The 57671-nt window shown below is 67.4% G+C and carries 50 protein-coding genes and 1 pseudogene (1 of these 51 running past the window's edge); 29 read left to right on the plus strand and 22 right to left on the minus strand.

Going from position 1 to position 57671, the window contains the following annotated elements; genetic code table 11:
- Together C560_RS0109835 and C560_RS0109840 are read right to left on the minus strand one after the other, a co-directional pair.
- Positions 1-920: ABC transporter permease (locus C560_RS0109835; RefSeq protein WP_026538078.1), on the minus strand; the 920-nt coding region annotated here is incomplete at its 3' end.
- A gap of 52 nt (positions 921-972) precedes the next feature.
- Positions 973-1974 (minus strand): substrate-binding domain-containing protein, encoded by a 1002-nt coding sequence (locus C560_RS0109840; protein WP_018774197.1) that lies wholly within the window; start codon positions 1972-1974, stop codon positions 973-975.
- 246 nt (positions 1975-2220) lie between these two features.
- On the opposite strand from C560_RS0109840, the gene C560_RS0109845 reads away from it, so the two are divergent.
- Positions 2221-3105 carry a sugar phosphate isomerase/epimerase family protein gene (locus tag C560_RS0109845; protein WP_026538079.1) on the plus strand — a complete coding sequence of 295 codons (885 nt, stop codon included), beginning with the start codon at positions 2221-2223 and terminating at the stop codon, positions 3103-3105.
- Between the two features lie 278 nt (positions 3106-3383).
- Here C560_RS0109845 and C560_RS0109850 read toward each other — a convergent pair whose 3' ends face one another.
- Genes C560_RS0109850 through C560_RS0109860 form a run of 3 tightly spaced genes read right to left on the minus strand, consistent with a single transcriptional unit; the run spans position 3384 to position 8291 of the window.
- Entirely contained in the window at positions 3384-4841 is a 1458-nt protein-coding gene (locus C560_RS0109850; protein WP_442853157.1) for an MFS transporter, read from the minus strand.
- Between the two features lie 32 nt (positions 4842-4873).
- Positions 4874-6877, minus strand: a complete 2004-nt coding sequence (locus tag C560_RS0109855; RefSeq protein WP_026538081.1) for a vWA domain-containing protein — start codon at positions 6875-6877, stop codon at positions 4874-4876.
- A gap of 25 nt (positions 6878-6902) precedes the next feature.
- Positions 6903-8291 (minus strand): sigma 54-interacting transcriptional regulator, encoded by a 1389-nt coding sequence (locus tag C560_RS0109860; RefSeq protein WP_026538082.1) that lies wholly within the window; start codon positions 8289-8291, stop codon positions 6903-6905.
- A 53-nt stretch (positions 8292-8344) separates the two neighbouring features.
- Between C560_RS0109860 and C560_RS0109865 the strand changes: the two genes are divergently transcribed.
- The 3 genes from C560_RS0109865 (at position 8345) to C560_RS0109875 (ending at position 10923) form a co-directional block, all read left to right on the plus strand.
- Positions 8345-9010: an MSMEG_4193 family putative phosphomutase gene (locus C560_RS0109865; protein ID WP_026538083.1), complete on the plus strand. Its 666-nt coding sequence runs from the start codon at positions 8345-8347 to the stop codon at positions 9008-9010.
- Between the two features lies 1 nt (position 9011).
- The gene (locus C560_RS0109870; protein WP_231494306.1) at positions 9012-9725 is read left to right on the plus strand and encodes an SCO1664 family protein; all 714 of its coding nucleotides are present in this window, start codon (positions 9012-9014) and stop codon (positions 9723-9725) included.
- A gap of 106 nt (positions 9726-9831) precedes the next feature.
- Complete coding sequence (locus C560_RS0109875) at positions 9832-10923, plus strand: type I restriction endonuclease (protein WP_026538085.1); 1092 nt, start codon at positions 9832-9834, stop codon at positions 10921-10923.
- Positions 10924-11663: 740 nt separating this feature from the next.
- Here the strand turns inward: C560_RS0109875 and C560_RS0109880 are convergent.
- The 10 genes from C560_RS0109880 to C560_RS0109925 all read right to left on the minus strand — a co-directional run bounded on the left by C560_RS0109880 (position 11664) and on the right by C560_RS0109925 (position 23503).
- Complete coding sequence (locus C560_RS0109880; protein WP_026538086.1) at positions 11664-12092, minus strand: VOC family protein; 429 nt, start codon at positions 12090-12092, stop codon at positions 11664-11666.
- Between the two features lie 47 nt (positions 12093-12139).
- Positions 12140-13003 carry a sugar phosphate isomerase/epimerase family protein gene (locus C560_RS0109885; protein WP_026538087.1) on the minus strand — a complete coding sequence of 288 codons (864 nt, stop codon included), beginning with the start codon at positions 13001-13003 and terminating at the stop codon, positions 12140-12142.
- Positions 13004-13474: 471 nt separating this feature from the next.
- On the minus strand, positions 13475-14710 hold the full coding sequence (locus C560_RS0109890; protein WP_155855766.1) for an MFS transporter: 1236 nt from the start codon (positions 14708-14710) through the stop codon (positions 13475-13477).
- 187 nt (positions 14711-14897) lie between these two features.
- Entirely contained in the window at positions 14898-15563 is a 666-nt protein-coding gene (locus C560_RS21505; protein WP_081801666.1) for a flavin reductase family protein, read from the minus strand.
- A 207-nt stretch (positions 15564-15770) separates the two neighbouring features.
- A complete protein-coding gene (catA, locus tag C560_RS0109900) occupies positions 15771-16619 on the minus strand; it encodes a catechol 1,2-dioxygenase (protein WP_026538089.1) in 849 nt (282 codons plus the stop codon).
- 167 nt (positions 16620-16786) lie between these two features.
- Entirely contained in the window at positions 16787-17065 is a 279-nt protein-coding gene (gene catC, locus C560_RS0109905; RefSeq protein ID WP_026538090.1) for a muconolactone Delta-isomerase, read from the minus strand.
- A 53-nt stretch (positions 17066-17118) separates the two neighbouring features.
- Positions 17119-18219 (minus strand): mandelate racemase/muconate lactonizing enzyme family protein, encoded by a 1101-nt coding sequence (locus C560_RS0109910; RefSeq protein WP_026538091.1) that lies wholly within the window; start codon positions 18217-18219, stop codon positions 17119-17121.
- Complete coding sequence (locus C560_RS0109915; RefSeq protein WP_026538092.1) at positions 18216-19127, minus strand: LysR substrate-binding domain-containing protein; 912 nt, start codon at positions 19125-19127, stop codon at positions 18216-18218. The genes C560_RS0109910 and C560_RS0109915 overlap by 4 nt, the downstream gene beginning before the upstream one ends.
- Before the next feature lie 594 nt (positions 19128-19721).
- The gene (locus C560_RS0109920) at positions 19722-21764 is read right to left on the minus strand and encodes an ABC transporter ATP-binding protein (protein ID WP_026538093.1); all 2043 of its coding nucleotides are present in this window, start codon (positions 21762-21764) and stop codon (positions 19722-19724) included.
- Positions 21761-23503 (minus strand): ABC transporter ATP-binding protein, encoded by a 1743-nt coding sequence (locus tag C560_RS0109925; protein WP_026538094.1) that lies wholly within the window; start codon positions 23501-23503, stop codon positions 21761-21763. The genes C560_RS0109920 and C560_RS0109925 overlap by 4 nt, the downstream gene beginning before the upstream one ends.
- A gap of 213 nt (positions 23504-23716) precedes the next feature.
- On the opposite strand from C560_RS0109925, the gene C560_RS0109930 reads away from it, so the two are divergent.
- The gene (locus tag C560_RS0109930) at positions 23717-24079 is read left to right on the plus strand and encodes a VOC family protein (protein WP_026538095.1); all 363 of its coding nucleotides are present in this window, start codon (positions 23717-23719) and stop codon (positions 24077-24079) included.
- Between the two features lie 87 nt (positions 24080-24166).
- Positions 24167-24789, plus strand: a pseudogene (locus tag C560_RS21510) (dihydrofolate reductase family protein).
- A 31-nt stretch (positions 24790-24820) separates the two neighbouring features.
- Here C560_RS21510 and C560_RS0109940 read toward each other — a convergent pair.
- Positions 24821-25741, minus strand: a complete 921-nt coding sequence (locus tag C560_RS0109940) for a 2-hydroxyacid dehydrogenase (RefSeq protein ID WP_026538096.1) — start codon at positions 25739-25741, stop codon at positions 24821-24823.
- A gap of 136 nt (positions 25742-25877) precedes the next feature.
- On the opposite strand from C560_RS0109940, the gene C560_RS21515 reads away from it, so the two are divergent.
- From C560_RS21515 to nboR, 14 genes are all read left to right on the plus strand, one after another.
- On the plus strand, positions 25878-26807 hold the full coding sequence (locus tag C560_RS21515) for a serine hydrolase (RefSeq protein ID WP_197026134.1): 930 nt from the start codon (positions 25878-25880) through the stop codon (positions 26805-26807).
- A gap of 310 nt (positions 26808-27117) precedes the next feature.
- Positions 27118-27783 carry a response regulator transcription factor gene (locus tag C560_RS0109950; protein WP_018774182.1) on the plus strand — a complete coding sequence of 222 codons (666 nt, stop codon included), beginning with the start codon at positions 27118-27120 and terminating at the stop codon, positions 27781-27783.
- Between the two features lie 35 nt (positions 27784-27818).
- The gene (locus tag C560_RS0109955) at positions 27819-29360 is read left to right on the plus strand and encodes a sensor histidine kinase (protein WP_051533088.1); all 1542 of its coding nucleotides are present in this window, start codon (positions 27819-27821) and stop codon (positions 29358-29360) included.
- A gap of 302 nt (positions 29361-29662) precedes the next feature.
- A complete protein-coding gene (locus C560_RS21520; protein ID WP_231494307.1) occupies positions 29663-30886 on the plus strand; it encodes a glycosyltransferase family protein in 1224 nt (407 codons plus the stop codon).
- Entirely contained in the window at positions 30873-32093 is a 1221-nt protein-coding gene (locus tag C560_RS0109965; protein ID WP_018774179.1) for a glycosyltransferase, read from the plus strand. Before C560_RS21520 ends, C560_RS0109965 begins: the two co-directional genes overlap by 14 nt.
- On the plus strand, positions 32090-33265 hold the full coding sequence (locus tag C560_RS0109970) for a glycosyltransferase (protein ID WP_018774178.1): 1176 nt from the start codon (positions 32090-32092) through the stop codon (positions 33263-33265). Before C560_RS0109965 ends, C560_RS0109970 begins: the two co-directional genes overlap by 4 nt.
- Positions 33262-35148 carry an ABC transporter ATP-binding protein gene (locus tag C560_RS0109975; RefSeq protein ID WP_231494308.1) on the plus strand — a complete coding sequence of 629 codons (1887 nt, stop codon included), beginning with the start codon at positions 33262-33264 and terminating at the stop codon, positions 35146-35148. The genes C560_RS0109970 and C560_RS0109975 overlap by 4 nt, the downstream gene beginning before the upstream one ends.
- The gene (locus tag C560_RS0109980; protein WP_026538099.1) at positions 35145-36479 is read left to right on the plus strand and encodes a phosphotransferase family protein; all 1335 of its coding nucleotides are present in this window, start codon (positions 35145-35147) and stop codon (positions 36477-36479) included. Before C560_RS0109975 ends, C560_RS0109980 begins: the two co-directional genes overlap by 4 nt.
- Positions 36476-37606, plus strand: a complete 1131-nt coding sequence (locus tag C560_RS0109985) for a phosphotransferase (protein WP_026538100.1) — start codon at positions 36476-36478, stop codon at positions 37604-37606. The genes C560_RS0109980 and C560_RS0109985 overlap by 4 nt, the downstream gene beginning before the upstream one ends.
- Before the next feature lie 4 nt (positions 37607-37610).
- A complete protein-coding gene (locus C560_RS0109990; protein ID WP_026538101.1) occupies positions 37611-38738 on the plus strand; it encodes a phosphotransferase in 1128 nt (375 codons plus the stop codon).
- Between the two features lie 100 nt (positions 38739-38838).
- Entirely contained in the window at positions 38839-39675 is an 837-nt protein-coding gene (locus C560_RS0109995; protein WP_026538102.1) for an alpha/beta fold hydrolase, read from the plus strand.
- 28 nt (positions 39676-39703) lie between these two features.
- Positions 39704-40201 (plus strand): 2-oxo-4-hydroxy-4-carboxy-5-ureidoimidazoline decarboxylase, encoded by a 498-nt coding sequence (uraD, locus tag C560_RS0110000; protein ID WP_026538103.1) that lies wholly within the window; start codon positions 39704-39706, stop codon positions 40199-40201.
- Positions 40198-40539, plus strand: a complete 342-nt coding sequence (gene uraH, locus C560_RS0110005) for a hydroxyisourate hydrolase (protein WP_026538104.1) — start codon at positions 40198-40200, stop codon at positions 40537-40539. The genes uraD and uraH overlap by 4 nt, the downstream gene beginning before the upstream one ends.
- Before the next feature lie 6 nt (positions 40540-40545).
- Positions 40546-41154 carry a nicotine blue oxidoreductase gene (gene nboR, locus C560_RS0110010; protein ID WP_026538105.1) on the plus strand — a complete coding sequence of 203 codons (609 nt, stop codon included), beginning with the start codon at positions 40546-40548 and terminating at the stop codon, positions 41152-41154.
- A gap of 69 nt (positions 41155-41223) precedes the next feature.
- Here nboR and C560_RS0110015 read toward each other — a convergent pair whose 3' ends face one another.
- The 4 genes from C560_RS0110015 to C560_RS0110030 are packed head-to-tail and all read right to left on the minus strand — an operon-like array spanning position 41224 to position 46286.
- Complete coding sequence (locus tag C560_RS0110015; RefSeq protein ID WP_026538106.1) at positions 41224-41868, minus strand: uracil-DNA glycosylase; 645 nt, start codon at positions 41866-41868, stop codon at positions 41224-41226.
- Positions 41869-44793 (minus strand): molybdopterin-dependent oxidoreductase, encoded by a 2925-nt coding sequence (locus C560_RS0110020; RefSeq protein WP_026538107.1) that lies wholly within the window; start codon positions 44791-44793, stop codon positions 41869-41871.
- A 2-nt stretch (positions 44794-44795) separates the two neighbouring features.
- Positions 44796-45761: an FAD binding domain-containing protein gene (locus tag C560_RS0110025; RefSeq protein WP_026538108.1), complete on the minus strand. Its 966-nt coding sequence runs from the start codon at positions 45759-45761 to the stop codon at positions 44796-44798.
- A 30-nt stretch (positions 45762-45791) separates the two neighbouring features.
- A complete protein-coding gene (locus tag C560_RS0110030; protein WP_026538109.1) occupies positions 45792-46286 on the minus strand; it encodes a nucleoside deaminase in 495 nt (164 codons plus the stop codon).
- A 503-nt stretch (positions 46287-46789) separates the two neighbouring features.
- Between C560_RS0110030 and pucL the strand changes: the two genes are divergently transcribed.
- The 7 genes from pucL to allB all read left to right on the plus strand — a co-directional run bounded on the left by pucL (position 46790) and on the right by allB (position 54127).
- Entirely contained in the window at positions 46790-47698 is a 909-nt protein-coding gene (gene pucL / locus C560_RS0110035; RefSeq protein WP_026538110.1) for a factor-independent urate hydroxylase, read from the plus strand.
- Positions 47699-47804: 106 nt separating this feature from the next.
- Positions 47805-49403: a malate synthase A gene (gene aceB, locus C560_RS0110040; RefSeq protein ID WP_026538111.1), complete on the plus strand. Its 1599-nt coding sequence runs from the start codon at positions 47805-47807 to the stop codon at positions 49401-49403.
- Positions 49404-49530: 127 nt separating this feature from the next.
- A complete protein-coding gene (locus tag C560_RS0110045) occupies positions 49531-50817 on the plus strand; it encodes a DUF6986 family protein (RefSeq protein ID WP_026538112.1) in 1287 nt (428 codons plus the stop codon).
- Entirely contained in the window at positions 50814-51626 is an 813-nt protein-coding gene (locus tag C560_RS0110050; RefSeq protein WP_026538113.1) for a bifunctional allantoicase/(S)-ureidoglycine aminohydrolase, read from the plus strand. The genes C560_RS0110045 and C560_RS0110050 overlap by 4 nt, the downstream gene beginning before the upstream one ends.
- Before the next feature lie 52 nt (positions 51627-51678).
- Positions 51679-51840 carry a glycine zipper domain-containing protein gene (locus tag C560_RS23330; RefSeq protein ID WP_155846840.1) on the plus strand — a complete coding sequence of 54 codons (162 nt, stop codon included), beginning with the start codon at positions 51679-51681 and terminating at the stop codon, positions 51838-51840.
- 108 nt (positions 51841-51948) lie between these two features.
- Positions 51949-52749 (plus strand): hydroxypyruvate isomerase family protein, encoded by an 801-nt coding sequence (locus C560_RS0110060; RefSeq protein WP_026538114.1) that lies wholly within the window; start codon positions 51949-51951, stop codon positions 52747-52749.
- Positions 52750-52786: 37 nt separating this feature from the next.
- Positions 52787-54127 carry an allantoinase AllB gene (allB, locus tag C560_RS0110065; RefSeq protein WP_026538115.1) on the plus strand — a complete coding sequence of 447 codons (1341 nt, stop codon included), beginning with the start codon at positions 52787-52789 and terminating at the stop codon, positions 54125-54127.
- 117 nt (positions 54128-54244) lie between these two features.
- On the opposite strand, the gene C560_RS0110070 is transcribed toward allB, so the two are convergent.
- A complete protein-coding gene (locus C560_RS0110070) occupies positions 54245-55246 on the minus strand; it encodes a serine hydrolase (protein ID WP_231494309.1) in 1002 nt (333 codons plus the stop codon).
- 171 nt (positions 55247-55417) lie between these two features.
- Here C560_RS0110070 and bcp point away from each other — a divergent pair, with 171 nt between their 5' ends.
- Positions 55418-55897 carry a thioredoxin-dependent thiol peroxidase gene (gene bcp, locus C560_RS0110075; protein WP_026538117.1) on the plus strand — a complete coding sequence of 160 codons (480 nt, stop codon included), beginning with the start codon at positions 55418-55420 and terminating at the stop codon, positions 55895-55897.
- 566 nt (positions 55898-56463) lie between these two features.
- On the opposite strand, the gene C560_RS0110085 is transcribed toward bcp, so the two are convergent.
- Complete coding sequence (locus C560_RS0110085; RefSeq protein ID WP_026538119.1) at positions 56464-57312, minus strand: class I SAM-dependent methyltransferase; 849 nt, start codon at positions 57310-57312, stop codon at positions 56464-56466.
- 90 nt (positions 57313-57402) lie between these two features.
- Here C560_RS0110085 and C560_RS0110090 point away from each other — a divergent pair, with 90 nt between their 5' ends.
- Positions 57403-57671, plus strand: partial view of a hypothetical protein gene (locus tag C560_RS0110090; protein WP_026538120.1) — the 5' portion only. Its footprint extends 139 nt past the window's final position; 269 of the gene's 408 nt are visible here — the first part of the coding sequence; it begins with the start codon at positions 57403-57405; its stop codon lies beyond the right edge, outside the window.

A 57671-nucleotide genomic window follows, 5' to 3' on the forward strand; every position in this document is an offset into this window, starting at 1 on the left:
AAGATGAACGCGCCGATCGCGCCGCCGATCGCCGAGCCGTAGCCGCCGGTGAGGAGGCAGCCGCCGATCACCGCGGCGATGATGTAGAGGAACTCGTTGCCCACGCCCTCACCGGACTGCACGGTGTCGAAGGCGAAGAGGTTGTGCATGCCCAGGATCCAGGCGCAGAACCCCACGGCCATGAACAGGCCGATCTTGGTGGCCTTGACCGGCACGCCCACGGCGCGGGCCGCGTTCGCGTCCCCGCCGACCGCGAAGATCCAGTTCCCCACCCGGGTCCGCATCAGCACCCAGGTCGCGACCGCGACGAGCGCGAACCAGTAGAACACGGTGATTTTGATGTCGACGTTGCCGATGGTCACCGAGGAGGCGAAGACCGCCCGGGCCGAGGCGAAGCCGTCCATGGTCGAGATCGAGGGTGAGGACACCGAGCCGCCGATCAGCCGGGTCAGGCCCAGGTTCAGGCCGGTCAGCATCAGGAACGTCGCGAGGGTCACGATGAAGGACGGCAGCTTGGTCTTGATCAGGATCCAGCCGTTGATGAACCCGACGGACAAGGACACCACCAGGGCCAGGCCGACGCCGACCCAGACGTTCGTGGTGAAGTACCAGCTGAACAGCGACGCGGTCAGCGCCGAGGTGATCACGGCGACGCCGGTGGAGAGGTCGAACTCCCCGCCGATCATCAGCAAGGACACCCCGACGGCCATGATCCCGATCGTGGAGGAGCCGTACAGGATGGTCGCCAGGGCACCGGGCTGGGTAAAGGTCGGGGACACCAACGCGAAGAAAATGAAGAGGACGATCGCGCCCACCAGGGCACCGACCTCGGGACGTCCGAGCAACTTCTGGAACGGACTGCGCTTGGCGACGCGCTCATCGGGCGCCGCTGACTCTGTCTTGGTCTGGGTGACGGTCATGATAATTCTCCTAGCTGCCGGGCCGGCCAGGGCCGACCCGGCCAGCGGACTGTTAGCGGATACCCTGCTCGGCGAAGGCCAGGACATCAGCCGCATTGGACTTGTCGATGACCGCAGGACCGGTGTAGACCTGCTGGCCCCCGCCGACCTTGAAGCCGCCTACTTTGCTCAGCCAGATGGCGTCAACGCTGCCGTAGCCCTGCAGATAGGGCTGCTGGTCCACGGTGAATTCCACAGTTCCGTCTTCAATGGCCTTGGCCAGCTCACCGTTCAAGTCAAAGGATGCGACCTTGACCTTGCTTCCGGATTCCTTGACGGCTTTGACAATCGTCAGCGTGAAGGGGGCGCCGAGGCCGACGATGGCGTCGGCATCCGGGGTGGACTGGAGCTTCGCGCTGACCGTGGAGGAAACTGATGTCATATCGGCACCGTTGACATTCAGGATTTCCGTGCCGGGGACGTTCTCCTTCACTCCGGCGCAGCGGTTCTCGAGGCCCACGTGGCCCTGCTCCTGGATCACGCAGATCGGGTGCTTGATGCCCTCGGACGCGAGCCGCTGTCCCACCGTTACGCCTGCGAGTTTGTCGCTCTGGCCAAAGTGGGTGAATGCGCCGATGGCTTTGCTCTGGTCTTCACCGGCATTCATGCTGACCACAGGGATACCGGCGTCCACCGCCTTCTTCACCACGTCCGTGAGCGCTTCGGGCTTGGCGAGCGTGAGGACAATGCCGTCCACTTTCTGGTCAATGGCCTGCTGCACGAGCTGCGACTGGCGGCCGCCTTCAGCGTCACCGCTGTACAGGAGGTCCACGTTGTCCTTTTTCGCGGCGGTTTCGGCGCCCTTGCGAACGATGTCCCAGAAGGTGTCGCCTGCAGCGGCGTGGGTGATCATCGCGATCTTGATGCGGGGGGTGTCCACGGCCTGGCCGCTTCCCCCGCCGGCCGTAGCGGCCGAATCTGCGGGCTTGCCGCCGCTGCTCGAACATGCCGCCAGCGCCAGAAGCGGAACGACGGCGAGTGCTGTAACGCCCCGCCGCCAAGTGAAGTTTGCCACGTGAAATCTCCTTTGATTCGCGCCATTTCGGCCCTCGGAACGCTTCTGTGTCATGCCGTGGCATGACGGAAAACGGAGGCCGCCGGTTTGTGAACGATTGTGATCCACCTCTCAGGATGGAACGTTCCAACCATAGATTGAGGTTATTCCGAATGTCAATGGAACGTTCCAACAAATTGTGGTTTCATTCTTACATCGCACTGACCGCTTCCGGCGGCAGCCCCGGATTTGCTTCAAAGGAGAAGAATGACCAACCCCCATGCTCCGGAACTAGTCGCGTCCTGCTGGACCAGCGCCGGCGCCGTGGCGCCGCTTCAGGTCCCCGAGACCAGTCCAGTGTCCATCTCCGACCGCATCGAAGCCATCGCCTCCACCGGATGGTCAGGCTTCGGGCTCGCCCATGACGACCTCGCCGCAGCGCGCTCAACCCTGGGCTTTCCTGCCCTGCGGAGCCTCATCGACGACGCCGGCCTCCGCCATGTTGAAGTTGAGCTCCTCTCCGACTGGTGGGACAAGAGCCTCTCGCACCGGTGGCGGCCCCAGTTCGACCTCCTCCTGGAAGCCGCCGAGACACTCGGCGCAAAGTTCATAAAAGTCGGAACGACTATCGGCGAACCCTTGGATGACCTCGATTTCCTGGTGGACCCCCTCCGCCGCCTGAGCGCTGAAGCCGCGCTTCGCGGGACGCGCATCGCTCTGGAACCGATGCCGTTTTCGATGGTCGGATCAGTCCCGGCCGCGGCGGACCTCATGCGAAACGTCGACATGCCCGGCTGCGGGCTGGTCGTCGACTACTGGCACGTCTTCCGCGCCGGAACCTCCTTGGACGAGTTGTCCGGCAGCCTCGAGGCGCATCAGATTTTCGGAGTGGAACTCAATGACGCGGACGCGGACATCCGAGGCTCCCTCTTCGAAGATACCCGCGACAACCGACGCCTCTGCGGACAGGGCGACCAGGATGTTGAAGGGTTCATCCAGACACTGAAATCTATTGGCTTCAACGGTCCCTGGGGCGTGGAAATCCTGTCCGAGGAACATCGCGCCCTCCCCGTTCGGGAGGCGCTGCGGGCGGCCCATGAAACGGCGCTGGCGTGCTTCCCGGAGGAACCCGCGCTTCGCAGTGAAAAATAAGGTTCACCTGCAGCCGATTTGGTCGCCCTTGGTGGGGGAAATTGTGGAAATACGCCTCGGAGACAGAATCGTACGAACAGGCAGGGTCGACGGCGTGACATCTGACGATCAAATACTGTGGATAGCCGCCGACGGCGCCGAGCCGCGCTCAATGTTCGAACGCGCCCACGACTATTCGGTTTGGATCGAATACAGATGGGAAACAGCGTCCGCTGAATCTGTTGGACGGTGACCACCGAGGCCGCGGCCAGGCGCTCAGAGCAAGACCATGGAAGACGTCATCCGCTGCTGGATGACCCGCGCGCGGCGGCCTGGACCTGCTTGATGGGTTTTGTGGCGGGCATGCCGAGAACGGCGGCGACTGTGAGGACTGCGGCGATCATGACGGCCAGGAACACGGCGGATGACGCCGCCACGATGGTCCGGGGATCCGTGTCGCCGTGCGGGGTGCCGGCGTAGACGGCGTTCGCTATCGCGCCGAAAACGGCGACGCCGATGGAGCTGCCGATCGACCGGGCGAAGAGGTTGGTGCCGGTGACCACGCCGCGCTCGTTCCATTCGACGCTCGTCTGGGCGGCGATCAGGGTCGGGGTCGCGACCAGCCCGAGCCCGAGCCCGACGATGAAGCAGCTGCCTGCGACCAGCGCAACGTTGGGGGCGGAGGCGGTGACGGCCAGGACCGCCGTGCCGATGACGGTGACCGTGATGCCGATCAGGGCGGTGTTCCGGAACCCGATGCGCAGGTACAGGCGCCCCGATTGGGACGCACTGATCGGCCAGCCGATGGTCAGGGCCGCCAGGGCGAGCCCGGCCACGATCGGGGAGGTCGAGAGGGCTCCGACCAGGAACGTCGGAACGTACGAAGTGATGCCCAGCATGACCGCGCCGACACCGAAGGCGACCATCGCCGTCGTCGCCAGCAGCCGCCTGGACACCACCCACGGCGGCAGGACCGGCTCCGCCGCCCTCCGTTCGACGAGGATGAACGCGACGAACAGGAGGGCACCGCCGGCGAACACTGCGTCGCTGATGGCAGAGTCCCAGGCCCAGGCCTGGCCGCCCTCGAGCGCCCCGAGAATGAGCAGGGTGAGCGAGACTGTGAGCAGCCCCGCGCCCAGATAGTCGACCCGGTGCTTTACGTGTTCGATGTTCTCGTGGAAGGACCGGACCAGCATCCACCCGGCCACCAGGCACAGCGGGATGTTCACGAGGAAAATGCCGCGCCAGATGCCGAGTGAGGCAAACACGCCCCCGAGCGTCGGGCCCACCACCGAGGAGACCGCCCACACGCTCGCCAGGTAGCCCTGCACTCTTGCCCGTTCGGCCAGGGTGTAGATATCGCCGGCGATGGTGATGGCCATCGGCTGGACCGCACCGGCGCCCAGGCCCTGCACCACGCGGAAGGCGATGAGGACCGGCATGCTCCAGGCGACGCCGCACAGGATCGAGCCGAGCAGGAACAGGCCGATTCCGATCAGCATGATCGGCTTGCGGCCGATGGTGTCGGAGAGCTTCGCGTAGACCGGAACGGACACGGCCTGCGCCAGCAGATAGGCGGAGAACAGCCAGGGGAACGACGTGAACCCGCCAATGTCGTGCACGATCGCCGGCACGGCTGTCGCCACCACGGTCGCGTCGATCGCCACCAGCCCGGTGGAGAGCATCAGGGCGATGAGGACGGGTCCGCGTTTGGAGCGGAACCCGACTCCCTCGGCAGGCATGGTGGTCACGTGCATCACTCCCGGTGCGGTGGTCTATTGAGCAGCGTCTATTGGGCCCAGTCGGCGTCGTCGTAGGGGCGTCCGCGGAAGTGGGCGCGGAGGTACTCCCCCACCACGGCCGCGCCCAGGTCCCCGGCCTCGGGCGCCACCACCCGGCCGTCGATCCGGCGGGCCATCCGCTGGACGAACCGTTCCAGGGACGGGTCGTCGCCGAGCCGGAAGAACGTGGCCTGCGTGCCGGCCCGGGCAAGGCGGTCCAGCTCGGCGACCGTCACGCGGATGGTCTCCGGGTCCGGCGGCCAGCAGAACCAGGACTCGCCGTCGGCCAGCAGGTGCGCGGTGGGTTCGCCGTCGGTCACCACCAGGAGCACGGGCTGCATCGACGGGTGCTGGCGGAAGAACCGGCCAGCCAGCAGCAGGCCGTGATGCAGGTTGGTTCCCTGCTCCCGCAGGGCAGGCAGGGCGGTGAGCTCGCCAATGTCCATGGTCTGCGCGTAGCGGCCGAACGTGATCAGCTGCAGCCGGTCCCCGCGGAACCGGGTTGAGACGAGGTGGTGCAGGGCGAGGGCGGTGCGTTTCATGGGCACCCAGCGCCCCTCGGCGGCCATCGAGAAGGACACGTCCGCGAGCAGGACGACGGCGGCCTGCGTGCGCGCCTCCGTCTCCGTGACTTCGATGTCGCCGACGGCGAGGCGCAGTCCGCGACCAGGGTCACCGCCGTCGGCGATGGTGCGGCGGATCGCGTTGGTGATGGTGCGGGTGACGTCCCACGGTTCGGCGTCGCCGAACTCCCACTGCCGACTGGAGCCGGTCTGCTCCCCGGCCGCCCCGGCGACGCGCGTGTCCCGGCGGCCCTGCCGGCCGGAGAGCTGCTTGGCGGTGTCCCGCAACAGCGACCTGCCGAGCCGCCGCATGGCCTGCGGGGACAGCCGGAGATCGCCGTCGGCCCCGCGCTGGAGGAAGCCGCCGTCCTGCATGGCCCGCTCGATCTCCGCGAGGGTACGGGCCGACACGGCGGCATTCTGTCCCAGCTGGCGGGCGAGGGCGTCCAGGTCCAGGTCATCGAGGCGTGACCCGCTGTAGGCCTGGGAGAGCTGCTCGGCCAGTCCGTCCAGCTCGGCGATGTCCTGGAGCACGCCGGTGCCGTCGCCGAGTCCGAGCCCTTCCTCGCCCTCGAAGCGTTCGGAGCCGGTCCAGTCCTCGCCGGGGCGCAAAGCCTGCAGGTTGGCATCGAGTTGGCCCAGCTGTGCCATAAGCTCGGGCGTGCCGAACGCCTGGGCGGAGAGCCGCATCAGCTCCTCGCGCTGCTCGGCGGACATGGACTGCAGGAGCCGCTGGGCTGCGGCCGCGCGCTGGGCGAGCGCGTCCACCAGCTCCTCGACCGACTGCGGGTTCTCCGGGAAGAACTGTCCGTGTTTGGCCATGAATTCCTGGAAGTCCGCGTCGGTGTCCTCGCCGCGGCGGTGTTTGCCGAGGAGTTCGTTGAGGTCCTGCAGCATCTCGCTGACGGCGGCCCGGTCCTCCTCGGTGGCACCCTCGAGCGCCTCCTTCATGCCGGCGAACCGCTGGTCCAGGATCTCGCGGCCCAGCAGGTCCTTGATCCGCTCGTAGGCCTCCCGGGCGGTGCTCGACTGCCAGTCATAGGAGGCGAGCTCGTTGACCGCCGCCGCTGTGGAGCGCGGCAGGTTCTGCAGCTGCATCTCCCGGAAGGCACGGTCGGTGTTGTCCATCATGGCGTCGCGGGCGAGTTGCTTGCGCTCCTCCAGCACCGCAGTCTCGAGCAGTTTCTGGACTTCGTTGAGGGTGCCGTCCAGGTTGTGCCGGTCCAGCAGTTCACTGCGCCGCTGCTGGACGCGGCCGGCGAGGTCGTCAAGGCCTTCCCGGTTCCGGCCGCCGCGGCGCAGGAACTCCTGGAGGGCGTGCCGGGGCGAGTAGCCGGCCATGACGTCCTCGGCGACGGCGTCCAGCGCCTCCGCCAGGTCCACCGGCGGGGCGAGCGGGTCCGGTCCTCCCGTGTACCGGCCGTACCTGGACCGGTTGTGAGCGGTCATGAGGCCTCCTTAGCCGTAAAGCTGCCTACCCGTAGATCGTCTCCTCGTCGTCGGACTCCTTGGAGATCCGCCGGGCGAGGTAGAGCCCTTCCAGTGCAAGTTCGACGGCGGCGGCGCGCTGCCCGTCGTCTTCCGCGCCCAGGCGCTCACTGATGTCGTCGTAGAGGCTGGAGCCGTTGAGGGACGGGAGGTTGTGGAGGAACTCCCGCGCGGTGACCAGCTCCCCCGTGGTCACCGTGGCGTGGCCGTCGAGCGCGGCCACGAGCGGACCCATGTCCAGGCCGTGGAAGTGCGCCCGCACGGCTTCCGCGGTGGCCATGCGCAGGAGGTGGTCCAGGACGTCCTGTTCCCGCCCTTCCTCACCGGATTCGAACTCAATCTTTCCGGCCAGGACGTCCACGGCGGCGTCCAGGTCAATGATCCGGGCGACAGCCTCGTCCTCGCCGCGCACGCTGGCCCGGCGCAGGGCCGCCGCGGCCACGGTTTCGGCACCGGCGATCGCGAACCGGGCGGACACTCCGGAGGTCTGGTTGACCGCCGGCGACTGCCGCAGCGCCCGGGTGTAGCGGGCCAGGATCTCGAGGATGACGGGCGGGACGCCGGCCACCAGCTGCCCCTCCTGCCGGATGACGGCGACCTCGTCGTCGAGCTCGATCGGGTAGTGGGTGCGGATCTCGGCGCCGAAGCGGTCCCGCAGCGGTGTGATGATCCGGCCGCGGTTCGTGTAGTCCTCCGGGTTGGCGGACGCGACCACCAGGACGTCCAGCGGCAGCCGCAGCACGTAGCCGCGGATCTGGATGTCGCGTTCCTCCATCACGTTGAGCATGGAGACCTGGATCCGCTCGGCGAGGTCGGGCAGTTCGTTGATGGCGATGATTCCGCGGTTGGAGCGCGGGACCAGCCCGTAGTGGATAGTTTCCGGGTCGCCCAGGCGGCGGCCCTCGGCCACCCGCATCGGGTCGACGTCGCCGATCAGGTCCGCGACGGAGGTGTCCGGCGTCGCGAGCTTTTCGACGTACCGTTCCGAGCGGTGCCGCCACGCCACCCGCAGCCGGTCCCCTTCAGTGAGGGCCAGGGCGCGGGAGTGCTCCGTGATGGGGTCGTACGGGTGTTCGTTCAGTTCCGAGTCCTCGATCACCGGCGACCACTCGTCCAGCAGCCCGGCCAGGGTGCGCAGGAGCCGGGTCTTGCCCTGCCCCCGTTCGCCGAGCAGGACGACGTCGTGCCCGGCCAGCAGGGCACGCTCGAGCTGGGGCAGGACAGTCCGGCTGAACCCGTACATCCCGGGCCAGGGGTCGCGGCCGGCGGCGAGGGCAGCGAGCAGGTTGTCGCGGATTTCGCGGCGCAGGTCCTTGTGGACGTGGCCGGAGGCACGCAGTTCACCAACAGTGAAGATATCGGGGCGATCACTCACTCCTCCACCGTAGACCTCGCGCCGGGCCAAGGCACCCCCTACGCTGAAACGTGATGACTGCAGCAACGCCTCGACCTTCAGCGGAGTCCCCACAGCAGGGCACGCTCCTGCTTCTGGTGCGCCACGGGGAAACGCCGACGACGGGCACGGTGCTGCCGGGACGGGCGCCGGGACTCCACCTGTCCGACCGCGGCCGGGCCCAGGCTGAACGCGTCGCGGAACGGCTCACGGGCTTGTCCGTCGACGCCGTCTATTCCTCGCCCCTGGAGCGTGCCTGCGAGACGGCGGAACCGACGGCGGCCAGCACCGGACTGGAACTGAAGCACGACGACGGGCTGCTCGAATGCGACTTCGGCGAGTGGACCGGATCCCCGATCGCCGACCTGGCGGCGTTGCCTGAGTGGCAGACCGTCCAGCACAACCCGTCCGCCTTCCGCTTCCCGAAGGGCGAGAGCTTTCCGGAAATGCAGGGGCGGATTGTCGGAGCGATGGAGGCGCTGTGCGCGTCCCATGTTGGGGGTGTGGTCGTGTGCTTCTCCCACGCCGACCCCATCAAAGCCGCCGTGGCCCACGCCCTGGGGACGCCCCTGGACCTCTTCCAGCGCATCGTGATCAGCCCGGGCTCGGTCTCCGCCATCACGTTCGTCGAGGGCCAGGATCCTGCCGTACTGATGGTGAATTCGACTTCGGAACCCCTCAGCGGGCTGAGGACGCCGTGAAATGGGGCAAGCCGTGTCCGGCCGGGAGCTGACACTGCTCACCGAGGGCAGCATTGAGCTCCTGGGCCTCATCCCGCGCAGCAGCAACCAGACGTTCCTGGTCCAGGTCACCTGCGGCGAAGACGAGGGATACGCGGTCTACAAGCCGGAGGCCGGGGAACGGCCGCTGTCCGACTTCGAGCCCGGGCTCTACAAGCGGGAACGTGCCGCCTACCTGCTTAGCGAATCGCTGGGGTGGGGCTTCGTCCCGCCAACAGTGATCCGCGAGGAGGCCCCGCTGGGCGTCGGGTCCCTGCAGTGGTTCATTGAGTGCGACTTTCAGGAGCACTACTTCACCCTGTTCGAGGACGCCCCTGAGACCCACGGGGAGCTGGCCCGAATTGCCCTGTTTGATTACGTCGCCAACAACACCGACCGCAAGAGCGGCCACGTACTGCGCGGCGACGACGGCCGGATCTGGGGCATCGACCACGGGCTGTGCTTCTCGGCAGCTTTCAAACTGCGCACCGTGATCTGGGACTTCGCCGGCGAACCCATCCCCGATGCCCTGCTCGGGGACATCGCCCCAGTCGCGGAGGCCGTGCCTGCCGAGCTGGTTGAACTCCTCGACGACGATGAGGTCACCGCCCTGCAGCACCGCGTGCAGCGCCTGCTGCAAGGACGGGTCCTGCCGGTTGACCGCACCGGCATGCGCTACCCCTGGCCGCTCGTGTAGGCGAGCTGCGATCCCCAGTCTCAAAGCCACCATCTACAGCTCCATTCATCAAATTGGCACAGGGCTGCGCTACCGTTGGTTGCACTATCAATTCGTAGGGGGACAAATGGAGTTTGCAGAAAAACTTTCGGCTTTGGCAGCAAAGGTGCGCCAGCAGCGAGGTGTGATCCAGACGGAAGAGGCAACAAAGAATGCCTTTGTCATGCCTTTCATTTCCACAATTCTTGGCTATGACGTCTTCAATCCCATGGAAGTAGTTCCGGAGTTCATCGCGGATGTGGGTCTCAAGAAGGGCGAGAAGATCGACTACGCGATCGTCAAGGACGGCGAGGTGCAGATCCTGATCGAGTGCAAGAAGTCCTCGGAACCCGTGAAGATCGAGCACGCATCTCAGCTTTTCCGGTACTTCGCCGTCACTAACGCCAGAATCGCCATCCTCACTAACGGCGAGGTGTATCAATTCTTCACGGACCTCGATGCACCGAACCGCATGGATGCCAAGCCGTTCCTTGTGCTCGACTTGAACGACATCGACGAATCCCTGATTCCGGAGTTGCAGAAACTGTCCAAGGACGTCTTTGATCTTGATTCGATCATCAGCGCGGCCGGCGAACTGAAATACATCGGCGAACTCAAGAGAACCCTGGCCGCACAATTCAAGGAGCCGGAGGACGAGTGGATCAAGTTCCTCACCGGTCGCGTGTATACGGGCCCCTACACCCAGAAGGTGCGTGAGCAATTCACCGCGCTAGTGACCAAAGCGTCAAAGCAGTTCCTGAACGACCAGGTGAACGAGCGGCTGAAGAAGGCCCTCGGCGCCCCGGCCTTCCCCCAAACTGACGATGCAACGGTGGCTGCCAGCGTCACCAGCGCACCCGTGGCCGAAGCGGACCTGGCCGAGGCTGACGGGCTGGAGACAACGCTGGAGGAAATCGAGGGGTACCAGATCGTGCGGGCCATCGTCTGCAGTGAAGTCAAGCCCGCTCGCGTAGCGCAGCGGGATGCCAAGTCCTATTTCGCGGTGCTGCTGGACGACAATAACCGCAAACCGATCGCGCGCCTGCACTTCAACCGGACCCAGAAGTACATCGGAATTTTCGACGACAACAGGGAAGAGACGCGGGTTCCGATTAACTCGCTGGAAGAGATCTACGAGCACACGGAAGCACTCCGTGCGAGCGTAAAGAGTTACCTGTAGGAGCCGAAACTGGCGTCCAGGGCTATTTGATTTCTTAAAGCCAACCGGGCGACGGTGGGACCTCCCACCGTCGCCCGCTTTCCCTAATTGCCACTCCCTTTGCCGTATTGCCGGACCTCGGAGTCACGCGTGGCCAGCCGCAGCTACGAGTCTCTGGCGGCGCAGCGAGAGCGGCCGCGAGCCCATTTGTTTCGGCGGAGTCCGCGAGGAGGTTGCCGGGTATCTGTGCGCCGCATTGAGGAACTAACCGGATAGCAAACGAGGCTCACCGTTATTCGTACCCTCCCCTGTTTCAGGGACCCCTGACGGAATGATCTCGATCACGGTCGACAGCAGAAAGCTGTCCGATGTCCCGGGGCGGGGCAGTGAGGTTGTGTGAGCTAGGTGCCCGGGTCGTCACCACGTGCGGAGTACGACCTCGAATGCGGCCGCAAGCCGGTTCGGGCTACAGCGCCCTTAGAACCCTTGAGGATTTTGAGGCCAACGGACTCCATCGCGGCACACTTTAAACACCTGCTTAAACACCTGCGTGGCGAGACGGGCGGCGCGTAGCCTTGAGGGGGCATGTCCACTCGAGCAGAACGGATTTTTTGAAGGCCTTGACGCGAAGACCACGGTCGCGAGATTCCGTGGTCTTCGCGCGAGTGCGCATGGGCTTCGGCACCTGATGACCGGTCGACCGGCCATCAGGTGCCGAGTCACGCACTTGCCCTTTGCCTGCAGACGAGAATTTGCCTCTCTTAGTCGAGTACCTCGACGAGCTCGAGAATGTTTCCCTCCAGATCCCAAAAGTGTGCACAACGCATCTTGAGTTCGTCGTAGTCGGCGACATCCCAAGCGAACTTCACGTCGCGAAGTTTGAGCTCTGCAACGGAGGCGGCGCAATCGTCCACGGTGAAGGCCATGTGGAACGGGCCATTGTTAATGGCCATGCCGGGCGGGTCACCCCACTGGGTTGAAGACGGCGAGGATTCCTTCATCGAGACAAGCTCAAACGAGAATCCATTGACAGTCACGATCCGGACGTGAGCGTCAAGCTCCTCCGGGTCCCAGGCTCCGGTTACCACGGCGCCGAGCTTCTCCTGGTACCAGGCAATCATTGCGTCCATGTCGCGCACGGAGATCGCATAGTGGTGGCCGCGGGTGACCTCGCCAAGCGGGTATTGCATTCGACCATTGCTGGACATAGTTGACTCCCTACAGTTCGGTGGGTGGATTAGGCGAAATCAGCGCTTCGCTTGAGTACATCATTCATTGCGGTGAAACCGATCGTGGCTGCCTCCTCGACGGGGCGCAACCAAACGTCATGCGGCGAGAAAAGCTCTGCGTCCGCCCAGGTGTTGTAGCCGTGCTTGCGGAGTGCACCCAGGATTTCCACAGTTGGGGATGCGCCCGTGCCGGGCACCAGGCGGTTGGGGTTGCCGGCAGGCGCGCGGTCACACACATGCAGACCGATGACGCGATCGCCGTGAGCCTCGATGTCCTCGAACAACGTGGGTGAATCGCCCGAATGCCACGTGTCGATAAGAATGCCAACGGCGTCCGCGACCCCTGCATCGTCGATAATGTGGGCCGTCTCAGAGATGGACTGACCCAGGGTGTGGATGATCGATGGGTGGATCGGCTCGATCGCGATTCGAACCCCGCTTTTGGTCGCCACATCCGCGATGCGGCGCAGGCCATCTCGCAGCGCAGCTTCTGCGGCTCGAGCGCTTTCGAAGCCGTCCGGCGAGCCAAACGACACAGTCACGGACGAAGGCTTGTACGGTCCGAGGCGCCGGACGGCGTCGCAAATCTGCCGGATGCGGGTCTCGGTGTCCTTGGGACCTTCGAAGTCGATGCCCTTCCAGTCTCCCTTCGGCAACACCACTCCTTGCAAGGGCAGGATCGAGAGGACGCTGACGATGCAGTTCGACACCTCGAAGCCGTACTTGTCCAGCAGTCGGCGGTTGTTGTTGTCGTCCTCGGGCAGTTTCATCTCCAGAAGGCCAATGGCTTCGAAGCCCGCTGCTGCATATGCGGGCAAATCCTCTTCGAATGTGGCTTGCATGGTCGAGATCTGGTTCATGGCGGGTTTCATGCTGAGACTTCCTTTCGCGGGGCCGCTAGGGGCCCGTGGTGGTGAACATAGATCAGATGTACGCAGTGTGAGCAGAACAGGTGATGGGCGCCGTCCCAGGGTTGGACAGGGCTGGCCACCGATGCTTGTGAGCTGAACTTCGACGTCCCTACGAGGGTCGGTGCCATGCACCGTCATCCGTGTTCGTCGGCGGCGCGGCCTTCGAACCGGGAAGACGTGTCGAACGACCACGTGACTCACATCGCGCCCGAGCCGCTCGACACGTCTTCCGAGGGGCTACCGTGTCACCAATGGACCGCTTTGAGCCTCGAGGATCACTGGCGACGAAGGTGCCGCCCACCAGCGCGTATTCCTTGTGCCTAGTAAGGGCGCTGAGAAAATCCTTCGCATCGCTTGGCCCCTGTGAGATCCGACTGAACGAGAACGGAACAGCTGCTGACACACGTTTCTCTTTCGTTCTGCTTGACGTAGTTATAGTGCGACGACGTAAGAGTCAGGGTCGGGCGCTGAATGCACCTTTTTGGTTGCGATGACCAGCATGATGGCGCAGAGAATCACTAGCGCCGGAATCACCAGAAAAGCCAGGAACGTGCCGGTGACGTCCGACAATGCCCCCAGGACGATGGGGAAAGTACCGATCGCGATGCCCTGTCCAATCGAGATGCGCGACTGCGCCTTGGTTTCCTCTCCCGGAGAGACTGAAAACAAAGAGGCAGCTGTCAAGGGCTGCAGCGGGCCGATCCCCAAGCCAGCGATGAAGAGTCCTACGATGGCAACGAGAGGGACGCTCGCAGTCCAGAAGATAAGCCATCCCAACGCAGTAACGGTGAGGGCAACCAGCAGCAAAGGCCTGAGCGTCCATCGGGTACTGAGTCGCGATGAGATCGATCGGGCAATCAGTTCACCCAGAACGAGCGCGGAGGCCGAGGACGCGGCTGCCCCCAGACTCATGCCCGCACGCTCCGAGAAGAGCGCCGGAACCCAAAACAGGGTGGAGAACTCCAAAGCGATACCGCAAATGCAAGCCACCCAGAGGAGCCAGAATACGCCAGTGGTTTTCGATGGGCGGGCTGCCGACGGGTGAGAGGCGTTTCGCGGGCGTCGCCCGTCAAGTGCACCTACTCGTGGCATCCCCGCCAGGAAGAGGCATGCGATCACAAGGAGCACAATGGTTGTGGAGATGCCGACCCTCCATCCCCATCCCGCCGAGATACTCAGACCAACGAGGAACGGTGATGCCAGGCCCGCGGCCGCCCCAATCGCGGCGCCCTCACTCAACGCGGCTGGAGCCATGGCCTGGTGATGCACTGCCAGGCCCGGGAGCACTGAGGCGATAATCGACTCAGCCCCGAAAGCACACACAAAGGTCGCCGCGACAGTCAGAGGGAAGGAAGAACTCAAAAGGAGCCCAATGAGGCCAACGGTGAGGATGGTGCTCGCAGAAAAAAGAACCCTCTTGCGTCCCAAACTGGCTGTGGCTCGGTTGATCGCGAGTGCCCCCAGAATAAGTCCCAAGGCGAGAGCCGGTCCTATCAGCCCCGCCTGCCCATTTGAGATCTTCTGCTCTTGGGCGATGATCGGAACACATGGAGAGAATCCAAGCATGAACCAACCAAATGTACAGAAATAGGCATATAGCGAATAGGTGACGCGGCTTCTCACGAATTTAGGTTTAGGGGAAACCGCGACGATGGGTTCAGCGGACATTGCCTGCTCCTGCAATCGTGTGGATTGGTTTCGTCATTGTCTAATCTCCTTTGATAGCAACAAACTTCAGAATCTGGATGAAAAGGATGCCCAATCGGACATGACTTTCATGCCCGATGGCGCAAGGCTGCACGAACCATCGGAACGCCTTATGCAAACGTCTAGAAAGTGCGAATTGTGTTTCCGGCTACAAGGACTTGTCCGTCGCTGCCATACGGCAATGAATCGACGAACACCGACAAGCGTCCGGCCGTCCTGGCGCAAGGAATCCCGGCTGGGGACTGTGCATCCGTTTGAAAGTACTGGAGCCGGCGAACCAGCCCGATTCGGGAGCGTCGGCGGGGTGGCCCCACGGAGCACCCCCGACCAAGCGCCCCATCTCGCGGAACTTCCCGTCGAAGAACAGGAGCGGCTGGCGATCGGTGATGTCCATAGCGATGACCTCGCCCACCACGATGATGTGGTCGCCGCCGTCATAGATGTTCCAGGGCCTGCATTCAAGCGTCGCTGCATTCTTCAGCAACACCGGAACGTTGCCGGCGAGGGCCCACTCGGGCTCATCGTCCAGCACCTTGCCGCCGAAGTGCAGCGCGACGTCCATCTGCTCGAGCGAGAGGATGTTGATCGCGAACGGGGCGCCTTCGAGGTACCGGGCGGCCCGCGAAGTACGTGTCAGCGTCACTTGGGCCAGCGGTGGGTCCAGGGACACCGCAGTGAAGGCGTTGACAGTGGCACCGTGCGGGACACCGTCGGCCGTGCGGGTGGTGACCACAGTGACTCCGGTGGCGAATCTGCCGAACGCGTGCCGCAGGTCGAGGTTATCAACGCCGCCTCTGACTGTTCCCTGAGTCATCGACGTCTCCTGTCTGGTGTGAGGTTGTGTGAGCACTGAATGCTGCCTGGCTTCATGGGGCAGAGGGAGCGTTTTTGGCAGCGCGCCATCGCGGCATGTCTGCTGGATGGATCGACGGCGGTACTGTGCCGCCGTCTGCGATGTTTGGTTAGGCCCGGGGGCCGCCCCCGGGCCTAACAAGCGCCAGTCCTGGAACTGGTAGCGGGCTTAGTCCTCGGGGTCGAGGATGAAGTCGTAGGTGACTTCGCGGCCCTGGCCGTCGGCACGCCGGGTGGGGGCGAGGATGAGTTCGGGTTTGACGGCGGAAGCGATGTCGTCGACGACGTGCTCGCCGCCTTCGAAGTAGAGCTGGGTGGTGATGGGCTGGTGCCCGGGAGCCGAAACCTTGAAGTGCAGGTGGGCGGGGCGCCAGGCGTGCCAGCCTGCCGCAGCGATGAGCGCCCCGCAGGCGCCGTCGGTGGGGATCTGGTACGGCGCCGGCTGCATGGTATTGATCTCGAAGTTGCCCTCGGCATCGGCAATGATGGAGCCGCGGAGGTTCCACTCCGGCAGCCCGGGGGCGAACTGGGAGTAGAAGCCCAGGTCATCGGCGTGCCACAGCTCGATCAGCGCACCGGCCAGCGGTTCTCCGGCGACGTTCTTCGCCTGGCCCTGGAACAGCAGCGGAGTGCCGGGCTCATCCTCACGCATCGGCAGGGTGGCCGGAGTGTTCTGCGTGGGCGAGTCCGGGATGTAGTACGGACCCTCGATGGTGCCCTTGGTCCCATGCCGGTTGGCATTGGCGACCTCCTCAACCGAGTGCTCCACCCAGACGTCCAGGAACAGCGGCCATTCGCCGGTTTCGCCGACGCTGATGAGCCAGGCCTTGAAGGCGTTGTACTCGTCATAGCTGACCTTCTCGTCAAGCACGATGTCGTTGATCGCCTTAATGAGCCGGCCGGCGAGGGCGTTGACGCGCTCCTGGCTCGTGCCGGCGCCGATTTGCTTGTTTTCCCGGAAGCGGGCGGTGGCCCCCGCGCCCGAAGCGGCCGCAGTGGCCTGGGTTTCCGTCGTCATAATGACTCCTTCGTCGATTCACGGTTCGGGTTCCGGACCGTTGTGCTCTGCACTGTGCTGTGCATCACGTTCCTTGTGGTTTCAACAGTAGGCCCGGAATTTATTGATGAGAAATACCCATCTGTCACTGATTGAGAGCCGGGGTATATGAATCCGAATCCGACCGGCTACCCGATGGCAGAGGGGTGCTTGGCCAGCGGCGTGACCTTGATGTCCATATACGGAAACAGCGGCAGGCCTGAGAGGATGGTGTGCAGCTCGTCGTTGTCTGCGACGTCGAACACCGAATAGTTGGAGTACTCGCCCACGACCCGCCACAAATGCGCCCAGCGCCCATCGTGCTGGAGCTCCTGGGAGTACTCCCTCTCCTCCGCCTTGATGGCGTCGGCGCGTTCTTTGGGCATGTCCAGCGGAATATCGACGTCCATGCGGACCAGGTACAGCATAAAGTTTCTCCTTGCGGTGTGGGGTTTCTGAGGGCAGGTGCTGGCGGAGAGGCCTAGTCCTGACGGTACTTCTGCAGCTTGTCGGCATCGATGACAGCACCGACGCCGGGGACCTCGCGGACACGGATGGCGCCGTCGTTGATTTCGAGCGGTTCCGCGAGCAGGTCGTCCGTCATGTCCAAGTAATTGGAGAGCTCGCCCGCCCGCCTGGAGCTGGCCTCGAAGGCCGCCCCGAAGGTCACGGTGGCGAGGCTTCCGACCTGGGTGTCGATCTGGTTGCCCATCGTGACATCCACGCCCAAGCCCTCGCAGAGGCCGAGGATCTGCTGGGCCTCGGTGAAACCGCTGCGCGCGGTCTTGATACAGATGGCGTTGCTCCCGCCGGAGAGCAATTCCCTAGACACGTCGCCCAGACTGGCAACACTCTCGTCACCGACGATCGGAATCCTCGAGTGCTGGACCAGCCGGCGCCGTCCCATCGCCTCGGCGGCATCGCACGGCTCCTCCAGCATGGTCAGTCCCAGGCCTTCGGTCCGGCGGAGCACCTCCATGGCCTCGTTCGCTGTCCACCCGCGGTTGGCGTCGAGGTATATCTCGGTGTCCGCACCGAGGCCTTCCCGCAGCACATGGCAGGCCTCGACGTCCAGGGAGAGCGGGCGCCGGCCAACCTTGAGCTTGAAGGTGTTGATCCCATACGTCTCGCGGAAGCGCAGCGCTTCCTCAAGGAGCTCGCCGGCGGGCTTGAAGCCCAGCATGTGGGAGACCCGCATGCTGTCGGTGAAGCCGCCCAGCAGTTTGTGCACCGGGGTACCGAGCGAGATCCCGACGACATCCCACAGCGCTATGTCGAGGGCGCCCTTGGCTGTGGGGTTATGGACTGTGCGGCGCAAGATTTTCTGGACCTTGGAACGGTCCAGGGGGTCCAAGCCGATCAGTTGCGACGCGAACACTTTGGTGACCACCGAAATGATGGAGTCCTGCGTTTCGCCGTAGGTATACGGGCGGGGAGGCGTATCAGCCACTCCGCAGATCCCAGTGTCCGTATGCACCCGGATCAGTACGTGTTCCGCGGCCGTGACCTCTCCACTGGCGAACTTCAGGGGCCGGGCGTAGGGGATGGAATAGGGGATGGCCTCGATACGTGCGATTTTCATTCGGAGGTGTCCTTTGCGGCGGCTGCTGGCTGTGAGGTGGCGAGGGCGTCGAAGAGGCCCAGAAAGGTCCGGATCAGCGGGGTCACATTGTTCCGGTTCCATGCGACGGCGAGGTCAACCGGCGGCGGGTCCCGGAGCGGGCGGAAGGCGACGCCCTGGAAGGAAAACATCCGGGAGGTCATGGGCACGAGTGCGACGCCCATGCCGGCGGCCACGAGCGAGAGCAGGGTGGATGTTTCCTTGGACTCCTGCACCAGGCGAGGCTGGAAACCGGCCTTGCGGCAGGCTTCAACGGAGATGGTATTGACTACGGAGTCCGCGGAATAGCCGATGAAGTCCTCGGCGGCCAGATCGGTGATGTCCAGCGTGCCACGCTCCGCGAGGGGCGAATCGGCGGGCAGAGCCGCCACCAGCTGGTCCTGTTCAAGCAGCCTCAGGATGACCTCGTCGGAGCGGACCGGGGGGCGGAGGACTGCCACGTCCAGCCGGCCCTCTTCAAGTGCAGCCTCCATCTGTGGTGTCAGCATCTCGCCTTGCACAGTGAGCCTGAGCCCTGGGAGGGTCCGGCGTGCGGCCTGAACGATGCTGGGCATCAGCCGGTACGTGGCGGTTCCGGTGAAGCCGACCCGGATCACGCCGGTGGCTCCTGCGCCAACCTGTTGGACGTCCTCCACGAGCGCGCCGAGGTCCTGCAGCAGCGCGCGTCCGCGGTCCAGCAGGACCTGCCCGGCCGGGGTGAGCTCAACCTTGCGCGTGGTGCGCAGCAGCAGGGGCGTGCCGAGCTGCTCCTCGAGCTGCCGGATCGCCTGCGACAGCGGCGGCTGCGCCATGTGCAGGCGGAGGGCTGCCCGGCCGAAGTGCCTCTCCTCGGCCACGGCAATGAAGTACTTCAGGTGCCGAGTCTCCATTGACGCTCCTGGCAGATCGAGGCAGGGCCCGGTGCCATGCATGCTCAGACCAGCTTAGGAGCCCAGATTAGTAAGGGGGAAATACCCATTTCGGATCCATTAGGACGAATCCGATTCTAATCTGAGCGATGTCAAGCGCATCTTGTCCGTGTTTCCGAAGACTGTCGTCATCTACAGCCGGAATTCGCGGTTCCGACAACCTCGAAGGCTGGTTCTGCGCACCTGCAGAGACGCCCCACGCGGTGCTCGTATGGTCAAGACACGCTCTGTAAGGGCCCCGCTGCACTGGGGCGCTTTTGAGACCGCTCCCCCACGTCGTGACCACAACGAATCGGAACCCATGCTTCCAACAGGTCCGGCGACGGCACCGGCAATTTTCCCCACAGACTGCGGGACAAGGGTGGTTCGAGAGGCAACGTCACTTAGCCTAAAGCAGCCCAAGTGGCACGAAGTGTTGGGCCGTGGCCTTGTGCGCTCATCAAAGCGCGACGCCCTGCGCAGGGGCCAGCCACCGATAGCGGATATTACGTAAAGCTGATCCGCCCAATAGCGAACTACCGATCTCGTCCTGAGCCCGACGCTGGAGATGTTGTCTCAGACCTCCGCCACCGGAGCCGCGAACTGCGCCGCATACAGTGCGGCGTACGCCCCACCGGCCTCCAACAACGAAGTATGCGTTCCCTGCTCCACGATCTGGCCGGCTTCCATCACCAGGATGAGGTCGGCGTCGCGAATGGTGGAGAGCCGGTGGGCGATAACAAACGAAGTCCGGTCGGACCGCAGCGCGCTCATGGCCTTCTGCACCAGCACCTCGGTCCGGGTATCCACGGAAGAAGTTGCCTCGTCCAGGATCAGCACGGACGGGCGGGCCAGAAACGCCCGGGCAATGGTGAGCAGCTGCTTCTCGCCGGCGGAGACGTTGGAACCCTCGTCGTCGAGCACGGTGTCGTAGCCATCCGGCAACGAGCGGACGAACCGGTCCACGTACGTCGCCCGCGCCGCCTCCAGGATTTCGTCCTCCGAAGCGCCGGGCCGGCCGTAGCCGATGTTGTCCCGGATGGTCCCGCCGAACAGCCAGGTGTCCTGCAGCACCATGCCCATCCGCGAGCGCAGCTCGTCGCGGGTCATCGCGGTGACGTCCACGCCGTCGAGCGTGATCCGCCCGGCGTCGAGCTCGTAGAAGCGCATCATCAGGTTCACCAGGGTGGTCTTGCCCGCCCCGGTCGGGCCCACAATGGCCACGGTCTGGCCCGGCTCGGCCACCAAGCTCAGGGAAGAGATCAGCGGCTTGTCCGGCGAATAGGAGAAGGACACGTCCTCGAACACCAGCCGCCCCCGGCCGCCGTCGGGCGCCTCAACCGGCGACGGATCCGGCGACTGCTCGTCCGTGTCCAGCAGCTCGAACACCCGCTCGGCCGAGGCCACGCCGGACTGCAGCAGGTTCGCCATGGACCCCAGCTGGGCCAGCGGCTGGGTGAACTGCCGGGAGTACTGGATGAACGCCTGCACATCTCCCAGCTGCATCGCCCCGGAGGCCACCTGCAGCCCGCCCACCACCGCGATCCCCACATAGACCAGGTTCCCAATGAACGTCATGGCCGGCATGATCAGCCCGGAAATGAACTGCGCGCCGAAGCTCGCCTGGTACAACTCCGCGTTCTTCTGCCGGAACCGCTCCTCCACCTCGCGCTGCCGGCCGAACACCTTCACCAGGGCGTGCCCCGTGTACGTCTCCTCGATCTGCCCATTCAGCTCACCGGTGTGCCGCCACTGCGCGACGAACAGCTTCTGCGAGCGCTTGGCGATCACCGCCGTCGTCACCAGCGTCAGCGGAATGGTCACCAGCGCAATCAGCGCCAGCGTGGGCGAGAGGAGGACCATCATCACCAGCACCCCGGCCACGGTCAGCACCGAGGTCACGGCCTGGCTGATGGACTGCTGCAGGCTCTGGGAGATGTTGTCGACGTCGTTGGTCACCCGGCTGAGCAGCTCGCCGCGCTGCACGGAATCGAAGTAGCGCAGCGGCAGCTTATTGATCTTCGCCTCGATCCGCTCGCGCAGCCGGAAGACCGTGCGCTGCACGACGCCGTTCAAGATATACGCCTGCATCCAGCCAAACACCGAGGCCAGCACGTACAGCACCAACGCCCACAGCAGCACGGTGGCCAGCGCGGTGAAGTCGATCCCGGCGCCGGGGGTCAGAGTCATGGCGCTGAGCATGTCCGCCTGCTGGGTCTGCCCGGCGGCGCGCAGCTGGGCGATCACCTGATCCTGGGTCTCCCCGGGCGGCAGCTGCTTGGACACGACGCCGGCAAAGATCAGGTTGGTGCCCTCGCCCAGCAGCCGGGGCCCGATCACCGAGAACGTCACCCCGACGACGGCGAGCACCAGGACCAGCACCAGCCACAGCCGCTCGGGCCGCAGCTCCCCCAGCAGCCGCCGGGCGGACGGGCCGAAGTTCATGGCCTTCTCGGCCGGGATGTTCATCCCGGCGAACGGGCCGCCGCGGCCGGGTCCACCCGCCGGCCGGGGAATCCGCAGCGGCGTTTGCGCCGCAGGAGCCCCGGGTGCGCCGGGTGCCCCGGGGGTAGGAGCGGCGGCGGGGGCCGGCGTCGGCGCCTTGTCGGTGCGGCTCATGCTGCCTCCTCCGCTGCGAGCTGGGAGTTCACAATCTCCTGGTAAGTCTCCGACGCCTCCAGCAGCTCCTCGTGCGTGCCGTGCGCGACGATCCTGCCGCGCTCGAGCACCAGGATCTGGTCCGCGTCCACAATGCTGGAGACCCGCTGGGCGATGATCACCATGGTGGCCCCGGCGGTGTGCTGCTTGAGCGCCTGCCGCAGCCGGGCGTCCGTGGCGGTGTCCAGCGAGGAGAAGGAGTCGTCAAAGATGTACAGCTCGGGCTGTTTCACCAGCGCCCGGGCAATCGCGAGCCGCTGCCGCTGCCCGCCGGAGACGTTGGTGCCGCCCTGCGAGATCGGCGCATCCAGCCCGCCCTCCAGCTCCTCCACGAAGCCCTCCGCCTGCGCAATCCCCAATGCTCGCCAAAGCTCATCCTCGGTCGCGTCGGGCTTGCCGTAGAGCAGGTTGCTGCGCACCGTGCCGGAGAACAGGTAGGGCTTTTGCGGGACCAGGCCGATGTGTCCCCAGAGCAGGTCCGGGTGGAGCTCGCGGACGTCCACGCCGTCAATGCGCACCGACCCGGAGGTCGCGTCGAAGAGCCGCGGCATCAGGTTCACCAGGGTGGTCTTGCCGGAGCCGGTGCTACCGATGATCGCCGTCGTCTGCCCCGCCCGGGCGGTGAAGCTCACGTCCTGGAGCACCGGCTGCTCGGCGCCCGGGTAGGCGAACCCGACGCCGCGCATTTCCAGCTCGCCGCGCGCCGCCCGCCCGGCCGCGCGCGACACCGCGTGCAGCGGTGGCCGGACGCTGGATTCTGTCCCGAGCACCTCGCCGATCCTGTCCCCCGACACGGCCGCGCGCGGGATCATGATCGCCATGAAGGTGGCCATCATGACGGACATCAGGATCTGCATGAGGTAGCTCAGGAACGCGATCATGGTGCCCACCTGCATGGACCCGTCCTCGATCCGGAACGCGCCGAACCAGATCACGGCCGTACTGGAGACGTTCAGCACCAGCATCACGGTGGGGAACGCGAGCGCCATGAGCCGGCCGGCGCGCAACGCGGTGTCCGTGACGTCCTCGTTGGCGCGGGCAAAGCGCGCGGTCTCCACGTCCTCCCGGACGAAGGCCCGCACCACCCGGATGCCGGTCAGCTGTTCGCGCAGCACCCGGTTGACGGTGTCGATCCTGGCCTGCATCAGCCGGAACAGCGGCACCATCCGGATAATGATCGATCCCACCGCGGCCAGGAGCACGGGGACGCTGACGGCGATCAGCCAGGACAGCTGCAGGTCCTGCCGGATGGCCATGATCACCCCGCCGATGCAGAGCATGGGCGCCGTGACCATGAGCGTGGCGGACATCAGGACCAGCTGCTGGACCTGCTGGACATCGTTGGTGGAGCGGGTGATGAGACTCGGCGGGCCGAACCGGGTGACTTCCTGCTCGGAAAACGCCGCCACCCGGCTGAAGATGGCGCCGCGGACGTCCCGGCCCAGGGCCATCGCGGCCTTCGCGCCGAAGTACACGGCCGCGACGGTGCAGGCGACCTGCAGCAGGGTGACGGCCAGCATCAGCCCGCCGACGCGCAGGATGTAGTCCGTGTCTCCCGTCGCCACGCCCTGGTCGATGATGTCCGCGTTCAGGGTGGGCAGGTACAGCGAGGCAATGGACGCCGCCAGCTGGAAGACGACGACGGCGAACAGCAGCCGCCGCTGCGGCCTCAGGTATTCGACGAGCAGTTTCCAGAGCATCCGGTCTCCACTTCATGCGGCACAGACTGTTTCACACAGAACGATGTGACGGTCAGTTTACGTCCGGCCGCCGGGAGATAGCTGGGTTCCTCTCAGGGCGAATCCGGGGCGGGCCTGCGGCGATGCCCAGGTGCTGGGTTTGCGCGCCCGGCCGGACTGTTAGCCGGGCGGGTTTGCTTGCCGCACTGGAGGCTCGGGTGTAGCTTGATGCGGATGCTGCGCATTGGCTCAATCGTCATCCGGGTGGACAACCTCGAACGCCAGATGCGTTTCTGGCAGGCCGCCCTGGGCTACGAGCCGCGGTACGCCCCCGACGGCGACTTTGTGATCCTGCAGCCGCCGGGCGGCGTGGGCACCTGCGTCTCCCTGGACCGCGTCCCCGCGGCCGTCCAGATTCCCCCGCGCCTGCATCTGGACCTGTACGCGGACGACCAGGACGCCGAAGTGCAGCGCCTCTTGGCCCTGGGCGCCACCCGGGTGGAGTGGAGCAAGCGGCCGGCGGACGCGGACTACGTGATCCTGGCCGATCCGGAGGGCAACAGGTTCTGCGTGGTGGACACCGCCGGGAGCCCTTGAAACCTGTTGCCTGGCGGGGAACGGTGTGCCAGCCTCGAAGTGATCCCGTCGCCGCGGCGACGACGGGCTGCGGGGAAGGAGCACGGCATGGGACTCATCCATATCGACCTGTTCACGACGCTCGACGGCGTTGCGCAGGCCCCGGCGGGCCGGACGAGGACCCTGCCGACGGCTTCGCGTTCGGCGGCTGGCAGGCACCCCTCATCGACGAGGTCGTCGGGGAACAGATCTGGTCCGGGATGGCGGGGATGGACGCGCTGCTGCTCGGCCGCCGGACCTACGACATTTTCGCCGCGTACTGGCCGCACGCCAACGGTGACATCGCGCGGCTGTTCAACCGCATCCCGAAATACGTAGCCTCACGCGGGACGCCTGCCCTCGAGTGGGCCGATTCCACGCTGCTCGGTCCCGATGTTGCCGCCGCCGTGCGCGAACTTCGCGACCGGCACGCGAACATCCACGTGATCGGCAGCCTCGACTTCGTGCAGACCCTGTTGGCCGAGCGGCTCTTCGACCGGCTCACCCTCTGGGTGTACCCGATCCTCCTCGGCAGTGGAAAGAAGGTCTTCGCGGACGGGGTGGTTCCGACGAACCTCAGACTCATCGAGCCCGTCGTCGCCTCACCGAAGGGCGCGGTGCTGCAGCGCTACGCGCTCGCCGACGGCACCCCTGGCGTCGGCGACATGGCGGCCGTCACCCAGGAGGGCTAAAGCGGCATGCCCGGGCCGTTGCCGCGCCCGATCAGCCGTTCAGCACCACGTTCGCCGGCGGCTCGCCCGCCAGCATCATCTGGATCTGCCGCTGCAGCAGCCGGCCCATCCGCGGGCGCATCGCCGAGCTCGCGCCGCCCACATGCGGGCTGATGATGACGCCCGGGGTCCGCCAGAGCGGGTGGTCCTGCGGCAGGGGCTCGGGATCGGTGACGTCCAGCGCGGCTCGGATCCGGCCGGAGGCGGTGTGCCGGATCAGGGCCTCGGTGTCCGCCACCGGGCCGCGGGCCACGTTCACCACCAGGGCGCCGTCCGGCATGGCCGCGAGGAAGGCCTCATCAATCAGGTGTCGGGTGGAGTCGCTGAGCGGGACGCCCACCACCACGATGTCGTGCTCCGGCAGGAGCGTGTGCAGCTCCGCGATGCCGTGGATCCGGCCGCGCTCATCCGTCCGTTCGGTGCTGGCCACCCGGGTCACGGACGTCTCGAACGGAAGGAGCCGGTCCTCGATCGCCTTGCCCACCCCGCCGTAGCCCACGATCAGGACGCGGCGGTCGGCCAGGCTGGCGGTGGGCCGGGCATCCCACCGGCCCTCCTGCTGGTTCTGGATCAGGCGGGGCAGCTCGCGCTGGCTGGCGAGGATCAGGGCGAGCGCCAGCTCCGCGGTTGACGTCTCGTGCACGCCGGACGCGTTGGCGAAAACCCGCCCGGACGGCAGGAACTCCGCCACCCCGTCGTACCCGATCGACTGGCTCTGCACCAGGGCCGTTTCCACCTTTTCCAGACCGCGCAGGACCTGCGGGCCGCCCATATACGGCGGCACCACGATGTCGATCCGCGGCCTGGGCGGCTCCCCGGCGAGGTCCCACTCCAGGACGGTGACGTCCGGGTGCGGCTGAAGGTATTCACGCAAGGTGGCGTCCGGCAGGCTGACAGTGATTTTCCGGGTCATGAATGCCAGCGTAGTGGACCGGCATCCGGGATTTTTGTCCCACTTGGGCCGCGCCCCGCGCGCTCCGTGGACTTCGCCCCCGGCCCGGCCTAACGTCGGAGGCACCACCCAGTCGAGTCCGGAAAGGCCCACGCACATGACGAATCCGGGCCCCCGGCCGGCCGCTCCCACCCACCGCAGGAACGTGGTGCTCGTCTGGGCCGCCGCCGTGCTGGTGCTGGCCGCCGTCGTGGTCCTCGGCGCCATCCGCACCTCACCCGGTGGTGATCACACACGCGACTTCCTGACCCGTGATTTCCCGACCGGTGACGTCCTGACCGTCGCCCACCAGCAGGAGCCGGACCCGGCGGAGGCTGCACCGGCAGCCCCGGCCGCCGCCGTCGACCTTCCCGCCGAGATGCAGCGGATCATCGGCGAACACCCCGACCACCGGATCGGCGTCGCCGTCATGAACACCCGCGACGGCCAGCTGCAGAGCTACGGCGACGTGGCACCGTACACCGCGGCGAGCACCGCGAAGGTCCTGACGGCCGCCGCCTACTACCACCTCGTGGAAACGGGCGATAAGTCACTCGACGCTCCCCTGGGCGCGTTCAATGCCGCGTTCCAGCTCAAGGCCATGATCAACACCAGCAGCGACGACTCATGGCTCCTGTTGATGCGGGACATCGGCTACCCCAACCTCACCGCCTATGCCGCCACCCTCGGCATCACCTACGATCCCGAACAAAACCTGCTGGCCCCGGCGGACATGGCGCGGCTCCTTACGCAGCTCACCACGGGCAAACTGCTCAACGCCGACCACACCGCGGAACTGCTCGGCTACATGCAGCACACCAATGACGAGGACCTCATCCCGGCCGCAATCGCGCCCGGCATCACGGTGCACCACAAGTACGGCGTGGTGCAGGGCTACGTCCACGACGCCGCCCTGCTCAGCGCCGGTGACCGCTCCTACGCGGTGGTCATCTACACCTGGGGCCCGGACGACGCCGACAGCGCGGACCGCCTGGACCTCATCCACGACCTGACTCGCCAGCTCACCGGTGCCCTGTTCGGGCCATAACAGGCCAACACTGGCGTGCTGCTGCGAGTGACCTGTTAACAGTCTGAAAATCAACCGATCAAAGGTGGCGCAGGCTCCAATACGGGGGCAGGATGAAAGAAGCGGGAATAGTCTCAGCCGCAGCCCGACGGAACACCACGGTGCTGGGCCGTCTCCTGGAGGAGCACCAGATGTTCATTCCTTCTGAATCTCGATCCTGCCGTCCCGCCGAACCCGGGACCTCCGGTCCCGCACGGGCTGCGCCGCCGCCCTGACCGGAACGCGCAGACCAGCCCGCCTCCCGGATCCGGGCTTTCTCAAGGGAGTCACCTTGATCCGTATCCTTATTGCCGAAGACGAAGAACGCATCTCCCGCTTCATCGAAAAGGGCCTGCGCGCGGCTGGCTACGTGCCCACAGTGGTCGCCGACGGCGTCACAGCCGTGGACTACGCCTCCAGCGGCGAATTCGATCTCCTGCTCCTGGACATCGGGCTCCCCCGCCTGGACGGGTACGCCGTCCTCGCGGCGCTGCGCCGCGGCCAGGTGGGCATTCCGGTCATCTTCCTCACGGCCCGCGGATCATCCAGCGACACCGTCGCAGCGCTGGAGGGCGGCGCTGACGACTACATCGTCAAGCCGTTCCACTTCGAGGAACTCGTGGCCCGCATCAAGGCCCGGATCCGCAAGTCGGACACCGGCGATGTGCTGGCGGGAAGCGTCATGCGCTACGGGCCCCTGGAGCTGAACCTGCTCACCCACTCGGTCAGCGTCGACGGCAGGATGGTGGAACTCTCCGCCCGCGAATTCGCGCTGGTGGAAATGTTCCTGCTCCACCCCGGGCAGGTCCTGAGCCGGCAGCAACTGCTCAGCCACGTCTGGGGCTACGACTTCGACGGCACCTCCAACGTGGTGGACGTGTACGTGCGCCAGTTGCGGATGAAACTCGGCGCGGACCGCATCCTCACCACCCGCGGCGCCGGGTACCGCCTCAGCTAGGCCAAGCAGGCTGATCCGCGCAGGAAGGGAACAGAGTGGCCACCTCGGATGAACATCCCGGTGAAGACGGCCCGGCCGCGCCGGCGGCCGTCTTCCCTGAGGCGGAAACCCAAGACCCGTCCGGCTGGGGCGCAAAGTTCCACTCGGTGCGCTTCCGGGTGGTGGCCGCCATGCTGGGCATGATGCTCGCCGGGCTCATCACGGCGGGGCTGGTCACGTTCGTGGTGCAGTTCCAGGAGGCTGATGCCAGGCTCGACCAGGCGCTTCTGGACAAGGCGAACTCCGTGGTCAAGATCGTCCAGACCAAGAAGAAAACGTCCGGGGAGTACGCCAACAGGACGTACATCAGCGCCCTTCACGAGGCCGCGGAAGATATCGAGCCACGCAGCAACGAGGTCATGGCCGGGATCGTGGACGGGCGCGTGGCGTGGACCGTTGAGGGCAACGGGGACAAAGCCCTCCTGGAAGACAGCATGATGGCCGACGCCGCCGAGCTCAGGAATCCTGCCGGCGCGTCTTTCGGTGAACTCGACGCCGACGGGCGCCCGCTCCGAACTGTGGTTGTGCCCATGAGGGGGGTCACGGGCACCTTCTTCCTGGTCGGCCGGGACGCGGCCGACCAGCGCGAGCACAACGCCAGCTCGGTCCGGACGTATTCGCTGGTGTCCCTCGGCATGCTCCTGGCTGCCGCGGTGATCGGCGGCATAGTCGCGGGGCGTCTGCTCGATCCGCTCCGCCGCCTGCGCGAGGCCTCCAGGGCGGTCGGCCCGGAGGACCTCACGCAACGGGTGGAGGTGCGCAAAGGTGAGGACGACGTCACCCTGCTTGCCAAGACCTTCAACACCATGCTGGAACGGCTGGATGAGGGCGCCCAGCAACAGCAGCAGTTCCTGGACGACGCCGGCCATGAGCTGCGCACCCCGCTGACCATTCTCCGCGGGCACCTCGAGCTGGAGACGGTCGATGATCCGGACGACGTCATTGCCACCCGGGAGGTGCTGCTGGACGAGGTGGACCGGATGCAGCGTCTGGTGGATGACCTCCTGCTGCTCGCCAACTCCGGCGAGATCGGCTTCATCCAGCGTGAACCCGTCCGGATCCCGGAGCTCCTGGATCAGGTCATGGAAAAGGTGCACGTCCTTGCCGACCGGCACTGGCAGATCGATGAAAGGGCCGACTACGTGGTGGAGGCTGATCCGCAGCGCCTCACCCAGGCACTCGTCCAGCTCGCCGCGAACGCCGTCAAATACACCAGGCCATCGTCCACAATCGCGCTCGGTTCCCGAATTGAGCGCCCGACGGCGGCCGACGGCACCTCGCTGCCCCCGCAGGACACCCTCGTGCTGTGGGTGCGCGATGACGGGATCGGCATCGCCGCAGAGGACCAGCAACGGATCTTCGAACGGTTTGGCCGCGTGCACACGGGCCGCGGCGTGGAAGGCTCGGGACTGGGCCTTGCCATCGTCGCGGCGATCGCCCAGGCGCACGGTGGCGTGGCCACGGTGGAATCCGAATACGGCCACGGGGCCACGTTCATGATCCGGATCCCCCTGCAGTCCTCCGGCGTCCGCGTCTGACCTGGCCCGCCGTCGTACCTTGCCCGCACCCGAGGGCGCCCGGATCTGACCTTGCCCGCACCCGATGGTGCCCGTGCCTAAGCGCGGGGCCGCAAATGGGGGGCCTTTGATGAGGAATCCTTAATCTTCCCCTCATCCCATCCTCACTCTCGGGGCGCAGGCTGATGCATACCATCAGACAGCACCGGCCCGGACACAGTTGCGATCGCAGCCAGCCCGGGGAAAACGGGGGCGGGGGAGGATTTGCTGTGGAGCCAATGCGGATAGTGCTGTACTCACATGATTCAGTGGGCCTGGGACATGTGCGTCGGAATCTAGCCCTGGCCCACGCGCTGAACAATCAGCTTCCAGGCCTGATCGGCCGCCCCGTCACCGGAATCCTCATCACCGGCACGGCCCTCGCGCCGGCGTTCCGGTTGCCGGAGGGGTGGGACTGGGTACTTCTTCCCGGTGTGGCGAAGGGATCCGCGGGCTACCTGCCGCGGAACCTGACCTTGCCCATGGGGGAGCTCGTGCCGTTGCGGGCCAGGCTGCTGCAGGCAACGCTGGCCGGCTTCTCCCCGCACCTCGTGGTGGTGGACCGGCATGCCACGGGCGTCCACGGCGAACTCGAAACAGCCTTGCGGCACGCCCGCACCGCCGGGCCCGTGCGTGTGGTGCTGGGCCTCCGCGAGGTCCTTGACTCGCCCGCCGCGGCCGTTGCCGAATGGGCCAGGGTGGGCGGTCCCCGCGTGGTGAAGGACCTGTTCGATGCCATCTGGGTGTACGGCGATCCCGCCGTCCACGATCCCGTAGCCGCCGGCGAAATACCGTTCGCCCTCCGAAAGCTCATCCGGTACACGGGCTACCTCGCCGAGGGGCGCCCCTCGGCCTCCGGCACCAGCTGCATGCCCGGGCGGTACTGCATGACGACGGTCGGCGGCGGCTCGGACGGCTATGCCCTGGCCCGCGTCGCCGTCGCCACGCCGGTCCCGGACGGGATGGGACACCTCGTGGTCGCCGGGCCGCAGATGCCCGCCGAACAGCTCAACGACCTCCGGCAGCGGGCCCGCCCCGGCGTGAAAGTAGTCTCCACCGTCGATGACATCGTGTTCCACCTCCGGCACGCCGCCGCCGTCGTGGCCATGGGCGGCTACAACACGGTGTGCGAAATCATGAGCACGCCCGTCCCCGCCCTGATCGTGCCCCGCACGCAGTCGCGCGCCGAGCAGCGGATCCGGGCCGCTTCCCTCGCCGCGGCCGGGTACCTGGAACAACACGAGATTGGCACGCTGACGCCGGAAATCCTGGCCGGCTGGCTGGCCGCCAGGTTCGGCACCACCGTGGACCGCCGTCGTGCGGTGCTGGACGGCCTGATCCGGGTTCCGCAACTGGCCGCCGAGCTGCTGCAGCCGCTGCTCAATGCCGAACTGGCGAAATCAGACCGGGCCAATCAGGTCAGTGCCGATCTGGCCGCCGATCAATTCAGCGCGGACGAAAGCGATGCCGCAGCGAGCGTGAAGGGTGCCAGCCGTGTCGCCGTTTGAACCCGGGACAGCGTACGTCCTGAAGACGTACCCGCGGTTCTCCGAAACGTTCATCGTTTCGGAGATCCTGGCCCGCGAGGCGGCCGGGGACCGGATCGAGATCTTCTCCCTCCGGCCCACCGACGACCCCCGGTTCCACCCCGAGCTCGCCCGGGTCCAGGCACCGGTGACGTACATTGACCGCCCCATCAAGACTGTGGCCCTGTGGGAGAGCCTCCGCATGGCCGACGCGGCCGGGCTCACGGCCGCCGTCGGCCGGAATCTGGGCGAACTCGCCGCCGCCACGGCGGACGACGCCGTGCAGGCCATCAACCTGGCCACCGTGCTGCAGGACCGGAACATCCGGCACATGCACGTCCACTTCGCCTCGGGATCAACCACCGTGGCCCGGCTGACGTCCCTCATCACCGGCATCCCGTTCTCATTCACCGCACACGCGGTGGATATCTTCCATGAATCGGTCCAGGACGAGGACCTGCGGCTCAAGCTCGAGCAAGCCCACCACGCCGTGACCATCAGCCAGTACAACATGCGTTACCTGCGCCGCCGCTTCCCGTCCTCGACGGCCCGGCTCCATCTGGTGCGCAACGGGCTGGAACTGGAGCGTTTCCCGTACCGGGAGCCGCGGCCGCTCGGAGCCACCCTCCGGATCGCCGCCGTCGGGCGCCTGGTGGAGAAAAAAGGCTTCCAGTATCTGCTGCCCGCGGCCGCCGAACTGCTGGACCAGGGGGTCAAACTGGACCTCCGGATCGCCGGGACCGGGCTCATGGCCGAGGAACTGGAGGCCAGCATCGGCCAGCTCCGGCTCGGCGGGTACGTCCGCCTCCTCGGCCCCCAGACCCAGGACCAGGTGCACGAGCTGCTCCACTCCTCCGATGTCTTCGTGGCGCCCTGCGTGGTCGGCGCCGACGGCAACGCGGACGGCATGCCCACAGTCCTGCTCGAGGCCATGGCCACCGGCGTCCCCTGCATCAGCACGTCCGTGACCGGGATCCCCGAAGTGGTCCGGAACGGCTCCACCGGCGTCCTGGTCCGGCCGGGCAACCCGCACGCCCTGGCCCGCGGCATCTGCACGCTCGGCTCCCCGGCCACGGACAGGGTCGCCATGTCCCGCAAAGCCCGCGCCCTGATCGAGGAGGACTACGACGTCCACCGCCAGGCCGAGCTCCTGAGGTCCCTCTCCCGTTCGGAAAGGAGAGTCGCATGACACGCGTGGCCTACCTCTGCGCCGACCCCGGCGTTCCTGTCTTCGGCACCAAGGGCTCCTCCGTCCATGTCCAGGAAATCGTCCGGGCGTGGCGCGGGACCGGCGCCGCCGTCACCGTCTACTGCACCCTGCTCGGCACCGAGCGGCCCAGCGACCTTGCCGATCTCGACGTCGTCGAAGTGAAGCCGGAATCCGTCCCCGCCGCCGCGCGGGAACGGGCGGTCCAGGACGCCGCGCTGGGCCTGGCGGACGAGGTCCTGCGCAACGGCTGCGGGCTGTTCTACGAGCGCTATTCGCTGTTCAGCCCGGCGCTGTCCGTAGTGGCCCGCATCCTGGACGTGCCGTCCGTGCTTGAGGTCAATGCTCCGCTGATCGAGGAGCAGCAGCGGTACCGCCAGCTGCTCGATGTGAAGAAAGCTGAGACGGTGTTCCGCCGCAACGCCGCAACGGCCGACGTCGTGGCCTGCGTCTCGGATCCCGTGGTGCGCTGGGTACGGGCGCGGGTGCCGACCGCGCGGACTGTGCTGGCACCGAACGGAGTGAACGTCGAGCGGATCCCGGCCCGCCGCCCCGGCCGCCGGAACCCGGACCATCTCACCGTCGGGTTCGTCGGAACCTTGAAACCTTGGCACGGTGTCCCCGGCCTGTTGCACGGTGTGGCGCTGGCCAACCAGCAGACCGCCGACCCGGCCTTGCGCTGGCACCTCCACGTGGTGGGTGACGGCCCCGGCCGGCAGGACCTCGAGCGCCTCGCCGAGTCCCTCGGCGTTCCGACGGTGTTCACGGGCGCCGTTGCTCCGGCTGCGGTGCCCGGCCTCCTGGCAGAATTCGACGCCGCCGCCGCACCCTATCCCCCGGACGGACCTGGCCAGGACGATTACTTCTCGCCGCTGAAGGTTTTCGAGTACCTGGCCGCCGGGCTGCCCGTGATCGCGAGCGCCGTGGGCCAGATCCCGTCCATCATCCAGGACGGCCGCACCGGGATCCTCGTCCCGCCCGGGGACCCCGCCGCGCTCGCGGACGCCCTCCTCCGGCTCGGCGAAGACCCGAATTTGCGGGAAAGGCTGGGGCTCGAGGCCCGCAACGACGCCGTGCAGCGGTTCAGCTGGAGCGGGGTGCTATCCCGGATCACCGGGGCGCTGCCGCCTGCGCGCAGACTGGCCAGGCAATGACCACCACGGCCAGGCATTCGAGCCCCCGCAGCTGGCGGACCCTGTGGCGGCCGACCGGCGCCAGCGCACCGGCTGAACTCTCACCGCTGCGGCGGACCTTGCGGTGCGTCCGCCCGCATTTGCGCGGGCACAGGCTGCTCATCACCTGGGGATTCATTGCCATGGCCGTGGAGATCCTCTTCCGGCTTCTTGAGCCGTGGCCAGTGAAAATCGTCCTGGACTCCGTCTCACACTCACTCGGCGCCAATCTGCGAAGGTCCCCGTTCAGCGTGGAGGCGAGCGCGGAGGTGCTGCTCCTCTGCGCCGGCGCGGTGGTTGTCATCAGCCTCATCCGGGCCGTGGCTGGCTACGTGTCTGCGATTTCGTTTGCCCTCGTGGGTACCAAAATTTCCACCGAATTGCGCGCCCGGACCTTCCGCCACCTCCAGGGCCTGTCGATGCGCCACCATAACCGCGCCTCCACCGGAGACACGGTCCAGCGGCTCGTCGGGGACGTATCCCGGCTGCAGGATGTGGCTGTCACTGCGGGGCTCCCCCTCATCGGCAATGTCGTCTCGCTGATCGCCATGATGATCATCATGCTCTGGCTCGATCCTTTGATCGCCCTGGTGACGTTCCTGTCCATCGGGATATTCATCGTGTTTTCCCGCAAGAGCTCGGGATCGATTACTACCGCCGCCCGCAAGTCACGCAAGGGTGAAAGCGCCCTGGCCACCACAGCCGCACAGACGCTGGGAGCCATGCGCGAAGTCCAGGCGTATGGACTCGAGGACACCATCAGCTCGGGCTTCAGCAAGAGCAACCAGGCGGCACTTGGCTCCGGCGTGGTGACGTTCCGGCTGGCCGCCAGCCTGCAACGGAAAACCGACGTCCTGACCGGAATCGCGACGGCGGTGATCCTGGCTGCCGGCGGCTGGAGGGTGATGCAGCATGCGATGACCCCGGGTGATCTGGTCGTCTTCCTGACTTACCTGAAAACCGGGCTGAGGCCACTCAAGGATGTGGCCAGGTACACGAGCCGCATCGCCCGCGCGACGGCCTCCGGGGAACGGGTTGCGGACCTGCTTGAGGCCCAGAGTGACGTGCCCGAGTCACCGCACGCCGTCGCCCTCAAGAACCCGCACCCGGACATTGTGTTTGATGACGTCTGGGCCGGCCACTTCGAGGAAACCGCGGTGCTCAAGGGCATCACCCTGACCATACCGGCGGGTCAGCACTGCGCCGTGCTGGGGCCGTCCGGGGCCGGGAAGTCCACGCTGGCGAGCATGATCCTCCGGATGGTGGACCCATGGAAGGGGAGTGTCAGCCTCGGCGGCGAGGACCTACGGGGCCTGAAGATCGCTTCCGTGCGCGCCCACGTCTCCATCCTGCTCCAGGACTCCGTGCTGTTCGGAACCTCCGTCCGGGAGAACATCAGGTTCGGCCGACTGGATGCCACCGATGAGGAGATCGAAGCCGTGGCGGCCCTCGCCCAGGCCGACGGTTTCATCCGCGCACTGCCCCAGGGCTACGAAACCGTCCTCGGCGAGGCGGCCAGCGATCTTTCCGGGGGCCAGCGCCAACGGCTGGCCGTCGCCCGCGCGATGCTCCGCAGGGCCCCTATCGTGATTCTGGACGAGGCGACGGCGGGGCTCGATCCGGCATCCCGGGATTCGGTCCTCAGCGCCCTCGACACCCTCACCGAGGGCAGGACCTCCGTCACGATTACCCACGACGTCAACTCGGCGCAATCCTGCGACCGCGTGCTCTGGCTCGAAGACGGCGAAATCCTCGAAGACGGGCCGCCGCAAGCATTGCTGGCCGATCCCGAGTCCCGCTTCGCCGGCTGGGTCCATCGGCAACAGACCGGCGAACCGGGTGAACTGTTTAAGGTGCCGACGTGAGCACGGCCCCGCAGGGAGAACGGCTGCAGGGAGAACTGCTGCAGGGATGGCTGCAGGGAGAAGAGCTGCAGCCGCAACGGCGCGAAGCCGACCGTGCCCTCGCGGCCCGGGACCCCCGGATCCCGGGCCTGAACTGGGTCCTCGACGACGAACTGCTCTCCGAGCTCCTGGGCGAACGCGTCCGGATCACCAGGACCCGCTACAAGCCGCACAGCTCGGCCCTCGTCGTCTTCCGCCGGGCCGGCAACGGCGCCGGCAGCTACGGCTGGGCATCGACCACCGCCCCCGAGCACGCCGGGAAACTGCAACGGCGGGCGGACAGTTCGCTACAGCGCGGCGGCGGCATCCGGCTTATCCGGCCCGATCAACTCCACCCCGACGTCGCCGTGGCGGCCGGTCCCATCGAGGAGGACTGGCCCCTGCGCCCCAACCTGCGGTGGCTCCGGGACCACGGACTCCGACGGCTCGGAGCGCTCCCCGCGGCGGGGCGCTTCCTGGACCCCCCGGTCAGCGTGCTCAGATACAACCCGGAGCGCAGGCTCGTTGCCAGGGTTCCCACGGAGACGGGCCCCGTCGTCATCAAGACCGCCGTCCAGGCTGACGAGGTTGCCGCGGGACTCCGCCTGCGGCAAAGGCTTCAGAGCCACGGCATCCCGGTCCTGCCCGAACTCGCGGACCCGGCATGCGCCGCGCACGGCATCAGTGCCTCCCCGGGCTGGGGTCAGGGAGACCTGGGCGGCGGCGACAACGATCCGGCCGCCTACCGGGCCGGCCAAGCCGTGGCGGCGATCCATGGCATGGACGCGGGTGCCGGGGCGGACCCGATGGCGGACAGGGAGGACCTGGCACGCCAGCTCGCCGCCACGCGGTCTATGATCATCTGCCTGTTCCCCGGGCTCCAGGCTCCGGTGGACGCACTCACCGGCCGGCTCCTGGCAGCTGTCGGCGCCGCCGGCCCCCAAAGGCAACAGCCGGTGCTGGTCCATGGTGACTTTTCGGCGGACCAGGTACTGGTGGACGGCCCGGCCATCCGCATCATCGATTTCGACCGCGTCACGACCTCCGACCCGGCGAGGGACCTTGGGTCCTTTGCCGCGGTGGAGGACATCGCAGACCCCGCCGGCGCCGGGCCCGTCGCCGGCGGCCGCAAGACGGCCCAGCTGATCGACGGTTACCGCGAGGCCGGCGGGCACGTGACGCAGGCGCGGGTGGATAGCTGGGCGGCCTTCCGATTGTTCCTGAACAGCGTCGACCCGTTCCGGAACCGGGCCAGCGACTGGCCGGCCGACACGAACTGGCATATCCGCCGAGCCTTGGAGCTGATCGCGTGAACTGGCACCCACCGCGTTGGAATTACACCGACGACGCCGGCACCCCGTGGCGCGTCCGCTGGGCGTGGCCCGACAAAGAACCCGGAGAATACCTGCTGGAGGTCGTGACTGCGGGACCGCTCGGCGTCCGGGGAGCCCATCTGAGCCAAGGCCACTTTGAGCTCCTGCCGGAGGACGATCCGCAACTGCCGGCCCTTCAGACGGAAAGACAGCGCGGGGAAATCATTTCCCACTGGCCCTACATGCGGGCGGTCATCCGGGCGGAGGGCTGCTACATCAAGATCTTCCGGCCCGGAGGCGCCGCCGTCCCCGCCGAACGATGCGCTCAGATGGACCGCCTGCTGGACGCCGGTGCCTTCACGGCGCCCAAAGTGCTTCAGAGCTCCCCGGACACCCTCGTTTTAAGCGCCCTCTCCGGACCGACGCTGGGCGAAATCGGCGAGGACTACGTCACGATCGGCGAAAAAGTGTTTGCCGGCGCATGGGAAAAATGGTCCCGCGCGTGGCTCGCCCAGCTGAGCGCGGCGTCTGACGTCAGCAGACGAACCATTCTGGGCGCAATGCCGGTCCATTCAGCGGAGGCGGAAGCGAACGCCGTGGCCCGTTGGCTGAAACGATGGCTGCGCCACACGGCGAATGTTCCGGAAGTGTCCACCCAACGCGACACGTTGATGGCCATGGCAGATTACGTCATGGCGAACTTGCTCGGCTCGGTGCCGGACCCGCTGGTATGGGCGCACGGAGACCTGCACGACCGGCAGATCATCGCTGGCGACGGCCGGTCCCCGTTCGGGCTGTTGGACTTCGACGATGCTGCCCAGGCCGAGGCCGCCCGCGACCTCGCTTACCTGGATTTCCATCTGGAGCGCCGCCTGAGGCGCAATAGCCTGACGCCGGCGCGATACCTTAAGGCCCACACGGAGGTGCTGGCCGTCGCCCGGCAACTGCAGGTCAGCCCGGATCGGTTCGATGCCTACTCGGACGCACGCTGGCTGCGCTTGGCCTGTTCTTCGTTCCCGTCGGGCTCAACGCTGGCGACCCGCGTTCTCGAGGAACGGGTAGAGCATCGCCGGGCCTTCGGATCCACCACATTGACCGCCGCCCAGTCCCTCGGATCCCGGAGCTGATCCAATGGGCTGGCATCCGCCCGTCCCGGCCACCGTCCTGGATGCTGACAACACCGAATGGCAGGTCATCCGGTCCTGGCCCGACGACGCCGCGGAGGACTACGTTCTGGAGTTGGCGGCGCCCGGCCGGGCAGGGGTCCGGGCGGCCCACCTCCGGGCGGGGCAGTTGGAGCTCCTGCGGGACGGCCGCGACCGGCGTCTCCCCGCCCTGAGGCATGCGTCGCCGCTGGGTGAGGTGGTGGTGCACCGGGCCCACAAACGGGCCGTGGTCAGGGCCGGGGAACACTACCTCAAGATCTTCCGGGCCCGGCAATCCGACGAAGCAGTGGGCAGGCACGCCCGGATGAACGAACTCCTCGGAGCCGGGGACTTCCTCACCCCGGAAATTGTTTCCTCCACCCCGGGCTGCCTCACCCTCATGGCGCTGCCCGGGCGCTCCCTGTTCGCGCTGGGAAACGACCCCTCGGTCAGCGAAATGGACTTTGAAAATGCCTGGCAAGAATGGTCCCGGGCCTGGGTCCGGCAGCATTCCCTGGCCCGGGCTCCGGCGCAGCGCCCCGCGCTTGAGGCGCTCCCGCCGCGGACGGCCGCCGTCGAACTGGCGAGACTGCAACGCACGGTGAATCTGTGGCTGGTGCATGCCGGGGACATTCCGGCGGCGCAACCCGAGCGCGCCGCCGTCCGCGGGGCCGCAGGGCAGGCCGCCCAAAAGCTGCTCCGGGCCGATCCGGATCCGCTGGTGTGGTCCCACGGTGACCTCCACGACAAGCAGATCTTCACCCTGGATCCCGGCGCTCCCCTGGGTCTGCTGGACTTCGACGAAGCCTGCCGCGCCGAGGCCGCCGCCGACCTCGCCAACATCGCCATCCACCTTCAGCTGCGCCTGCACCAGCACCGCCTGACCGCCGAACGGTACCAAACCGCCCGCCACCACGTTCTCGCCACGGCCGAAGAGCTGCAGGTCACCCCTGCGCGCTTCGACGCCTACGCCGCCGCGACCCGCCTGAGGCTCGGTTGCCTGTATTCCTTCCGGCCCCAGTGGGCGGACCTGGCGGAAGATTTCCTCATTCCGGATGCTGAACAGGCCCTGGCGGCGGGGGTTCCGGCCGCTAAAGTGGAGCCCACGTACTGACTGCAGACCGTATCGAAACCGCAGCGCCCTGCTCTGCCGAGCACTGCACCGCCCCACACCGAACCACCGCGCACTGCGCCGAACCGGGAGGACCGCTGGCATGGCTTACATCAAGGTTGGAACCGAAAACAGCACAGACGTCGAGCTCTACTACGAGGACCACGGATCCGGCCAGGCCGTGGTCCTGATCCATGGCTACCCGCTGGACGGCTCGTCCTGGGAAAAGCAGACCGCGGCGCTGCTCGGCGCGGGCTACCGTGTGATCACCTACGACCGGCGCGGCTTCGGACAGTCCAGCAAGCCCACCGAGGGCTACGACTACGACACCTTCGCGGCGGACCTGAACACCATCCTGACCACCCTCGACCTGAACGACGCCGTGCTGGTGGGCTTCTCCATGGGCACCGGCGAAGTGGGCCGCTACCTCGGAACCTACGGCTCCGCCCGGGTGGCGAAGGCCGTGTTCCTGGCCTCGCTGGAGCCGTACGTGCTGCAGGCCGAGGACAACCCCGGCGGTGTCCCGCAGTCGGTGTTCGACGGGCTGATGGAGGCCGTGACGGCGGACCGGTACGCCTTCTTCACGGAATTCTTCAAGAACTTCTACAACAGCGACACTTTCCTGGGCACCCCGCGGCTCAGCCAGGAAGTCATGAACGCGGGCTGGAACCTCGCCACCAGGGGTGGGCCCACGGCGTCGTCGGCAGCGCAGCCTACCTGGCTCACGGACTTCCGTGCCGACATCCCCAAGATCGATGTCCCGGCCCTCATCGTGCACGGCACGGCGGACAACATCCTGCCGATCGACGTCGCCGGACGGCAGTTCGCCAAGGCACTGCCGAGTGCCGAGTACGTGGAGATCGACGGCGCCCCGCACGGCATGCTGTGGACCCACGCCGCGGAGGTCAACGAGGTCCTGCTGCGGTTCCTGGCGAGCTAGCCGGGAACTGGCATCGAGGATCTGGCGCATGCTGCTGGAAGACTTTAACGCTGCCGGACGCCCGGAAGCCGCCGCCGCCCTGCGCCCCTGCCTGGACGTAGGGCGGTGGATTGAGGAGATCATCGATTCCCGGCCCTTCGGCAGCACCGGACGCCTCCTCGACGCCGCCCGCCGCGCGGCGGAGCCCTTCACGGCCGCGGAGGTGGAGGCCGCCCTGGCCCACCATCCCCGGATCGGCGAACGGGCCGCGGGAAACAGCACGGAGGCCCGTCTCTCGCAGTCGGAGCAGGCGGCTCTTGGCGTCCCGGATCCGGCCGTAGCGGCAGCCCTTGCCGAGGGGAACCGGAGCTATGAAGAACGATTCGGCCAGGTGTTCCTGATCCGCGCGGCCGGCCGCAGCCGGGAGGAGATCCTGGCCGCCCTCACCACCAGGCTCGCCCACACCCCCGAAGAGGAACTAGCAGTCATCGGCCAGCAGCTGCGCGAAATCGCGGTGCTCCGACTCGAAGGACTGATCCGCGCATGAGCACTTCCCACATCACCACGCACGTCCTGGACACGGGCTCCGGCAAGCCCGCCGCGGGCGTCGCCGTCACCCTGGACAGGCTCGACGGCGGCCGCTGGGTCAGGGTCGCGGCGGGAGCCACGGACGAGGACGGGCGCGTCACGTCGCTTGGTCCCGACAGCCTGGGCTCCGGCACGTACCGGCTGGGCTTCGACACCGGAGCCTATTACGCCGCCGCCGGAACCGAGACCTTCTTCCCCGAAGTCACCCTGGTTTTCGCTGTGTCCCAATCGCAGCCCCACTACCACGTCCCCCTGCTGCTCAGCCCCTTCGCCTACTCCACCTACCGCGGCAGCTAGTGGGACATGGGCATTAGCGGAGCGCCGGGCACGACGGCGGTGCTGCTGGCCGCCGGCGCCGGGACGCGGCTGGGGCTCGGGCCCAAGGCGCTGCTGCCCTTCCGTGGCCGCACCCTGGTTGAAGTGCTCGCGGACGTGCTGCTCGCGGGCGGCTGCCGGGAAGTGGTGACGGTACTCGGCGCGGACGCGGCAACGGTCCGCGCCGGCACCGACCTCAGCCGGCACCGGGTCATCGAGAACCCGGACTGGGGCACCGGGATGGGCAGTTCGTTCCGGGCGGGCGTTGCCGCGGCGCCCCAGGCGGACCACGTGCTCATCGCACTGGTGGACCAGCCCGGGCTGACCACCGAGACTGTTGCACGGCTGCTGGCAGCCCACCGGCCCGGCCGGGTGACGGCGGCCGCCTACCGCGATGCGGAAGGGACACTCCAGCGCGGACACCCGCTGCTGCTCGATGCCGGACTCCGCGCTGAAGCCGCGGAAACAGCAACGGGCGACGCCGGAGCGCGCGTCTTCCTGCGCGCCCATTCGGACCTGGTCGATCTGGTGGACTGCAGCGACCTCTCCGGCGGCGAGGACCTCGACTCCCCCGAACAGCTGCACCTCCTCGATTAAAGACAACGCGGGGTCAGATACGGCCCATTAGGGCCCCTCCGATGGGCCGTATCTGACCCCGCGTTGGTTTTAGCGCGAGTGGGCCAGCAGGTCCTGCAGGCCACGCTTGAAACCGGACCGGCCGCCGTGGGCCGGGTGCCTGATTTTCGGCACATCAAAGCCGCTGCGCTGCAGGCTGCGGTGCGCCACATTGCCCACGGCCACCACGGTTTCGATGGAAAACGCCTCCATCAACGCCTGCCAGAACGGGGTTCCCAGTGCAGCCTCGGAAGCCCTCGGCGTGCGGTTGGACAGCGGCCGCCCGGGCACGTGGGTGTGCCACGGGTAGGCGCTCCACAGCAGGGGCAGGAACTCCAGCTCGGCCAGGACCTGCCACATCACCGTGGCCGTCGGTTCCGCGGCTACGCCTTCGAAGTCCGCCGGCAGCGCGTACCCCTTCCCCGGCCCAAACAGGCCAAACTCGTTGGCGGGGCCTTCGAACATGGTGCGGTTTGTGAAGGGAACTCCGGTGATCCTCATGCCCCGGAATCCCGGCGCTTCGCCCAGCAGCAGCACCTCCGGGCGCCGGTCCAGCATTTCCTGCAGATAGAGCTCAAGGTTCCGGCGGCGCAGGGCATTGCCGGCAGCGGAAAAATCAAAGAAGTTCTGGCTGTCCGGCCCGGTCTGCACGGACGCCAGCCTGTCCACGAAGGCCCGGATCTCGGGATCGGCCACTCAGGGCGCTCCTCTGGAGGGGACCAGCCCTGCTTCCTTCAGGCCCAGGTAGATCTTGTCCCGGGAGATGGGCAGCTGGGAGAACCTCACGCCGGTGGCGTTCCGGATCGCGTTCGCGAGCGCCGGCGCCACCGGATTGAACGGGCTCTCGCTCATGGACTTCGCGCCCAGCGGGCCCAGCTTGTCGCTGGTGTCGGCGAAGTACACCTCGCTGCGCGGCACGTCGGCGAAGGAGGGGACGTGGTACTGCCGCAGGACGTCGGTGGTGACGCGGCCGGCGTCGTCCACTTTGATCTCCTCGTAGAGCGCAGAGCCGAGGGCCTGCGCGATCCCGCCTTCGATCTGGCCGCGGCATTGGCGCGGATTGACCACCACGCCGGCGTCGGCCGCCTGCACGCTCTGCAGGATCCGCAGCTCCCCCGTCCCGGTGTTCACGGCCACCCGGAAGCCCTGGACATTGAACGCCACGGAACGCGGCGTCCCGGCCCAGCGCCCCTCGGCGGCGAGCCCGACGCCAGCCTGCTCCGCGGCATCGTAAATTTCCGCCAGGGGCACCCGGGTTCCCTCGCAGACCACGGCGTCCCCGTCCAGCTCACAGCCTGAGGGCGGCACGCGGCGGAGGCCGGCGGCGAAGACGCGGATGCGGAGGGCGAGGTCCTCTGCGGCGGCCAGCGTCGCTTTGCCGGCCACCACGGTGCCGGCAGATCCGAACGCACCGGAATCGTGGTCCACGAGGTCGGTGTCGGACTGCCGCACGGTGACGCGGTCGGCGGAGGTGGACAGCGCGGTGGCCGCGAGCTGGGCGTGGACGGTGGTGGTGCCGTTGCCGAATTCTGCCGTCCCGACGTCGGCGGCGTAGGTCCCGTCGGCCAGGAGCCGGAGCCTGGAGTGGGCATAGTGGCCGCGTGGCGGAACGGTATCGATCATGGACAGGGCAGTCCCCTCCCCGACCACCCAGTCCGGGCCCGGGCTGTCTCGGCCGGCCGCGCGGTAGCGTTCCCGTCCACGGGCCAGGGCGTCCTCCACCAGCTTCGTGCACTGGTCCAGGCCGTAGCTGCCGTAGCGGACGTCCTCTTGGGGCTCGTCGCTAATGGACAGCATGTCGTCGCCTTCCCGGACCATGTTCCGGCGGCGGAACTCCAGGGGGTCCATGCCGATCCCTGCCGCGAGCTCGTCGATGCCGGATTCGATCGCGAAGATCATTTGGCTGAGCCCGTAGCCGCGGAAGGCGCCGGACGGCACGGTGTTGGTGTACACGGCGTGGGCGTCCACTTTCTTGTTGGCGCACTTGTACACCGCCAGCGACTCGCCGCAGCCGTGGAACATGACCCCGGTGGCGTGGTTGCCGTAGGCGCCCGTGTTGGTGAGCACCTCCAGCTGGAGTGCGGTCAGCCGGCCCTCGCGGCTGGCGCCGGCCTTGAGATGGATGGTGAAGGGATGCTTGGTGGTGGCGGCGGTGAACTGTTCGGTCCGGGTGAATTCAAGCTGCACGGGGCGGTTCAGCTTCAGGGCGGCCAGCGCCACGACGTCCTCGGTGAGCACCTCCTGTTTGCCGCCAAAACCGCCGCCCACCCGTCCGGCCACCACCCGGATCTGGTCTTCCGGCAGGCCGAATACCCGGCCCAGGGTCCGCCGCACCAGGAACGGGACCTGGCTGGAGGTGCGGATCAGCAGCCGCCCGTCACTGCCGAAGGAGGCGATGGAGGCATGGGTTTCCAACGCCATGTGCTGCACCCGCTGGGTCCGGTAGGTGTGTTCGTGGATGAAGTCCGCCGCGGCGAAACCGGCCGCCACATCGCCGAGCTCGGAATGCAGTTCCGCCACGACGTTCCGCTCCGGCCGGCTGATCCGGGCCGTGGTCGCGTCTTTGTCCCCATGAAGGGCGGGGGCGCCGGGGAGCATGGCGTTCTCCGGGGTGAAGACGGCGTCCAGCACCTCGTAGTCGACCTTCAGGGCGCGCACGCCTGCCTCCGCCGCTGCCACCGTCCCGGCGACGACGGCGGCGACCCGCTGGCCGATGAAGCGCACGACGTCGTCGAACACACGGGTATCGTCCGGGTCATCGGTGTAGAGCTCGTGCTGCGCGGTCGAAAACAGCTGCGCCGGGGAGTCCTCGTGGGTGAGGATCGCCGCGACGCCGGGAATCGCCAGCGCGGCTGCTGCGTCGATGGAGCGGATCCGGGCGTGGGCATGCGGGGAGCGCAGCAGCTTCACGTGCAGCAGCCCGGGCAGCTCTTCGGCCGGGACGTCCAGGGTGTAGCGGGCCCGCCCAGTGACGATGGCGAGGCCGGCCGGCGCGGGAACGTCGTCGCCCAGTTGTCCGGGGCGCGGCTCCGGCCGGCCGGGCCCCTCGGTTGAGGTGTCCGGGGCGGAGGTGTCCGGGGCGGAGGTGGCCGGGTGGGAGGCGGCCGGGGCGGAGGTGGCCGGGTGGGAGGTGGCCGGGTGGTTCCCCGTCCCGCAGACGGCGTCCTCGATGGCCGTGTACCCGGTGCACCGGCACAGGTTGCCCTTGAGGTTCCGCGGCAGGTCCGCCTTCTGCCCGTCATCGAACGTCGCGGCTGTCATCACCATGCCGGCCGTGCAGAACCCGCATTGGAAGCCCTGCCGGTCCAGGAACTGCTGCTGCATCGGATGGAGCGCGGCGCCGTCGGGGTCATCAGCTCCGCCGGAAGCACTGGCGGCAGCCAATCCTTCCACGGTGGTGACCGCGCGGCCTTCCGCGCGGACGGCGGGATAAATGCAGCTGTGCACCGGGACCCCGTCCACGTGCACCGTGCAGGCGCCGCAATCGCCGGCGTCGCAGCCCTTCTTCACGCCCAGGTTCCCCTGCTCGCGAAGGAACGTGCGCAGGCACTGGCCGGGACGGGGTTCGGCCTGCGCCGGGACGCCGTTGATCCCGATTCTGCCGTGGAACTCGGTTGTCATGTTCAGGCCTCTTCCGTCCGGGACCCAGCGCTGGGGGGCGCCGTCCGCGTGGAGTGGGCCCGCGGCGGCCAGAAGTCACCGGAGACGCGCAGCGGATCGCGGCCTGCCGGCGCGGTGAGTTCGGCCCGGATTTCATGGGCCAGTCGGTACGTCATGTCCTTGCGCCAGGCGGGCAGGCCGTGGACGTCGTCGTGGTACAGCTCATCGGGGATCGCGGCATCCAAGGCCTCGGAGAGAGGATCAGTGAGGGAGTCGGCGGGCGCCGCCGCGGAGGGCAAGAGGTGCAGCTGCACCGGGCGTTTGGTGGCTGCGGTGACGGTCAGAACCAGGGCGCCGTCGGCGTCGAGCCTTCCGATCAGCAGCACCGCGGACCTGCCCAGGTTGCTCAGCGACAGCCGGCGGAAGGCCACCCGGGAGGACAGTGCCGACGCCGGCAGGCTCACGCTGCGCAGGAGCTCGCCGGGAGCGAGGCAGTTCGTTCCGTCGCCCGTGACGAACTCCAGCACGGGAAGCGTGCGGCGGGCACCGCCGGGGCCCAAAATGGTGGCCGTGCCGTCGAGCGCCGCGCAGAGCGAGATCATGGGTCCGGCCGGCAGGGAGGTGCACAGGTTGCCGCCCACCGTGGACATGGTCCAGACCTTGAAGGAGGCCACAAAGGACTCGCAGCAGGGGCGGATGAGCGCCACGCCGGGCCAGTCCCCGGCCAGTTCCCGGCCGGGGACCGACTCAGGGAACGCAGACAGTTGCGCGATGGTGCAGGTTGCCGCCAGCTCGATGCCGGCCGCCGAGACGGCCAGGGGTGTCCAGTCCGTGGAGCCGAGGTCCAGGAGACGCCGGGGCGGTTCCGGTCCGGTGCCGGGGCTCCCGGAGGAGAAAAGCACAGTGCCTCCCGCGAGCCAGGCGTCGCCCTCGCGCCACTGCGCCGGATCCGCGGTGCGGATCACGGCCTCGACGGTGTTCAGGTCCATGGGGCCTCCTGGGGTTGCGACGTGCCGGCGCTAATACTCGGTCCGGGACTCGAGCGAGTTCCAGGCGGTGAAGGGATCCAGGGCGGCCGGGGCTTGCGGGCCGGTCAGTTCCAGCCTGCCCACCGGCATGAGCAGGTCGCGCTGATCGTTTTCGAAGTATTCGTAGAAGACGGCGTCATCGAATCCCGCGGACGCGGCATCGTGCCTGTCCGCTGCGAACACCACGCGTGACACCCGCGCCCACAGCGCGGACGCCAGGCACATGGGGCACGGCTCGCAGCTGGAGTAGAGTGTGGCTCCGCTGAGCTCGAAGGTGCCAAGTTCGCTGCAGGCCCGCCGGATGGCCGTGACCTCGGCGTGGGCCGTGGGATCGTTGGCGGCGGTGACGCGGTTGGCGCCTTCGAACGCCTGCCCGTCCGCGGTGACCACCACGGCGCCGAACGGCCCGCCGCCATTCAGGACGTTGGCCATGGCCAACTCGATGGATCTCGCCAGGAACTTCTGGGCCGTATCGGTCGTCGTCATGCTGCCACTCCCTGCCTGCGGAAGCCGGTACACCGTAGCGGGAGCGCAAGGGCCGGATGCGACGGTGACTGTCTTCAGCATGTGCCTTGAAGGTTGCGCCTGGTAGATAGCTTCCCGGGTCCGGGCTGCCCGCCGTTGGCAAGATTGAGAGTAGCACCGGGGCCTCCGCACGGCGCGCCCTATTGGGTGGATGCCTCATTTTCGTGATGTGAAATCTCCATTTCCGGGTCTTCACGCCAACCCCGGGCCATCCCGGCCACCCTCGATTTTTCGACAAGTGATGTACACCAAGCCGGGGTCCGGCTACGCTTGGTCCCACTTCGTGGCCCGGAAGTCGTGGCCCGGCCACGTAACCTGGGAGCAGCAGGCAGGGTCGTAATGAGCTGGCATCAACTGATGTCGGCTCTTTTTTGTGGACGGACGGAACAAGAAACGCGCGGGAAACGGCGCTTAATTTCTATGTGGGACTGTGGTGCCGCATACCTGAAGTTGGGAATCAGACCATGAGCAACAAGATCGTCCTCGGCCAAAACCAGTACGGAAAAGCCGAAGTCCGGGTCGTCAAGATCACCAGGGATACCCGCCGCCATGAAATAGAAGACCTGAACGTCACCTCGCAGCTGCGCGGCGACTTCGCGGCGGCCCACCTCGACGGCGACAACAGCCACGTGGTGGCCACAGACACCCAAAAGAACACGATCTACGCCTTCGCCCGGGACGGCATCGGCTCCCCGGAAGCCTTCCTGCTCCGGCTCGGCAAGCACTTCACCTCGAACTTCGACTGGGTCACCGGCGGCCGCTGGGCGGCCGAGTCCTACAAATGGGACCGGATCCAGGCCCACGGGTCCGGGCACCACCACTCCTTCGTCCGCAACGGCCAGGAGGTCCGCACCGCGGTCCTTGTCCGCGACGGCGGTACCGAGCACCTCATCGCCGGGCTGAAGGACCTCACCGTGCTGAAGACAACCCAGTCCGGGTTCAGCGGCTTCCCGCGGGACAAGTACACCACCCTGGCGGAAACGGCCGACCGCATCCTCGCCACGGACGTCTCGGCCCGCTGGCGTTTCAGGACAGGCACCAACTTTGGCGCCTTCGACTTCAACAAAAGCTACGAGGACGTCAAGGCCCTGCTACTGGAGGCTTTCAGCGAAAAGTACTCCCACGCCCTGCAGCAGACCCTCTTCGACATGGGCGCCAAGGTCCTGGCAGTCCACCCCGAGATCGACGAGATCAAGTTCTCCATGCCCAACAAGCACCACTTCCTCGTTGACCTCTCGCCCTTCGGCCTCGACAACCCGAACGAGGTCTTCTTTGCCGCAGACCGCCCCTACGGCCTCATTGAGGCCACGGTCCAGCGTGAAGACACCAGCCCCGCCGACATCGCCTGGCACGGGATCGCCGGCTTCTGCTAATGCCACGCACCGCCGGAACCGTCACCACTCTTAGGCGCCGCCGGCGGTGCCTAGGAGTAGTGTGAGCGGCCAAAGAGAAGTGTGAGCGGCCCAGGAAGGACCAGAAATGACTCTCGTCGTCACCGATCCCCACCCCGTCGACCGGGCCGGAGAAATCCTGACCCCGGAGGCTCTCGCCTTCGTCGAAGAACTCCACCTCCGCTTTGCCGGACCCCGTGCCGAGCTGCTCAAGGCCCGCGCCCGCAAGCGCGAGCACGTGGCCCTGACCGGCCGCCTGGACTTCCTGCCGGAGACCGCGGAGATCCGCGACGCCGACTGGAGCGTGGCTCCGGCGCCTGCGGCCCTGCAGGACCGCCGGGTCGAAATGACCGGGCCGGCTGCCCCGGCCAAAATGGCCATCAATGCGCTGAACTCCGGCGCGAAGGTGTGGCTCGCTGACCTCGAGGACGCCAGCACGCCCACCTGGTCCAACGTGGTCGAATCGATCCTCAACCTCCGGGACGCCGCCGACGGCACCCTGAAATACACCTCGCCCGAAGGTAAGGAATACGCGCTGCGCACCGACGCCCCGCTCGCGGTCGTGGTGGCCCGGCCACGCGGCTGGCACATGGGCGAACGGCACCTGCTGATCGGCGGGGACCACACCATCGGCGCCCTGGTGGACTTCGGCCTGCACTTCTTCCACACCGCCAAGCGGCTCGTGGCAAACGGTCACGGACCTTACTACTACCTGCCCAAGATGGAGAGCTACCTCGAGGCCCGGCTGTGGAACGAGATCTTTGTCTTCGCCCAGGACTACGTCGGCATTCCGCAGGGCACCATCCGCGCCACCGTCCTGATCGAGACCATCCCGGCAGCCTTCGAAATGGACGAGATCCTCTTCGAACTCCGCGACCACGCCTCCGGCCTGAACGCCGGCCGCTGGGACTACCTGTTCAGCATCATCAAGTACTTCCGCGACGCCGGTGCGAGCTTCGTGCTGCCCGACCGCGCCACCATCGCCATGACCGCACCGTTCATGCGGGCCTACACCGAGCTCCTGGTCAAGACCTGCCACCGGCGCGGCGCCTTTGCCATGGGCGGCATGGCAGCGGTGATCCCCAACCGGCGTGAACCCGACGTGACCGCCCAGGCCTTCGAGAAGGTGCGCGCGGACAAGACCCGCGAGGCGAACGACGGCTTCGACGGCTCCTGGGTGGCGCACCCGGACCTGGTGCCGGTCTGCCGCGAGGTGTTCGACGCCGTCCTGGGCGCGCGGCCCAACCAGCTGGACCGACAGCGCCCCGAGGTCAGCGTCACCGCCGAGCAGCTCCTGGACATCCGGTCCGCCCAGGGCCAGGTGACTGAGGCCGGCCTGCGGCTGAACCTCTACGTGGCCGTCGCGTACACCGCCGTCTGGATCTCCGGCAACGGCGCCGTCGCCATCCACAACCTGATGGAGGATGCCGCGACGGCGGAAATCTCGCGGTCCCAGGTCTGGCAACAGATCCGCAACCGTTCGGTGCTGGCCGACACCGGCCGGACCGTCACCCGTGAGCTGGTGTCCGCCCTCCTGGCCGAGGAAACCGGGAAACTCCGGGCCGAGGTGGGCGAGGACGCTTTCGCGAAGCACTACCTGCCTGCCAGCAAGCTCATCGGGGGCCTCTGCCTGTCCGAGGACTACACCGACTTCCTCACCACGCCGGCGTACGAGCTGGTGGACTGAAAGCATGGCAGCCTCCTCGGCCAGCGCGGGGCAGCATCCACGGAGCCAACCACCGGGCCCTTCATCAAGCCAAGCACCGGGCCGTTCACCAAGCCATTCAACGGGCCGTTCACCAAGCCGCGGTCCGGTGACGCCGGCCCTCTCGGCGGCGGACCTCGCCCGGATCGATGCGCGGCTCGCGGACACCGACCGGCTGCTGGAGCGTGGCTACCCGGGCGACGACGGCTCCCGCCAGCCCGTGCACACCGTCTACGTACCAGCCGACCGTTTCAGCCCGGACTTCACCGCGGACTGGGGCGCCCAGGCCCTGGCCGCGGTCGAGGCCCGGGGCGGGCTGGAAGAGCTCGGCACGCTGCTCGGCCAGGACCCCGGGCTGGCCGCCGCCGTCGCGCCCCGGGTCCGGGCCAAGCTCTCACACGAGCCGATCGAGGACCTCCGGCTGGACTTTGAGGACGGCTTCGGGGACCGGGGCGACGACGCCGAGGACGGCGCCGCTGTTGCCGCGGCGTCCGCCGTGGCCGCCGCCGTCGCCGCCGGCACCGCTCCGCCGTTCATCGGGATCCGTTTCAAGTGCTTCGAGGCCGCCACCCGCGCGCGGGGCCTGCGGACCCTGGATCTTTTCGTGTCGCAGCTGGCCGCGGCCGGCGAACTCCCGGACGGGCTCATCCTCACCCTGCCCAAGGTCACCACGGTGGCGCAGGTGGAAGCCATGGCCTTCGCCGTGTCCCGCCTCGAGGAAGTCCACGCGCTTCCCGCCGGCAGGCTCCGCTTCGAGGTGCAGGTGGAAACGCCGCAGCTGATCCTGGGTCCGGACGGAACCTCGCCGGTGGCGCGCCTGCCGCACGCGGTGCCCGGCAGGATCAGCGGGCTGCACTACGGCACCTACGATTACTCGGCATCGCTGCAGATCTCCGCCGAATACCAGTCCATGGAACATCCCGTGGCGGACTTCGCCAAAGAAGTCATGCAGCTTGCCGCGGCAGGCACCGGGATCCGGCTCTCCGACGGCTCCACCAACATCATCCCGGTGGGCGGGAACGTGGAGCAGGCCTGGCGGCTCCACGGCCGGCTGGTCCGCCGCTCGCTGGAACGCGGCTACTACCAGGGCTGGGACCTCCACCCGGCGCAGCTGCCCAGCCGGTTCGCCGCGACCTACGCCTTCTACCGGCAAGGGCTCCCCGCCGCCGCTGCCCGGCTCCGCGACTACGTGGAACAAACCGCCGGCGGCGTTCTGGACGAGCCCGCCACCGCCCGCGCCCTTGCGGCCTTCCTGCTGCGCGGCGTCCAGTGCGGCGCCGTCGGTGCCGACGAAGTCCTGGCGCTGGCCGGCGTCGGGCTCCCCCAACTCAGCGCCCTGGCACGGCCCCGGCGGGCCGCCACCTCCACCCTGTCAGCCGAAGGAACTTACCCATGAGCAACTACTTCCACCCTGAGGGCGGGCTTCCGCCGCAGACCCAGCTCCTGACCGATCGGGCCGTGGTCAAGGAGGCCTACACGGTCATCCCGAAGGGCGCGCTCCGCGACATCGTGACGAGCAGACTGCCCGGCTGGACCAACACCCGCTCCTGGATCATTGCCCGGCCCATCGCCGGTTTCGCCACGACGTTCGCGCAGCTGATTGTCGAGGTGGGACCGGGCGGCGGCGCGGAAAAGCCCGAGCCGGAGGCCGGCGTCGAAGGCGTCATCTTCCTGACCAAGGGCGCCCTGGCACTGACCCTTGAGGGGGAAGTCCACAAACTCGGAGAGGGCGGCTACGCGTACCTCGCCGCGGGGGCCCGGTGGTCCGTGGCGAACGAGTCCGGGGAGATTGCCAGCTTCCAGTGGATCCGGAAGGCTTACGAGCCGCTGCCCGGCTACACGGCTAAATCCTTCGTGACCCGGGACCAGGACGTCGAACCGCGGGCCATGCCCGGCACCGACGGCGCATGGGCCACCACCCGCTTCGTGGACCCGGAGGACCTCGCCCACGACATGCACGTCAACATCGTCACCTTCCGGCCCGGGGCCTCCATCCCCTTCGCGGAAACCCATGTCATGGAACACGGGCTCTTCGTCCTGGAAGGCAAGGCCGTCTACCGGCTCAATGACGACTGGGTGGAGGTGGAGGCCGGCGACTTCATGTGGCTGCGCGCCTTCTGCCCGCAGGCCTGCTACGCCGGCGGTCCGGGCAACTTCCGGTACCTGCTGTACAAGGACGTCAACCGCCAGATCCGCCTGACGTGAGACCGGAGCCGGGAGCACTTGTGGCACGGGCGATCCTTGCTAGCCTGATGCTGTGAGGTACGAATCCCTGTGGATCGGAATGCTCCTTGGCGCGGCGCTCGGCTACGCCATCGGGGTCACCACCGTCGACAAGCCGTTCACGGGCTTGCTGATCGGCGTGGCGCTCGGCGCGCTCGTGGGCCTGGCGGCCCGGAAGGACCCCAGGAAACGGTAGGGATGCCCTCCGCCGGGAGCCCCGCAGCCCAGCCCCGCCCCGGCGCACCACCCCTTGGCTCTCCGACCACCGGGATCCAGCTCCCGCCCTCACCGGAAGAAACCCGCAATGACGTACACCGTGAACTGCTCCATCCTCCTGACGGAGCTCCCCCTCTTGGAACGCCCGGCCGCGGCGAAGGCCGCCGGTTTTGACGCCGTCGAATTCTGGTGGCCCTTCGAGGCCTCCGTCCCCACCGACGCCGAGGTTTCCCGGTTTGAGAACGCCATCGCCGACGCCGGCGTGCAGCTCACGGGCCTGAACTTCAACGCGGGCGACATGCCCGGCGGCGACCGCGGCCTGGTCTCCTGGCCGGCACGCTCCGCCGAATTCCAGGACAACATCGACGTCGTCGCCGGGATCGGTGAACGCCTCGGCTGCAAGGCCTTCAACGCCCTCTACGGCAACCGCATAGACGGCGAATCCGCGCAGAGGCAGGACGCCATTGGCGCCGAGAACCTCGCGACGGCGGCTGCCGGCGTCGCCAGTATCGGCGGCACAGTGCTCCTGGAACCGGTCAGCGGCGCACCACGCTACCCGCTGCTCAAGGCCCAGGACGCCTTCGACGTCATCGCCCGGGTCAGGCGGGAATCCGGGGCGGAGAACATCAAGTTCCTCGCCGACTTCTACCACCTGGCCGTGAACGGTGAGGACGTCGCCGCCGTCATCGAAAAGCACGCCGGGGACTTCGGCCACATCCAGATCGCCGACAACCCCGGCCGCGGGGCTCCGGGAACCGGGCAGCTTCCGCTCGGCGAATGGGTCGCCCGCAGCCGCGCCCTCGGCTACCAGGGCTACATCGGCCTGGAGTACAAAGAACCTGCGGGGACGGCGTTCAGCTGGGCCGTCCGCCAGGGCGTCGGCGGCTGACCCATTCACCCAGGCTTCGCTCGAAAGGAGACGCTCCGTGCCTGAAGACACCTACGACGTCGTCTTCCGCGGCCGGCAGGTGCTGACCACCGCCGGCGTCGCCGCGCGGGAGATCGGCATCCAGGGCGGCGTGATTGCGGCGATCGAGCCGCTAGGCACCGGCCTGTCCGGCCGTGAAGTCATCGCCCTCGGCGGCGACGAAACCCTCCTGCCGGGCCTGGTGGACACCCACGTGCACGTCAACGAGCCCGGCCGCACCGAGTGGGAGGGCTTCGCGTCCGCCACCCGGGCAGCAGCGGCCGGCGGCGTCACCACGATCATCGACATGCCGCTGAACAGCATCCCGCCCACCACCACGTTGGCCGCCCTGAAACTCAAGCGCGAGGTGGCCGAGGGCCAGGTGTTCGTGGACGTCGGCTTCTGGGGCGGAGCCGTTCCGGGCAACAAGCGTGAGCTGCGGCCGCTGCACGACGAGGGCGTCTTCGGCTTCAAGTGCTTCCTGCTGCATTCCGGTGTGGACGAGTTCCCGGACCTGGCAGCGGAGGAGATGGAAGAGGACATGGCCGAACTCAAGTCTTTCGACTCGCTCATGATCGTCCACGCCGAGGACTCCCACACGATCGATCACGCGCCCCGACCGGGCGGCGACCGCTACGCCACGTTCCTGGCGTCCCGCCCGCGCGGAGCGGAGAACAAGGCCATCGCCGAGGTCATCGAACGGGCCCGCCGGACCGGCGCCCGCGCCCACATCGTGCACCTGTCCTCTTCCGACGCGCTGCCCATGATCGCCGCCGCCAAGCGCGACGGCGTCCGCCTCACCGTGGAGACGTGCCCGCACTACCTGACGCTGACGGCCGAGGAAATCCCGGACGGCGCCACGGCCTACAAGTGCTGCCCGCCGATTCGCGAGGCCGCCAACCGCGAACTGCTGTGGGCCGGGCTCCTGGACGGCACCATCGACTGCATCGTCTCGGACCACTCCCCGTCCACCCTGGATTTGAAGGACCTGGAAAACGGGGACTTCGCCGTGGCCTGGGGCGGCGTCTCCTCGTTGCAGCTGGGCCTGTCGCTGATCTGGACCGAGGCCCGGCACCGCGGCATCGCGCTGGAGCAGGTTCTCTCGTGGATGGCTGCCAAGCCGGCCCAGCTCGCCGGCCTGCGCAACAAGGGCCAGCTGGCGCTGGGGTACGACGCCGACCTCTCCGTGTTTGCCCCGGACGAGGGGTACGTCGTGGACGCCTCCAAACTCCGGCACAAGAACCCCATCACCCCGTACGACGGGAAGGCGCTTTCCGGCGTCGTCCGGCAGACCTACCTCCGCGGCACCATGATTGACGGCCGGACTCCGACCGGCCAGCTGATCCGCCGCGGCGTATGAGCCAAGTCCGCGTCTGGTCCGCGCCGCCTTCGGTTTTCTGCCCCGCTTCGGGACGAAGGCGCCGCGGATCCGCGGTGCGGCGGTCCGGTTCCGCCGCAGTCTTCCGGGAACGCCGCGCTAGAAGAGGGCGCCCGCCACGGCCTGCGTCAGCTGATGGATCACGTCGGTGCGTTCCGGGATGTCACCCAAGTCCTGGCCCTTGGTGTAGATGACCAGCGCGTACGCGGTGTTGCCCTGCGCGAGGACGGCGGCGTCGTGCAGTTCGTCGTCCAGGAGCCCGTACTTGTGGAAGACCGTGATCCCTTCCGGAACGGCGGCGGGAATGAGCGTTTCGTAGTTGGTGTCCTGCATATAGGACAACAGCTGGGCGGTGTCCCCGGCCGTCAGGAGCGTCCCGGAGTAGACCCCCGCCAGGATCGTCGCCATTTCCGCCGGGGTCAGCGTGTTGATTTCCGGGTCATAGCTCACGCCCAGCGATGCCGCGTACTGCGTCAGCTGCTCGTGGCCCACGGCATCCATGATCAGGGACCATGAGTCGTTGTCGCTCTGCTGGATCATCTCCCGGAGCTGGAAGCCGGCGGTGTAGTTCCCCAACGGGTCATCGAGGCTGGCCGCCCCGGTTTCGACCAGGTGGTAGTAGGCCGCCGCGGCGAGCACTTTGGCGGTGCTCGCGGCCACGAACTCCTCCCGGACCCCGTATTCGTGGACGTCCGCGGCGCCGGGGTCCCGGGAGACGTCGACCAGCGCCACGCCGATCTGGTACTGGCTGTTGGCATCGAGAATGGCCTTGATGCGCGCGTCCAGTGCCTCGTCCACCGTTCGGGGCGCCGGGGCGGATGCCGGGGCCGCCGCATCGAGACTGGCCGACGGCGACGCGCTGGCCTCCGCCGTCGTCGCGGCAGACGGGGCGGCCGACGCCGTCGTGAGATTTGCCGCAGTGAGATTCGCCGCCGTCGAGCGGGCTTCCGCGGAGGAATAGATGCCGGCGGCCAGCACGACCGCCAGCCCTGCGGCACCGGCCGCCAGGGTCATGGCCCGGACCCGGCCAGGCGTCGGCTGCCGTCCCGTGGCCGTGCGCCGGGATCCGAGTCGCCGCTGCCGTGGAGTTCGCTGTTCCATAATGGCTCCAAGCTAGCCACGGCAGCTGTGCCCGAGCTATGAAAAAGCTGTCAGGCCGGCGGGTCCCCCAGACCGCCCCGGACCGGTGCTGCCCGCCCAGTCGGCGGAATACAGCCTCGGCACACGATGTTGTGCATCACAGACAGTTGACCACTCCCCCGAAGGAACATCATGAGCGCAAACATGACCGTCAAGCTTCAGCCCGGCACCCCGGCCCCGGATTTCACCCTGCCGGACGCCGAAGGCAACAAGGTTGCCTTGGCCGACTACCGCGGCAAGAACGTCATTGTGTACTTCTACCCGCAGGCGGCAACCCCCGGCTGCACCACGGAGGCCTGCGACTTCCGCGACAATCTCGCGTCCCTGCAGGGCTCCGGCTACGAGGTCCTGGGCATCTCCCCCGACGCCCCCGAGGCCCTTGCCCATTTCACCGGCGACTTCGCCCTGACCTTCCCGCTCCTGGCCGACGAGGACCACGCGGTGGCCCTCGCCTACGGCGCGTGGGGCGAGAAGCTGATCCATGGCGAGGTCACGGAGGGCATCGTCCGCTCCACCGTGGTGCTGGACCCTGAGGGCAAGGTGAAGCTGGCACAGTACCAGGTCAAGGCCCAAGGCCACGTGGCGTCGCTGAAGGAAGCACTGGGCGTCTAACGGCGCACTCCCTCCGCAGCGTCCCGCGGCGTTTTCGCGGCGGTTTCGGACCGGTTTCGGACCGCCGCGGCGGTCCGAAACCGCCGCGGAATAGTTCTCCACATCCGCCCCGCCGGTGGTTGTCCGGCCCCGGCAGCGCGGGCCACCATGGGGCATGGGCCTACCCCCACTGATTCTCAGCAGCGACCTCGCGCGCCTCGGCCAGGACACGCGGGGCCTTGCACGGCAGGCGAAGTCCGGGCAGCCCCGGCGCATCAGGCAGGGCGTCTACGAGGCCCTCACCGCCGAGAAACGCCGGGAGGACAGGATTCGGGCCACTGGCCGGCGCGTGATCCGTTGGACATGGTCGGAGCTGGCCAATCCCGGATCATTTTCCGCATTCCTGGCGGCCGCCGGCGTTCCCCGGCAGCCGCTCCCGGCCTGTCGGTGCTGATTCCGCCGCGCTCCCGGGAAACCGCCACGACATCGGGCCCGCGCGGCCCGGATCCCCGCCGCGCCGGTCCGAATACGGCGCCGCGGTCCGAAAACGCCGCGAAAAGAGTCCGGGCCTGGCGTTGCCCGCCGGGCTACACTTTGGTTCCCGCCACCACGGTGGCGGTGGACCGGAGCCGGATCGCGCCGTCGTGCTCGTAGCGGCCCAGCAGGGCGAACACATCCGAGCGGATCAGGGCCCGCGAGTCCGCGTCCGCCTTGGCCAGCCCCATCGCCACGGTGGTCGCGATGTCCGTCATGAACTCCCAATAGCCCTCCGGGGATTCGTGCACCAGGTCGGTGCTGACCTGGTGCTCGGCCACCTCCGCCAGCCCGGCCTCCTTGAACATGCGGGTCATGAACCCGGTTGGTGCGCAGCGGAACAGCCCGGGAGTCCCCGCGGGCGGGATGGGCAGTTCCCGGTGCCGGGCAATCGTGCCCAGGATCAGGCTGGCCCAGGGGTTTGCCGCCGCGCGTCCCCAGACGACGGCGCCCACCCGGGCGCCCGGCCTGGCGGTGCGCGCCATCTCTGCCATGGCCGCGGACATCACCGGGAAGAACATCAACCCGAAGTGGCTATAGACGGCGTCGAACGTGTTGTCGCGGAACGGCAGGGCGGCCGAATCGCACACTTGAAAGTCCAGGTTGTTCAGGCGCCGGGCCGCTGCCTTCTCTTCGGCCACGCGGAGCATCCCGGCCGAAATGTCAGTCAGGACCACCCGGCCATCCGGCACCTGCGCGGCCACGTTGAGGCCAGGCTCCCCTGTGCCTGCCGCGACGTCCAGCACCTCTGAGTCGGGGCGGAGCCGGAGCTCCTTGAGGAGGGCGTCCCCGAACGGGGCCTGCCAGCCGAGCAGTTCAGCGTCCCATTTCTTCCAGCCCGACGAGAACTCATCCCAGAGCAAGCGCTGCTCCTCACGAATACGGTCGGCTGAGGCTAACATTGGCGGTTCCTTAGCTGGTCTGTACCTAGCCCTAGTCTGCTCCGGGAAGCGGTCCCCGGCAATGAGTCGAAGGGCAGTAGGCTTAACGGCATGTCTCCCCACGAAACCCCCGGCACAGCAGGCAACGACCCCCAGCGGGAACCGGCACAGGGCAACGTTCAGGGCGGGGTTCAGGGCAGTGCCCAGGGCGGCGTTCCGGAGCGCCGCGAGGTCACCGTCCGGCGGGCGCCGAAATATGTGCCCTTCCTGATCCTGGGCGGGCTCCTGGGCGTGGCCGTCGCGGCCATCATCGCCTACGCCCTTCCCGGTGACGCGAGCTTCGACCGCTCCTCGGTCTTCGGCTTCTTCATGATTCTCTG

The organism is Arthrobacter sp. 9MFCol3.1 (assembly GCF_000620385.1).
Taxonomy (GTDB): Bacteria; Actinomycetota; Actinomycetes; order Actinomycetales; family Micrococcaceae; genus Arthrobacter.

Excerpts from the sequence above, each read along its gene's own strand:
- C560_RS0109880 (WP_026538086.1), bottom strand. The coding sequence starts at position 12,092 with ATGCAATACCCGCTTGGCGAGGTCACCCGCGGCCACCACTATGCGATC.
- C560_RS0110020 (WP_026538107.1), bottom strand. The coding sequence starts at position 44,793 with ATGACAACCGAGTTCCACGGCAGAATCGGGATCAACGGCGTCCCGGCG.
- pucL (WP_026538110.1), top strand. The coding sequence starts at position 46,790 with ATGAGCAACAAGATCGTCCTCGGCCAAAACCAGTACGGAAAAGCCGAA.
- C560_RS0109925 (WP_026538094.1), bottom strand. The coding sequence starts at position 23,503 with ATGCTCTGGAAACTGCTCGTCGAATACCTGAGGCCGCAGCGGCGGCTG.
- C560_RS21515 (WP_197026134.1), top strand. The coding sequence starts at position 25,878 with ATGACGAATCCGGGCCCCCGGCCGGCCGCTCCCACCCACCGCAGGAAC.
- C560_RS0109885 (WP_026538087.1), bottom strand. The coding sequence starts at position 13,003 with ATGAAACCCGCCATGAACCAGATCTCGACCATGCAAGCCACATTCGAA.
- nboR (WP_026538105.1), top strand. The coding sequence starts at position 40,546 with ATGGGCATTAGCGGAGCGCCGGGCACGACGGCGGTGCTGCTGGCCGCC.
- C560_RS0109995 (WP_026538102.1), top strand. The coding sequence starts at position 38,839 with ATGGCTTACATCAAGGTTGGAACCGAAAACAGCACAGACGTCGAGCTC.
- C560_RS0109915 (WP_026538092.1), bottom strand. The coding sequence starts at position 19,127 with ATGGAGACTCGGCACCTGAAGTACTTCATTGCCGTGGCCGAGGAGAGG.
- aceB (WP_026538111.1), top strand. The coding sequence starts at position 47,805 with ATGACTCTCGTCGTCACCGATCCCCACCCCGTCGACCGGGCCGGAGAA.
- C560_RS0110070 (WP_231494309.1), bottom strand. The coding sequence starts at position 55,246 with ATGGAACAGCGAACTCCACGGCAGCGGCGACTCGGATCCCGGCGCACG.
- C560_RS0109890 (WP_155855766.1), bottom strand. The coding sequence starts at position 14,710 with ATGTCCGCTGAACCCATCGTCGCGGTTTCCCCTAAACCTAAATTCGTG.
- C560_RS0109850 (WP_442853157.1), bottom strand. The coding sequence starts at position 4,841 with ATGCACGTGACCACCATGCCTGCCGAGGGAGTCGGGTTCCGCTCCAAA.
- C560_RS21505 (WP_081801666.1), bottom strand. The coding sequence starts at position 15,563 with ATGACTCAGGGAACAGTCAGAGGCGGCGTTGATAACCTCGACCTGCGG.
- C560_RS0110025 (WP_026538108.1), bottom strand. The coding sequence starts at position 45,761 with ATGGACCTGAACACCGTCGAGGCCGTGATCCGCACCGCGGATCCGGCG.
- uraD (WP_026538103.1), top strand. The coding sequence starts at position 39,704 with ATGCTGCTGGAAGACTTTAACGCTGCCGGACGCCCGGAAGCCGCCGCC.
- C560_RS0110085 (WP_026538119.1), bottom strand. The coding sequence starts at position 57,312 with ATGTTAGCCTCAGCCGACCGTATTCGTGAGGAGCAGCGCTTGCTCTGG.
- C560_RS0109910 (WP_026538091.1), bottom strand. The coding sequence starts at position 18,219 with ATGAAAATCGCACGTATCGAGGCCATCCCCTATTCCATCCCCTACGCC.
- C560_RS0109870 (WP_231494306.1), top strand. The coding sequence starts at position 9,012 with ATGGGGCAAGCCGTGTCCGGCCGGGAGCTGACACTGCTCACCGAGGGC.
- C560_RS0109970 (WP_018774178.1), top strand. The coding sequence starts at position 32,090 with ATGACACGCGTGGCCTACCTCTGCGCCGACCCCGGCGTTCCTGTCTTC.
- catC (WP_026538090.1), bottom strand. The coding sequence starts at position 17,065 with ATGCTGTACCTGGTCCGCATGGACGTCGATATTCCGCTGGACATGCCC.
- C560_RS0109975 (WP_231494308.1), top strand. The coding sequence starts at position 33,262 with ATGACCACCACGGCCAGGCATTCGAGCCCCCGCAGCTGGCGGACCCTG.
- C560_RS0109990 (WP_026538101.1), top strand. The coding sequence starts at position 37,611 with ATGGGCTGGCATCCGCCCGTCCCGGCCACCGTCCTGGATGCTGACAAC.
- C560_RS0110050 (WP_026538113.1), top strand. The coding sequence starts at position 50,814 with ATGAGCAACTACTTCCACCCTGAGGGCGGGCTTCCGCCGCAGACCCAG.
- C560_RS0110030 (WP_026538109.1), bottom strand. The coding sequence starts at position 46,286 with ATGACGACGACCGATACGGCCCAGAAGTTCCTGGCGAGATCCATCGAG.
- uraH (WP_026538104.1), top strand. The coding sequence starts at position 40,198 with ATGAGCACTTCCCACATCACCACGCACGTCCTGGACACGGGCTCCGGC.
- C560_RS0109920 (WP_026538093.1), bottom strand. The coding sequence starts at position 21,764 with ATGAGCCGCACCGACAAGGCGCCGACGCCGGCCCCCGCCGCCGCTCCT.
- C560_RS0109865 (WP_026538083.1), top strand. The coding sequence starts at position 8,345 with ATGACTGCAGCAACGCCTCGACCTTCAGCGGAGTCCCCACAGCAGGGC.
- catA (WP_026538089.1), bottom strand. The coding sequence starts at position 16,619 with ATGACGACGGAAACCCAGGCCACTGCGGCCGCTTCGGGCGCGGGGGCC.
- C560_RS0109940 (WP_026538096.1), bottom strand. The coding sequence starts at position 25,741 with ATGACCCGGAAAATCACTGTCAGCCTGCCGGACGCCACCTTGCGTGAA.
- bcp (WP_026538117.1), top strand. The coding sequence starts at position 55,418 with ATGAGCGCAAACATGACCGTCAAGCTTCAGCCCGGCACCCCGGCCCCG.
- C560_RS0109845 (WP_026538079.1), top strand. The coding sequence starts at position 2,221 with ATGACCAACCCCCATGCTCCGGAACTAGTCGCGTCCTGCTGGACCAGC.
- C560_RS0109875 (WP_026538085.1), top strand. The coding sequence starts at position 9,832 with ATGGAGTTTGCAGAAAAACTTTCGGCTTTGGCAGCAAAGGTGCGCCAG.
- C560_RS0109930 (WP_026538095.1), top strand. The coding sequence starts at position 23,717 with ATGCTGCGCATTGGCTCAATCGTCATCCGGGTGGACAACCTCGAACGC.
- C560_RS0110060 (WP_026538114.1), top strand. The coding sequence starts at position 51,949 with ATGACGTACACCGTGAACTGCTCCATCCTCCTGACGGAGCTCCCCCTC.
- C560_RS0109855 (WP_026538081.1), bottom strand. The coding sequence starts at position 6,877 with ATGACCGCTCACAACCGGTCCAGGTACGGCCGGTACACGGGAGGACCG.